The sequence below is a fragment of the Roseibium litorale genome (genome assembly GCF_014842915.1).
GTDB classification, from domain to species: Bacteria; Pseudomonadota; Alphaproteobacteria; order Rhizobiales; family Stappiaceae; genus Roseibium; species Roseibium litorale.
The window spans coordinates 57,672-114,139 of the sequence record NZ_JACYXI010000008.1; the positions used below are offsets into that span (position 1 = coordinate 57,672).

Annotated in this window: 54 protein-coding genes and 1 pseudogene (2 of these 55 cut by a window edge); 24 read left to right on the forward strand and 31 right to left on the reverse strand. The window is 61.7% G+C overall.

All coding sequences use genetic code 11. From position 1 onward, the window contains the following. The 3 genes from IG616_RS13260 to IG616_RS13270 all read right to left on the reverse strand — a co-directional run. Positions 1–462, reverse strand: the beginning of a protein-coding gene (locus IG616_RS13260; RefSeq protein WP_192148651.1) for an amino acid ABC transporter permease. Its footprint begins 603 nt before the window's first position; the window shows 462 of its 1,065 coding nt (coding positions 1–462); it begins with the start codon at positions 460–462; its stop codon lies off the left edge, out of view. A gap of 31 nt (positions 463–493) precedes the next feature. Next, positions 494–1,636 carry an amino acid ABC transporter permease gene (locus IG616_RS13265; RefSeq protein ID WP_192148652.1) on the reverse strand — a complete coding sequence of 381 codons (1,143 nt, stop codon included), beginning with the start codon at positions 1,634–1,636 and terminating at the stop codon, positions 494–496. 304 nt (positions 1,637–1,940) lie between these two features. Further along, a complete protein-coding gene (locus tag IG616_RS13270; RefSeq protein WP_192148653.1) occupies positions 1,941–2,243 on the reverse strand; it encodes a hypothetical protein in 303 nt (100 codons plus the stop codon). 372 nt (positions 2,244–2,615) lie between these two features. Between IG616_RS13270 and IG616_RS13275 the strand changes: the two are divergent. Further along, a pseudogene (locus IG616_RS13275) lies at positions 2,616–2,793 on the forward strand (IS3 family transposase); the annotation flags it as partial. 251 nt (positions 2,794–3,044) lie between these two features. On the opposite strand, the gene IG616_RS13280 reads toward IG616_RS13275, so the two are convergent. Continuing rightward, positions 3,045–4,961, reverse strand: a complete 1,917-nt coding sequence (locus tag IG616_RS13280; RefSeq protein WP_192148654.1) for an FAD-binding monooxygenase — start codon at positions 4,959–4,961, stop codon at positions 3,045–3,047. 130 nt (positions 4,962–5,091) lie between these two features. Here IG616_RS13280 and IG616_RS13285 point away from each other — a divergent pair, with 130 nt between their 5' ends. After that, positions 5,092–5,553 (forward strand): MarR family winged helix-turn-helix transcriptional regulator, encoded by a 462-nt coding sequence (locus IG616_RS13285; RefSeq protein ID WP_192148655.1) that lies wholly within the window; start codon positions 5,092–5,094, stop codon positions 5,551–5,553. Positions 5,554–5,631: 78 nt separating this feature from the next. Here IG616_RS13285 and IG616_RS13290 read toward each other — a convergent pair whose 3' ends face one another. From IG616_RS13290 to IG616_RS13310, 6 genes are all read right to left on the reverse strand, one after another. Then, positions 5,632–6,621: a TRAP transporter substrate-binding protein gene (locus IG616_RS13290; RefSeq protein WP_192148656.1), complete on the reverse strand. Its 990-nt coding sequence runs from the start codon at positions 6,619–6,621 to the stop codon at positions 5,632–5,634. Between the two features lie 121 nt (positions 6,622–6,742). Next, positions 6,743–8,047, reverse strand: a complete 1,305-nt coding sequence (locus tag IG616_RS13295) for a TRAP transporter large permease (protein ID WP_192148657.1) — start codon at positions 8,045–8,047, stop codon at positions 6,743–6,745. Next, positions 8,047–8,544, reverse strand: a complete 498-nt coding sequence (locus IG616_RS13300; RefSeq protein ID WP_192148658.1) for a TRAP transporter small permease — start codon at positions 8,542–8,544, stop codon at positions 8,047–8,049. Before IG616_RS13300 ends, IG616_RS13295 begins: the two co-directional genes overlap by 1 nt. Beyond that, positions 8,537–8,665 (reverse strand): hypothetical protein, encoded by a 129-nt coding sequence (locus IG616_RS23275; protein ID WP_281393075.1) that lies wholly within the window; start codon positions 8,663–8,665, stop codon positions 8,537–8,539. Before IG616_RS23275 ends, IG616_RS13300 begins: the two co-directional genes overlap by 8 nt. A gap of 112 nt (positions 8,666–8,777) precedes the next feature. Next, on the reverse strand, positions 8,778–9,953 hold the full coding sequence (locus tag IG616_RS13305) for a LysR family transcriptional regulator (protein ID WP_192148659.1): 1,176 nt from the start codon (positions 9,951–9,953) through the stop codon (positions 8,778–8,780). Continuing rightward, the gene (locus tag IG616_RS13310; RefSeq protein WP_192148660.1) at positions 9,950–10,822 is read right to left on the reverse strand and encodes an NAD(P)-dependent oxidoreductase; all 873 of its coding nucleotides are present in this window, start codon (positions 10,820–10,822) and stop codon (positions 9,950–9,952) included. Before IG616_RS13310 ends, IG616_RS13305 begins: the two co-directional genes overlap by 4 nt. Positions 10,823–10,974: 152 nt before the next feature. Between IG616_RS13310 and IG616_RS13315 the strand changes: the two genes are divergently transcribed. The 14 genes from IG616_RS13315 (at position 10,975) to IG616_RS13380 (ending at position 22,800) form a co-directional block, all read left to right on the forward strand. Beyond that, positions 10,975–11,709 (forward strand): PIG-L deacetylase family protein, encoded by a 735-nt coding sequence (locus IG616_RS13315; RefSeq protein WP_192148661.1) that lies wholly within the window; start codon positions 10,975–10,977, stop codon positions 11,707–11,709. 21 nt (positions 11,710–11,730) lie between these two features. Next, positions 11,731–12,693: a VOC family protein gene (locus IG616_RS13320; RefSeq protein WP_192148662.1), complete on the forward strand. Its 963-nt coding sequence runs from the start codon at positions 11,731–11,733 to the stop codon at positions 12,691–12,693. A 1-nt stretch (position 12,694) separates the two neighbouring features. After that, complete coding sequence (locus tag IG616_RS13325; protein ID WP_192148663.1) at positions 12,695–13,366, forward strand: 4-carboxy-4-hydroxy-2-oxoadipate aldolase/oxaloacetate decarboxylase; 672 nt, start codon at positions 12,695–12,697, stop codon at positions 13,364–13,366. Then, complete coding sequence (locus IG616_RS13330) at positions 13,359–14,411, forward strand: 4-oxalomesaconate tautomerase (RefSeq protein ID WP_192148664.1); 1,053 nt, start codon at positions 13,359–13,361, stop codon at positions 14,409–14,411. The genes IG616_RS13325 and IG616_RS13330 overlap by 8 nt, the downstream gene beginning before the upstream one ends. 12 nt (positions 14,412–14,423) lie before the next feature. Continuing rightward, entirely contained in the window at positions 14,424–14,597 is a 174-nt protein-coding gene (locus IG616_RS23110; protein WP_246476225.1) for a hypothetical protein, read from the forward strand. A 709-nt stretch (positions 14,598–15,306) separates the two neighbouring features. After that, on the forward strand, positions 15,307–15,660 hold the full coding sequence (locus tag IG616_RS13340; RefSeq protein WP_192148665.1) for a hypothetical protein: 354 nt from the start codon (positions 15,307–15,309) through the stop codon (positions 15,658–15,660). A gap of 50 nt (positions 15,661–15,710) precedes the next feature. Then, complete coding sequence (locus IG616_RS13345; RefSeq protein ID WP_192148666.1) at positions 15,711–16,310, forward strand: c-type cytochrome; 600 nt, start codon at positions 15,711–15,713, stop codon at positions 16,308–16,310. A 3-nt stretch (positions 16,311–16,313) separates the two neighbouring features. Continuing rightward, positions 16,314–17,204: a c-type cytochrome gene (locus tag IG616_RS13350; protein ID WP_192148667.1), complete on the forward strand. Its 891-nt coding sequence runs from the start codon at positions 16,314–16,316 to the stop codon at positions 17,202–17,204. A gap of 4 nt (positions 17,205–17,208) precedes the next feature. Continuing rightward, positions 17,209–17,724 carry a hypothetical protein gene (locus tag IG616_RS13355; RefSeq protein ID WP_192148668.1) on the forward strand — a complete coding sequence of 172 codons (516 nt, stop codon included), beginning with the start codon at positions 17,209–17,211 and terminating at the stop codon, positions 17,722–17,724. A gap of 129 nt (positions 17,725–17,853) precedes the next feature. Then, on the forward strand, positions 17,854–18,132 hold the full coding sequence (locus tag IG616_RS13360; protein ID WP_192148669.1) for a hypothetical protein: 279 nt from the start codon (positions 17,854–17,856) through the stop codon (positions 18,130–18,132). Beyond that, the gene (locus IG616_RS13365; RefSeq protein ID WP_192148670.1) at positions 18,125–18,592 is read left to right on the forward strand and encodes a DUF411 domain-containing protein; all 468 of its coding nucleotides are present in this window, start codon (positions 18,125–18,127) and stop codon (positions 18,590–18,592) included. The genes IG616_RS13360 and IG616_RS13365 overlap by 8 nt, the downstream gene beginning before the upstream one ends. A gap of 955 nt (positions 18,593–19,547) precedes the next feature. Further along, positions 19,548–21,059: a TolC family protein gene (locus tag IG616_RS13370; protein WP_425504187.1), complete on the forward strand. Its 1,512-nt coding sequence runs from the start codon at positions 19,548–19,550 to the stop codon at positions 21,057–21,059. A gap of 26 nt (positions 21,060–21,085) precedes the next feature. Further along, positions 21,086–22,480: a multicopper oxidase family protein gene (locus IG616_RS13375; protein ID WP_192148822.1), complete on the forward strand. Its 1,395-nt coding sequence runs from the start codon at positions 21,086–21,088 to the stop codon at positions 22,478–22,480. Between the two features lie 32 nt (positions 22,481–22,512). Then, complete coding sequence (locus tag IG616_RS13380) at positions 22,513–22,800, forward strand: copper-binding protein (RefSeq protein ID WP_192148671.1); 288 nt, start codon at positions 22,513–22,515, stop codon at positions 22,798–22,800. A gap of 263 nt (positions 22,801–23,063) precedes the next feature. Here the strand turns inward: IG616_RS13380 and IG616_RS13385 are convergent, their stop codons facing one another. The 6 genes from IG616_RS13385 to IG616_RS13410 all read right to left on the reverse strand — a co-directional run bounded on the left by IG616_RS13385 (position 23,064) and on the right by IG616_RS13410 (position 29,042). After that, on the reverse strand, positions 23,064–23,519 hold the full coding sequence (locus IG616_RS13385; protein ID WP_425504188.1) for a transposase: 456 nt from the start codon (positions 23,517–23,519) through the stop codon (positions 23,064–23,066). Positions 23,520–23,634: 115 nt separating this feature from the next. Continuing rightward, entirely contained in the window at positions 23,635–24,897 is a 1,263-nt protein-coding gene (locus tag IG616_RS13390; protein ID WP_192148672.1) for an amylo-alpha-1,6-glucosidase, read from the reverse strand. A 10-nt stretch (positions 24,898–24,907) separates the two neighbouring features. Next, positions 24,908–25,948: an ABC transporter ATP-binding protein gene (locus IG616_RS13395; RefSeq protein ID WP_192148673.1), complete on the reverse strand. Its 1,041-nt coding sequence runs from the start codon at positions 25,946–25,948 to the stop codon at positions 24,908–24,910. A 29-nt stretch (positions 25,949–25,977) separates the two neighbouring features. Next, on the reverse strand, positions 25,978–26,820 hold the full coding sequence (locus IG616_RS13400) for a carbohydrate ABC transporter permease (RefSeq protein WP_192148674.1): 843 nt from the start codon (positions 26,818–26,820) through the stop codon (positions 25,978–25,980). After that, positions 26,817–27,662: a carbohydrate ABC transporter permease gene (locus tag IG616_RS13405; RefSeq protein WP_192148675.1), complete on the reverse strand. Its 846-nt coding sequence runs from the start codon at positions 27,660–27,662 to the stop codon at positions 26,817–26,819. Before IG616_RS13405 ends, IG616_RS13400 begins: the two co-directional genes overlap by 4 nt. A 108-nt stretch (positions 27,663–27,770) precedes the next feature. After that, positions 27,771–29,042, reverse strand: coding sequence for an ABC transporter substrate-binding protein (locus IG616_RS13410; protein ID WP_192148676.1), 1,272 nt, complete (start codon positions 29,040–29,042; stop codon positions 27,771–27,773). Between the two features lie 302 nt (positions 29,043–29,344). Here IG616_RS13410 and IG616_RS13415 point away from each other — a divergent pair, with 302 nt between their 5' ends. Further along, on the forward strand, positions 29,345–30,352 hold the full coding sequence (locus IG616_RS13415; protein ID WP_192148677.1) for a LacI family DNA-binding transcriptional regulator: 1,008 nt from the start codon (positions 29,345–29,347) through the stop codon (positions 30,350–30,352). A gap of 172 nt (positions 30,353–30,524) precedes the next feature. Next, on the forward strand, positions 30,525–31,679 hold the full coding sequence (locus tag IG616_RS13420; RefSeq protein WP_192148678.1) for a GGDEF domain-containing protein: 1,155 nt from the start codon (positions 30,525–30,527) through the stop codon (positions 31,677–31,679). A gap of 20 nt (positions 31,680–31,699) precedes the next feature. Here the strand turns inward: IG616_RS13420 and IG616_RS13425 are convergent, their stop codons facing one another. From IG616_RS13425 to IG616_RS13440, 4 genes are all read right to left on the reverse strand, one after another. Continuing rightward, positions 31,700–32,626: an SMP-30/gluconolactonase/LRE family protein gene (locus IG616_RS13425; protein ID WP_192148679.1), complete on the reverse strand. Its 927-nt coding sequence runs from the start codon at positions 32,624–32,626 to the stop codon at positions 31,700–31,702. A 497-nt stretch (positions 32,627–33,123) separates the two neighbouring features. Beyond that, complete coding sequence (locus IG616_RS13430; protein ID WP_246476238.1) at positions 33,124–34,131, reverse strand: substrate-binding domain-containing protein; 1,008 nt, start codon at positions 34,129–34,131, stop codon at positions 33,124–33,126. Positions 34,132–34,197: 66 nt separating this feature from the next. Further along, positions 34,198–35,220: an ABC transporter permease gene (locus IG616_RS13435; RefSeq protein WP_192148681.1), complete on the reverse strand. Its 1,023-nt coding sequence runs from the start codon at positions 35,218–35,220 to the stop codon at positions 34,198–34,200. 11 nt (positions 35,221–35,231) lie between these two features. Continuing rightward, on the reverse strand, positions 35,232–36,740 hold the full coding sequence (locus IG616_RS13440; RefSeq protein ID WP_192148682.1) for an ATP-binding cassette domain-containing protein: 1,509 nt from the start codon (positions 36,738–36,740) through the stop codon (positions 35,232–35,234). Positions 36,741–36,925: 185 nt separating this feature from the next. On the opposite strand from IG616_RS13440, the gene IG616_RS13445 reads away from it, so the two are divergent. Then, complete coding sequence (locus IG616_RS13445) at positions 36,926–37,903, forward strand: LacI family DNA-binding transcriptional regulator (protein ID WP_192148823.1); 978 nt, start codon at positions 36,926–36,928, stop codon at positions 37,901–37,903. Between the two features lie 24 nt (positions 37,904–37,927). On the opposite strand, the gene IG616_RS13450 is transcribed toward IG616_RS13445, so the two are convergent. Next, on the reverse strand, positions 37,928–38,977 hold the full coding sequence (locus IG616_RS13450; RefSeq protein WP_192148683.1) for a LacI family DNA-binding transcriptional regulator: 1,050 nt from the start codon (positions 38,975–38,977) through the stop codon (positions 37,928–37,930). A gap of 98 nt (positions 38,978–39,075) precedes the next feature. On the opposite strand from IG616_RS13450, the gene IG616_RS13455 reads away from it, so the two are divergent. The 3 genes from IG616_RS13455 to IG616_RS13465 are packed head-to-tail and all read left to right on the forward strand — an operon-like array spanning position 39,076 to position 41,841. Then, a complete protein-coding gene (locus IG616_RS13455; RefSeq protein WP_209007499.1) occupies positions 39,076–39,567 on the forward strand; it encodes a TRAP transporter small permease in 492 nt (163 codons plus the stop codon). Next, positions 39,564–40,844 (forward strand): TRAP transporter large permease subunit, encoded by a 1,281-nt coding sequence (locus IG616_RS13460; protein ID WP_192148684.1) that lies wholly within the window; start codon positions 39,564–39,566, stop codon positions 40,842–40,844. Before IG616_RS13455 ends, IG616_RS13460 begins: the two co-directional genes overlap by 4 nt. Positions 40,845–40,860: 16 nt before the next feature. Next, entirely contained in the window at positions 40,861–41,841 is a 981-nt protein-coding gene (locus IG616_RS13465; RefSeq protein ID WP_192148685.1) for a TRAP transporter substrate-binding protein, read from the forward strand. Positions 41,842–41,913: 72 nt separating this feature from the next. Here IG616_RS13465 and IG616_RS13470 read toward each other — a convergent pair whose 3' ends face one another. The 5 genes from IG616_RS13470 to IG616_RS13490 form a co-directional block, all read right to left on the reverse strand. Next, complete coding sequence (locus IG616_RS13470) at positions 41,914–42,930, reverse strand: LacI family DNA-binding transcriptional regulator (RefSeq protein WP_246476227.1); 1,017 nt, start codon at positions 42,928–42,930, stop codon at positions 41,914–41,916. Positions 42,931–43,332: 402 nt separating this feature from the next. Continuing rightward, a complete protein-coding gene (locus IG616_RS13475) occupies positions 43,333–43,665 on the reverse strand; it encodes a hypothetical protein (protein ID WP_192148686.1) in 333 nt (110 codons plus the stop codon). Then, a complete protein-coding gene (locus IG616_RS13480) occupies positions 43,662–44,549 on the reverse strand; it encodes an NAD(P)-dependent oxidoreductase (protein ID WP_192148687.1) in 888 nt (295 codons plus the stop codon). Before IG616_RS13480 ends, IG616_RS13475 begins: the two co-directional genes overlap by 4 nt. After that, entirely contained in the window at positions 44,546–45,055 is a 510-nt protein-coding gene (locus IG616_RS13485) for a gluconokinase (RefSeq protein ID WP_192148688.1), read from the reverse strand. Before IG616_RS13485 ends, IG616_RS13480 begins: the two co-directional genes overlap by 4 nt. After that, entirely contained in the window at positions 45,046–45,813 is a 768-nt protein-coding gene (locus IG616_RS13490; RefSeq protein WP_192148689.1) for an SDR family oxidoreductase, read from the reverse strand. The genes IG616_RS13485 and IG616_RS13490 overlap by 10 nt, the downstream gene beginning before the upstream one ends. A 116-nt stretch (positions 45,814–45,929) precedes the next feature. On the opposite strand from IG616_RS13490, the gene IG616_RS13495 reads away from it, so the two are divergent. Together IG616_RS13495 and IG616_RS13500 are read left to right on the forward strand one after the other, a co-directional pair. After that, positions 45,930–46,877 carry a 2-hydroxyacid dehydrogenase gene (locus IG616_RS13495; RefSeq protein WP_192148690.1) on the forward strand — a complete coding sequence of 316 codons (948 nt, stop codon included), beginning with the start codon at positions 45,930–45,932 and terminating at the stop codon, positions 46,875–46,877. Positions 46,878–47,204: 327 nt separating this feature from the next. Beyond that, positions 47,205–48,236, forward strand: coding sequence for an L-idonate 5-dehydrogenase (locus tag IG616_RS13500; protein WP_192148691.1), 1,032 nt, complete (start codon positions 47,205–47,207; stop codon positions 48,234–48,236). A 95-nt stretch (positions 48,237–48,331) separates the two neighbouring features. Here IG616_RS13500 and IG616_RS13505 read toward each other — a convergent pair whose 3' ends face one another. From IG616_RS13505 to IG616_RS13525, 5 genes are all read right to left on the reverse strand, one after another. Continuing rightward, positions 48,332–51,772, reverse strand: coding sequence for an ATP-binding protein (locus IG616_RS13505; protein ID WP_192148692.1), 3,441 nt, complete (start codon positions 51,770–51,772; stop codon positions 48,332–48,334). Beyond that, positions 51,769–53,013, reverse strand: a complete 1,245-nt coding sequence (locus IG616_RS13510) for a metallophosphoesterase family protein (RefSeq protein WP_192148693.1) — start codon at positions 53,011–53,013, stop codon at positions 51,769–51,771. Before IG616_RS13510 ends, IG616_RS13505 begins: the two co-directional genes overlap by 4 nt. A gap of 481 nt (positions 53,014–53,494) precedes the next feature. Next, positions 53,495–54,802, reverse strand: coding sequence for an alpha-glucosidase/alpha-galactosidase (melA, locus tag IG616_RS13515; protein WP_192148694.1), 1,308 nt, complete (start codon positions 54,800–54,802; stop codon positions 53,495–53,497). Positions 54,803–54,895: 93 nt separating this feature from the next. Beyond that, positions 54,896–55,981, reverse strand: a complete 1,086-nt coding sequence (locus IG616_RS13520; protein ID WP_192148695.1) for an ABC transporter ATP-binding protein — start codon at positions 55,979–55,981, stop codon at positions 54,896–54,898. 11 nt (positions 55,982–55,992) lie between these two features. Continuing rightward, positions 55,993–56,468: the 3' portion of a glycoside hydrolase family 2 protein gene (locus IG616_RS13525; RefSeq protein ID WP_192148696.1), read on the reverse strand. It continues 1,756 nt past the right edge of the window; the window shows 476 of its 2,232 coding nt (coding positions 1,757–2,232); the start codon falls outside the window, past its right edge; the stop codon is at positions 55,993–55,995.

The following is a 56,468-nucleotide window of genomic DNA, read 5'->3' on the forward strand; positions in this document are numbered from 1 at the left end:
CAGGACCGGCAGGCCGTTCCAGCGCTCAGGTTGAACATAGTCCAGACCGAAGTACCCGCCGCGCATCAACACGTAGAAGCCGATACCAACGGCGCCCCAAAGCCAGGCAAGCCGGCCGTTGTGAAAGGACGGCAGCATGCTGACCGCAACTGCTGCGATAAGCAGCACGCTTGCCAGGAACGAGCGCCACTGCTCGTCATATGGGTAGGTGCCGAAAAGGATAAGACGGTATTTCTCGACGACAAACGGCCAGCAGGCGCCTGCAACCGCAGCGCAGCTCTCTGCGGGAGCCCATGGCGCTGCAGCGCTGACAAACAGCCAGTCCACCGCGAAGTAAACCGCCGCGGCGATAACCACCCCGAGAACAACCGTCAGCAAGGTATCGCGCTTGCTGCCGAAAAGGTTGCTCCTGATCTGCTTAACCAAGCCAATGCGCGGAGCCCGGAGGGAACCCTCCTTCATGATTGGCACGTCTCTGCTGATAGCACTCACCTCAGCCCCCTCTTGATGAAACGCGGGCGTTGTAGGCATTCACCGCAAAGGACACCGCAAGACAGATGACCAGATAGACGCCCATCGACAACGTCATCAATTCGATCGGACGGAACGTCTGATTGATGGACGTGGTCATCACCGAAACCAGATCCGAATAGCCCACAGCGAGCGCGATCGAGGTGTTCTTCGTGATGTTCAGATACTGATTGCCCATCGGCGGCACGACAATGCGCACTGCTTGCGGCAGAACCACGAGGCGCATCATCTGCAGGAAGCTAAGGCCCGTCGCCCGGGATGCCTCGAACTGTCCGTTAGGTACGGCCTCGATCGCCCCCCTGACGAGCTCAGCCACCTGGCCGCCGTGATAGATCGAGAGCGCCGCAGCAAGCACGAGAAACTGGATCGATATCCGGTGCCCGCCCTGGAAATCAAAGCCTTGGAGCATGGGATAGGAGACCGGGTAATCCGCCCAGCCGAACAGGACAGAGGCAGCAACCACAGCCACGAGAACCCCGGTCACTGGCCAGAAGACCGGATAGACGGTACCGGACGCATCCTGGATACGCCTCGCCACTTTGCCCAGAACAAATATGCTGACAGGCCAGAGACAAGCGAGCACAATCAGCAGGCGCATACCCGATCCAGCTTCCAGTGCAGGGAAATAGAGCGCCCTGTTCGAAAGAAAGATCATATCGTGGAGCGCCCAGCTCTGACGCACCGGCGGCAGGGCGTTGATCACGGCCAGAAACAGCGCAAGGAGAATGAGCAGCTTCGGCAGATTTCTCATGACTTCAATGTAGACAAGCGCAAGGCGGACACCGAGATAGTGGTTGCTGGCGCGCAGCACTCCCATGACGACGCCGATGAATGTCGCCCCCAAAATACAGATCAGCGACAGCACAACCGTATTGATCGCGCCAGCGAGCAGCACTTCGCCATAGCTGCTTTCGGATGAAACCGGGATCAGGCTTTCATTGATGTCGAAACCGGCGTGGCTGCTCAGAAAATCGAAGGAAACGGAAATGCCGGCCCGCGCCAGATTGGCGTCGATGTTCCGGACTGCGAGCACAAGAGCAAAAACGAGCAGCAGGATAAAACCGCCCTGCCAAACGACCGCAGACTTTGGAAATCTCCTTGGCATGACACCCACCACCCCGTCTCTCAACTCATTGTGAATGATATACCTGTATACAGGTTTATAGCAAGCGCTTTTAATAGGAATTCGTAGGTAGAGGACGAGAGGCAGCTATGGCGCCGAGCTTTCCCCTCATGAACACACGCCGAAACGCGCGAGCACGCTGACTCCGCGATTTTTACCTAGGGTGTGGACCCATGCCTTCCTCTCGCAGGCATCGCACGTTTACGCAAATCGAGCTTTCGCCTCAGCCTTCAACCGAAAGCATGCGTTGAACAATGCATGAGGCCAACTCCAGACAACCGCAGGATCAGCGCTCCCGGATGGCCTCATCCCGGTACCGCATGAGTGGGGACAGCAGCAGGCCGAGTTCGGTGTATTTCTTGATGATCTTCTGCATTTTCGGGTCGTCCATCAGACCCTTGATGATCGTGAAGACGTAAAGGAACCCGGGAAGCGGCATCAGGACCTGCTGCTTCAACCGCGCTTCCATTTCCTCAGGCTTGGCGCCTTTGGTCATCAGATCAGAAGGATCCTGGTCGGCGAGAAGCATGCGAACGATGCCGTTATTGAAGTTTATCGCCGCGGCCGTTCCTACATAGACATCTTGCATAACCGATCTCCAACAGATCAAAAATTACTTGTATACAAGTGTGCGATCGGAGATTGATCCACGCAAGACCAAAAATTAGTCGGCTCGCCAGAATATTAAGCGTGCCGGCCGCTACGCATTGCATCCGGCGAGCACCGAGACCCGGACAAGCTAGGTCGGACTCAAGTAACTGTTATAGTTGGATAATTTTTATATGCGGCATTCCGTCTGGTCACGCCGTGGTTTCCCGTCATCGACGGCACCATTCTCTGGCATCTCATCTGCCTGATGCGGCACCGCTTATACGACAGGATTTTTCGCGGGCAGATGACAGAGGTGCCCGGAAATCAATCTAGCCAGGTTAAGTGGAGTTTCTCCCCGTCTTTGGCTGAGATGCCGGAAGCAGGTGAGACCATGGCAAGACGCCCCGCCAGAACCAGGGCCCGGCTTTCATGGCAAAAGTGGCGCTTGCCGCGATCAAAGGTGAGCAGACGCTGGTGGAACTGCCCAGCAGTTCAACGTGCACGCCAATCAGATCAAGCACTGGAAAGACCAGCTCCTTGAGGGAGCGACAGTGGCCAGATAGGTGCGCTCATGCGCGGCAATCACGTCCTGCACCCTGAGACAGGCAGCGTTCGTTCATCAGCCGCTGGGTGCGCCGATCGAACCACAAACAGCAATCATCGTGTAGTCGCAGCGGCCGACGACGCCCCAAGCCTCCTGACCTTTGGACATCTTTACGGCCCAGTGGTGCAGATCGGCCGTCAGGTCCGGCCGATCCCGTTCGAATGCGACGGACAGCAATGCCGCCGAAATGCACCTTTACTTCGAAATTGGCAGGAGAAAGCCGTCGAAGAACCGCGCAAGCGCGTCATGCGCGTCAAACGGCAGGACGTGCGCGACATGCTGATCGGGACGGACAAGCACGAGGCATCCCTGTTCGCGATCGATGGACCGCAGACCGAAGATGTCCCGCCCTTCTCCTGGGCAGGCGCAGAAGATCTTCTCATAGTCGGCCAGCCCGAGCCTGCCCTTCCGCGGCAGGAGGAAAGACGGCAGCCGTTCTAGCGCCAGCTCGCGGCTATGCTGCTGGAAGACCATACGCAGATCGATGACCGCATCACTATCGGCGCCGGGCCGTGTGTATTTGCGGATCGGTGAATGGGCGGATCTATCGAGGAAGCCGCAAAGCTGGCGAACGGATGAACCTTCCGCAGCAGGGTCGTCAGATGGGCTGAAGGCAAACAGCCGCCAGCGCGCGTCCGCCTTGACCACATGGCCGAGCTCGATCTGTTTGGCATCGGCAAGCCGGACGACTGGCGCGGAATGGAAGCGGGCGCCAACCTCGAAGCCGCGTGCAAGCGACTGCCAGGTCTTGTCACCGGTCAGGACCGACGGCGTGTAGACGACCGACATGCCCGCCGTATAGCGCCCATGCTGAATGAAGTAGCGCTGGAACTTTGGTGCGTCGCCGCCCTCACCAGATTCAGGCCGTTCGCTCATGATATGGGACCACTCGCGGTCGAATTCGATAACATCCCTGGCGACCGCCTGGCGTTCGGCGGAGTAGCTGTGCAGGATTTCGGGCGGGCAGCGGCCCTCAAGGACGGAAACAAGTTTCCAGCCGAGATTGAAAGCGTCGCCCATGGAGACATTCATCCCCTGCCCCGCCTTTGGGCTGTGGGTATGGCAGGCGTCGCCGCAGATGAAAACATGCGGCAGACGCGTTGCCGCAGCCTCTTCCGGGACATCGTCGAACTTGTCGGTGAGCCGCTGGCCGATCTCGTAGACGGACCACCAGACGACGTCTTTGACCTCGAAGGAGAACGGCTTGAAAATGCGCTGCGCCGCGGCGATCAGGTGATCGATCGTGATGTTGCGGTTGGCCACCCGCTCGCCCGCATTGAGCTTGTCGAGCTCAATGTAGAGCCGCACGAGATAGCCGCCCTCGCGCGGGATGATGATGATATTGCCCTCTTTCGCTGACTGGATCAGCGTCTTGCAGCGGATATCGGGGAAGTCGGTCACCGCCAGGACATCCATCACGCCCCAGGCCTGGTTGGCGGAATCCCCCTTGAGTTCGCGCCCGATCGCCCGCCGCACCGCACTTCTTGCCCCGTCGCAGCCCACCACGTAGCGCGCCCTGACCGTGCGGCGCTGCCCTTCGTCGTCACCCTCCGCCCGCTCGAGCGACACGGTGACGGGATAATCGGCTGCCTCGGGATCGACCGTCAGATCGGCGAGCTGCCAGCCATAGTCCGGTTCGAGCCGGGACGGCGACTTGCGCATGACCTCGAGATACATGTCATGCACGCGCGCCTGATTGAGGATCATGTGCGGCATCTCGGAGAGACCGTCCTCGACGTCTTGAATGCGCCCGTTGCGGGTGATGTGCTCCGGATTGGCTGCGTCCGGCTTCCAGAAGGTGGTCTCGTTCACCCAATAGCCCTGCTTGAGGATCTTCTCCGCAAAGCCGAAGGCGTTGAACATTTCCATGGACCGGCAGGAAATGCCATCGGCCTGCCCCTTTTCCATTGGACCGGCCCGGCGTTCGACAATGCGGGTGGAAATGCCGGGGAAGGCGGATAGCTGGGCGGCGAGCGTCAATCCGGCGGGGCCTGTGCCAGCGATGAGTACATCGACCGTCTCTGGCAGGCCGCCTTGCTGAACATCCCGGCCGTCCGCAGCTTCGCTGATTTCCGGATCTCCGGGACGGAATCCATTGAGGTGATACTGCATCCATAGTCCTCCCTATGACGTCATTTAGTAAGTTGACTTATCATTTAGCGGAGCTTTCGACAGGTCAATTAAAAAAGTATGTCGTCTTATTATTTTTTGCTATGAAGACGGAAACCGATGAGGAACGGTCATGATCGAAGAAAGCGACGGCGCCGTCAGCGCCACGATGCCGGGGCATCTGATCCGGCGCCTGCACCAGATATCGACCCAGGTGTTCGCCCGGCGGATCCGCGAGGCGGGATCGGACCTAACGCCCGTCCAGTTCGCCGCTCTTGACGCCATTCATCAAAAGCCGGGCGTCGACCAGGCGAGCCTTGCCCATTCCATCGCCAAGGACCGGGCGACCGTGGGCGCCGTCGTTGATCGCATGGAGCAGAAGGGCCTCCTGATCCGCGTCGTCAGCGGCCAGGATAAGCGCGCCCGCGAACTGACGCTGACCGACGAGGGCCGCAGGGCGCTCAAAGCGCTCATGCCGGTGGTCACCGGCCTTCAAAAGGAAATTCTCAAAGGGCTTAGCGAGGACGAGTACCACCAGTTCATCGCGCTGGCGGCGAAGGCCGCGCGGTCAGGCGAACCCGCCAACGAGGACTGACATTTGGCCGGAACGGCAATGGCCCGTCCGGAGAACCGGACGGGCCACTTGGTACCTTGCAAACTGTCAAAGCGTCGATCAGTTCCCCTTGAGGGCCTTGGCGAAGGCGCTGGCTTCAAGCCCCTGGGCGTCGGCATCGGCGATAATCTTCTCGACAGCTGCACTGCTTGCGGCGTTGAACTTGGCAGCTTCCTCCGGCGCCAGCGTGATCACTTCCTTGCCATCGGTGCCTGCGAAGTCCGCCAGCGCCTTGTCGGCAACCGCCAGCCATGCCTTGTTGCCGTTGACGGCAGCCGTGCGGCCGGCATCCAGCACGATCTTCTGCTGGTCTTCGGTCAGATCGCTGAAGCTGTCGCGGTTCATGATCAGGAAGAAGTCGGACATCGTGGTGTCCATGCCCTGGGTGATGTACTTCGTGACTTCGGCAAGCTTGAACGCCTTGAGAGTCGTCGCATCGATCATCGCGCCGTCGATGACACCGGTCTGCATCGCGTTGTAAATTTCCGGCGCTGGCATGGAGACAGGCGTCGCCCCCCAGGCCTCGACGACGAGACCGGCATTGCGGGACGGCACGCGGATCTTCAAACCCTTCAGGTCCTCCAGGCTGCGGATCGGCTTCTGGCCCGTGAACAGCAGGTTCGGCGCGTTGTTCCAAAGGCCCAGCAAGACCACGCGCTTGTACTCGTCCGACAGCTTGTCGAGATTGGCGAGCATGCGCTCCGTGCCGGTTTCGGCGGTGATCACACCCGGCAGTTCGGCCAGGAGTGTTTTCGGGAAATTGGCGGCGGTGTAGCCCGGCAGGCCGAAGGCTATGTCGGTGACACCTTCCAGCGCCCGGTTATACTGCTCGGCCGGTCCCGGACCGATTTCCCCGCCCATGTAGAGCGTAACCGTGATCGCGCCGCCAGTCTTGTCGGCGATGGTGGCGGCAAAGGGCTTGTAGGTGGACTCGACCACGAAATGGGTCGGCGGCTGGAAGTCGGCCAGCTTGAGGTCTTCTGCGGATGCAACGGATGCTGCCAGCGTGAACGTCGCTGCCAGGGCAGCCGTGAGTGTCTTCAGTTTCATCCTTTTCCTCCACTCTTGGATGTTTGAACAAAGCCGGACCGGCGCCGCCGGTTCTGGCCGTTGGTCTAGGTCTCCGCCCGGACGGCATGCGGAATGAAGGGCGAACCGTCTGGCATGCCGCTCACCCGAACATCGTGTTGGGCAGGAACAGGGCGATCTCCGGCACCGCGATGATCAGCAGCAGGCCGATGATCATGGCCAGCAGGAACGGCGCGACACCCCGGAAGATGGTGGTCAGCGGTACGTCGCCGGCCACCGCGCGGACAACGAAGACATTCAGCCCGACGGGCGGCGTGATCATGCCCATTTCGATGACGATCACCGCGACGACGCCGAACCAGACCGGATCGAAACCGAGCGCCGTGATCACCGGAAAAACGATCGGAATCGTGATGACCAGCATGGACAACCCGTCCATGAACATGCCGAGCACGATATAGGCGAGAATAATGACGAAGAGCGTGCCATAGGCCCCAAGACCCATGGCGCCGAGACCCTCGCCAAGCGTGGCAGGAATGCGGGTGACCGCAAAGAACGGGTTGAGAACGTTGGCGCCGATCACGATCGCATAGAGCATGGCCGAGGTGCTGAGCGTGCTCATCACTGCGTCGCGGAAATTCTTGAAGGACAAGCGCCGCTTGATGACGGCAAGCAGGATCACCAGCGCCGCGCCGACGCCGGAGGCTTCGACGGGAGTGAAGACGCCGACATAGATGCCGCCGATGGACAGGACGATGACGAGAAGAAGCGGCGCGGCCTGCCACAGGATCCGGAAGCGGTCAGCCAGCGCGACGGATTCGCCGCGCGGGCCTGCCTTGGGATCGAAGTAAGAGACCAGCCAGACCACCGCCATGAACAGCCCCGTCAGCAGCAGTCCGGGCACCACGCCCGCCATGAACAGGCGGCCGATCGATTCCTCGGTCAGGATCGCGTACAACACGAATCCGGTCGAAGGCGGTATAAGAAAGCCGAGCGTACCGCCCGCGGCGATCGCACCCGTGGACAGGCCCGGAGCGTAGCCAAGCCTCCGCATTTCCGGCAGCGCCACCTTTCCCAGCGTGACCGCGGTGGCGACCGAGGAGCCCGAAACGGCTGCGAAGACGGCGCAACCGAGCACCGATGCGGAGGCGAGCCCGCCACGGAACCGGCCAACCCAGGCGAAGGCGGCATCATACAGCCCGCGGCTAAAGCCCGCCGCCGACGAGACGTTGCCCAGCAGCACGAACATCGGCACGACGATGAGATTGTAGTTGGAAATGGCCGAGTAGCTCTCCGTCAGAAGAACGCCTCCGGCGCTGCGCGGCCCTTCCAGCACCCAATAGCCGCCGAAGCCGACGATCAGCATGGAGAAGGCGACAGGGACACGAATGATCAGGAGAGCAAACAGGCAGGCGATGCCCACGAATCCGGCGGTGAAAGGCGTCATCACTTTGCCCCCCTCAAGAGGACCACGACAAGCTGCACGGCAAAGGTCAGGACGCAAAGACCCGCTCCCGCCGCCAGGATGGCGTAGAAAGGCCAGATCGGCATGCGCAGCATGTTGGTTGCGTCACCCCATTGCCAGGCGTCGAGCGCCTTCAGGACGGCGCGTTGCGCCAGGATGCCCATCACAAGCCCGGACAGGCAATAGGCGGCGATGTCGCCGATGAACCGGCCCCAGCGGCCAAGCAGCCGCTCGAAGACATCGACGGCGACATGCTCGCGCCTTGCGGTGCAGTATGGCAAGGATGCCATGATCAGGGCGACCGCGGTCAATTGTACGAATTCGTTGACGCCGAGGATCGGAATGCCCAGGAGATAGCGCATGACGACGCCCAACGTGACGATGGCGACGATGGCCAGCAGGCAGACGGCGCCGATGATGGCGAGGTAGAAGGTCGTCCGCTCGAACCGCGACGACCAGATTTCGAGGGTCTCACGCATGGCCCGGCAATGCTCCTGCGCAGCCATTGGCTCCGCCACGGCGCTTGAACCGGCTGGCCGGGCTGCGCACGATGCGGGGGCCTGGCGCCATCCTCGACGGGGTCATACGTATCGGCACCATGCGTCCTCCCATTCAAATTGCGCACGAAGCTCTTTCGGCTTTGTGGCTTGAGACTAGGGGAAACATTATCCGGTTAGCCAATTCAAAGGCGGCATTCTTGGATTAGTTCAAGCTATAGCGTCGCACCTTCCACGCTCTCTCGCAGCAGTGTGAGAAGCAGTTCCTGGGCCTTGGTCGGCGCCCAACTGGCGCGATAGGTCAGGCCGATCTGACGCGCCTGCCAGCCGGCGGTGGCCTTGATTTCCGTGACCAGACCCTTGGATATTTCCGCCCGCGCCTGCGCACTGGAGATACAGCCGAGATGGTCGCTGTTGTCGAGGATCTCCCGCATGAACAGGATAGAGCCTGCCTCGATGATGCTTTCCGGCTGGCCGACCCCGGCGAAAAAGGCATCGAACTGATCGCGGGCCGGCGTTCCCTGACGGGGAACCACCCAGGCGCATTCCCTGAGGTCCTCCAGGCTGACATTGTCCCGGCCTGCCAGAGGGTGGTGGTTGCCGGAAAGGATAGTGAGCTTGTCCGTGAACAGCGGCTCCTGAACGATGTCTCCGATCGGCGCCGGAACCCTGAGCGCCCCGACGATCATATCGATCTCGCCCCGCCTCAGTCCTCCCAGAAGCTCGTCATAAAGGCCGTCCATGATCAGCACCGGGTGACGGGGACGCTCCTGGCGGAAGCGTACGAGCGCCCTTGGCAACAGCACCGACCGGGAGAGCGGCAGCGCCCCGATCACGATCCGCCCGGCTTCACCGCCGTCGAGTTCGGCCAGATCCGCTTCCAGCTGATCCAGCTCACGGAAGGCGAGCATGACCGCCTGCACCAGCGCGCGCGTGGCCCGCCCGGCGATCATGCCGAACGAGGTGCGCTCGAAAAGGTTGCGGCCAGCTTCCTGTTCAAGTTGCGAGATCGCCCGGTGCACGGTGGGCTGGGCGAGGCCCAGACGCCGGGCGGCGAGCGTGAAGTTCTCGGTCTCATGCACCGCGACCAGCGCCTGCAATTGCGCGGTGGTGGCAGTTAATCGCAGCCGCGGCGAGACATCGGACAGCGCCGGATCCAGCAGGGCGAAGGCGCGCTGGACCCGGCTGGCGAGAACCTCCCCGCGAGGGGTGGCAAAGAACCCCTGACGTGTCCGGTCAAAGAGCGGGCCTCCGGCCTCCTTCTCCAGTTTGCCGATTGCCTGCGTCACCGCGGGCTGCGACACGTGGCAAGCCTCGGCCGACTGGGTCAGGGAACCGGTTTTGGCGACCCAGAGATAGAGACGAAGATGGCGGAGGTTGCGTGAAATCACATACGGTCCAAAACTGTCTGAAGGCGGGTGGTGAGGTTTGCGGGTCCTGGATCTGCGCGCAGGCCGCCGATTTCTTCCTGCCACTCTGCGCTTGCCGCACTCATCGCACCGGAAAAGCCGAGTTCGCGGATGGTCAGTGCCACCTCCCGCATTTCCGCCGCCCGGCGCCTGCCGTGAACCATCATGCGCTCCAGATTATAGGCGCCGCGCCGGCGCCATTCGAGCGCTGGATCGGATGCCTCAAGCGAGGCGATAACGCTCTCCTCGACACCTGCCCTTTGCGCCGCGAGAAAACACTCGGCGGTCAGGGCCTCGATGCCCTTGACCATGACCGAGCGGATCATCTTGACCGAAGACGCCTGCCCGACCTCGCTTCCAGCAATCTCCGGGCGCATGTCGAGGGATTGCAGCGCGGCAAAGGCCTCCTGTACATGCGGACCGGACACCAGCACCGGCACGTGATGGCGCTTGGGGTGGACCGGCGCCATGACCGCCACGTCGACGTAACGTCCGCCGGCTCTTTCGATAACCTCAGCGGCCCGGCGCTTCGTGCCCGGCGCGCAGGAATTACAGTCGAACCAGAATGCTCCGGGCGCAATGCCATCCGCAGCAGCGCTTGCGGCTATCAGCGCCTGGTCCGCAGTCACCACGCTGAAAACCGCCACGGCCCCGGCGAGCGCCTGCTGCGGCGTCTGACAACCGGCAACGTCATGCGCGGCATAGCGTGCCGTCATCGCAGTCCCGGCATCGATATCAAAGGCGGTGATCCGGAGGGGACGCCGCGCGCCCCAGCCGCTTGTGAATGCCGCCGCAGCCTCGCCGAAGCCAATGAAGGCAACCTGTTCAATCTTGCCGGAATTGCTGTGCATGTCGATCTCCAACCATGTCGTGAGACTGGCAAATGGCAATCGGCTCCGCCAGCGATCATAGCATGAACTTATACCGAGGGACAGGTTTTCGAATTGTCGGCGGGCGGTGCGGCATGGAATGTCTCTGGCAAGAAAAACCAAGGAGAGACCACATGCCGGCCAAGAAAACCGCCCTCGTCATATCTGCACATGCCGCGGATTTCGTCTGGCGCTGCGGCGGCGCCATCGCACTTCACGCATCCATGGGTTATGAAGTGACGGTTGCCTGCCTGTCTTTCGGCGAGCGCGGTGAATCCGCCAAGCTCTGGAAGCAGCCGGGCATGACACTGGATGCCGTCAAGAAAGCACGGCGCGCAGAAGCGGAGAAGGCCGCGGAAGCGCTCGGCGTTCATGATCTTGTCTGCCTCGATCTCGGCGACTATCCGCTGGAGCTGTCCCGCGAGGACAAGAACCGGCTGGTCGATGTGATCCGCAAGGTTCAGCCAGCCTTCATGCTGTCCCACTCCAAATATGACCCCTACAACACCGATCACATGTATGCCACGCAGGTGGCGCTGGAATGCCGGATGATCGCGCAGGCCTGGGGCCACAATCCGGGTGAGAAGGTTCTTGGCGCGCCGCAGCTCTATCTTTTCGAGCCGCATCAGACCGAGCAGATGGGCTGGAAGCCCGATACCTTCCTCGACATCACCCCGGTCTGGGAGAAGAAGCGGGCTGCGATCGAGTGTATGGAGGGACAGGAACACCTTTGGGAATATTACACCCGCGTTGCCATCAACCGTGCCAACCATTTCAAGCGCAATTCCGGCGGGCAGTCGGGGGGGCGGGACTGCAAATACGCGGAGGGCTTCCAGTCCATCTTCCCGCGCACGGTCGACGAACTCTAACCGGGACTTCGGGAGGAAACCATGACGGAACCCTGCTTTGACCTTGCCCATCTGGCACATGTCGAAATGTACACCGACCGCTTTGAGGAAAGTCTCGATTTCTTCACCCGGGTTTACGGTCTGAAACTGTCCGGGATGGACGAGACCTCCGCCTATCTGCGCGCCTGGGACGATTATGAATTCCACTCGCTGAAGCTCACGCGCCATCACACCACCGGCGTTGGCCATATCGCCTATCGCGCCTCCTCCGAGGCTGCTCTCATGCGCCGCGCCAAAGCGATCGAGGAGAGCAAGTATAAGGTGATCGGCTGGGTCGACGGTGACAGTGGCCACGGCAGGGCCTTCCGTTTCGAGGACCCGTTCGGCCATGTTTTCGAGATCTACTGGGACACTGTCTGGTACGAGGCACAGGAGGAGGCTGAGAAAGCCGCGCTGAAGAACACCGCTTCCGCGTTTACGGGTGCGGCGCCGCGCAGGCTCGATCATCTCAATCTCTTGAGCGAGGACGTAAGCGAATTCCGCGCCTTCATGGAGACTTGCCTGGGCAGCCGGGTGACGGAGATGATCCAGCTCGACAATGGCCGGATTGGCGGCTGCTGGTTCACGATCAACAACAAGACCTATGATCTTGCCTGCACCGAGGAGCATGGCGGCGGCCAGGGGCGGCTGCACCATGTCACCTATGCAACCGACCAGCGCGAGGACATCCTGCGCGCCGCCGATATCTTCCTGCAGAACGGCGTCCACATCGAAACGGGACCGCACAAGCACGCTGTCCAGGGCACCTTCTTCCTCTATGTCTGGGAGCCGGCTGGAAACCGTGTTGAGCTCGCCAATGCCGGCGCACGCCTCATTCTTGCGCCGGACTGGAAGCCGGTCATCTGGACGGAAAAGGACCGCAAGAAGGGCCAGGCCTGGGGCTTGAAAACCATCGAGACATTCCATACCCACGGCACCCCGCCGGTTGAACCGAAGGGACACTGACATGTCTGTCGTCGTTCAGAATATTCCCCGCGCGGATCCGGCAATCATTGATGCCTTGGCACAAGCAGGTGTTGCCACCGTCCATGAGGCACAGGGCCGCAAGGGCATGCTGGCAAGCTACATGCGGCCAATCTACTCCGGTGTTCAGATCGCCGGTTCGGCGGTCACAATTTCCGCTCCGCCTGGCGATAACTGGATGCTGCATGTGGCGATCGAACAGCTGAGGCCCGGTGATATCCTCGTGCTGGCACCGACCTCCCCTTGTGACAACGGCTATTTCGGCGATTTGCTCGCCACTTCAGCCATGGCGCGCGGCTGCCGCGGCCTCGTCATCGATGCCGGTGTACGCGACATCCGCGACCTGACGGCGATGGGTTTCCCTGTCTGGTCGAAGGCGGTGTCGGCTCAGGGCACCGTCAAGGAAACGCTCGGTTCGGTCAATGTGCCCGTCGTCTGTGCCGGTGCCCAGATAGAGGCAGGGGACATCATCGTCGCTGATGACGATGGCGTCTGCGTCGTCAAGTGCGATGAAGCCGCTGCCGTGCTCGCCGCCGCTGAAAAGCGGCTGGCTGCAGAAGAGGCCAAGCGCAAGCGGCTGGCCGCCGGTGAGCTTGGGCTCGACATCTACGACATGCGCCCCCGGCTCGCTGAAAAGGGCCTGAGATATGTATGAGGACGGCATTGCCTGCCTGTGGATGCGGGGCGGCACCTCCAAGGGGGCCTATTTCCTGGCCCAGGACCTGCCGTCCGATCCACAGGCCAGGAACGACCTTCTTCTGAAAATTATGGGATCGCCCGACCCACGGCAGATCGACGGCATTGGTGGTGCAGATCCGCTCACCTCCAAGGTTGCCGTCCTCTCACCGTCAAGCCGCACGGATGCGGATGTCGATTATCTGTTTCTGCAGGTCTTCGTGGACCAGCCACTCGTCAGTGATGCCCAGGGCTGCGGCAATATCCTGGCCGGTGTCGGCCCGGCGGCAATCGAACGCGGGCTTGTCGCTGTGACTGGTGGTGAAACGCAGGTGCGCATCCATATGGTCAACAGCGGCGAAATCGCCCTTGCCCGCATCCAGACGCCCGGTGGCCGGGTCAGCTACACTGGCACCACCGAGATCGCCGGGGTGCCGGGCACCCATGCCGCCGTTCCTCTGACCTTTCTCAATATCGCAGGTTCCATGTGCGGCTCGCTGCTGCCGACCGGCAATGCGGTTGACGTGATTGACAGCGTCGAGTGCACGCTGATCGACAACGGCATGCCCTGCGTGATCATGCGTGCCGCCGATTTCGGCCTGTCCGGCAAGGAAAGCCGCGAAGAGCTTGACGCCATGACCGAGGTAAAGGCGCGCATCGAGGCCATTCGTCTGAAGGCCGGACCGATGATGAACCTCGGCGATGTCGAAAAGGCATCGGTGCCAAAGATGACGCTGGTGTCCGCGCCGGACCAGGGCGGGGCGATTGCCACCCGCAGCCTGATCCCACATCGCGTCCACGCCTCGGTTGGGGTCTTTGCCGCCATCACCGTGGCGACGGCAACGCGGCTCGAAGGCAGCCCGGCAGCCGGGCTTTGCGATCAGCCCGCCGATGGCCGCTACCGCATCGAACATCCGACCGGCAACATGGAGATATTCCTCGATGTTGCCGAAGACGGCACAGTTCGCGGCGCGGGCAACGTCCGCACAGCCCGTAAGCTCTTCGACGGCAAGGTGTTTGTCTAACGAGATCTGGCTTTGATTGATCACCCTACAGTGCCGGATAACGATACCAAAAGCTTCCCGGGCGATGCCGCATGTCAGGTATCGCTCACAGTTCCCTTCTGCGGCTTCAACCGGGATGGCGCCGACACCAATGATCGCCTGCGGGAAAACTTCCGTCGTATCGGCCTGCAAGGCGAGGGCCGCTGATGGGTTGTCAATCTCGATATAGTCGTAGATGCTTTCGCGGTCTTGTATCGCTTCCCGCATCCAGAACAGTTTCATCACTCGGCGGTATCAAGCCGGCGGCGGGCGGCAGCGCGACGCGCAGCAAATTTGGCTTCAACTTCTATGTCAGGCACCAATATGTCAGGCACCAAATTGCCAGAATTGGCTGAAGCCAGACCTGTTTCGATTTGACGGCGAAACCAGGCGTCATGTTCGGCTTCATCTTGCTGCTATTGGACAAATCCGCGCATAAAATCCCGAAGCAGTTGCACCCCGCTCAGGTCACGAACTTGAGCAGCTCGGGTAAACTGATTTCTCAAATCGTCATCGATCCGAAATGTAGAGGTAGCGTTGCTCATGGATACAATCTGAACGTGTTACGTAGTAGATGCATTGGGGTACATAATCCTTCACATCTCCAGCGGATGCTTTGGCCTCGAAGGGCAGCGCCGCCTTGCTCTTTTTTGGTCAATGATGGCCACCATGTTCATTGGATTGCAGGAATGAGCCCATTGGGTCTGATCAAATAGGATTGGCACTACAGCTGAAACTCAGGATATTCCTACGCGTGTACCAGCCGGCAGAATTCGGATAGCATGATAATTGAGGGCTTGACCAAGGGGTGGGGTGAACAGATTGTTGCCTACACGCGCGTGCTGCTAAGGCAAATGTGTTCCAACAGGCAAAGTTGATGAAGCTACGTTTCTATCTTCCGGCTTTCTTGAAGACCATCCTAGCGGTGGCTTTCGTCGTTGCCGGTGGATCGTTCAGCCATTCGTTTGCCGAAAGGTCTCACGGGCATGAACATGAGGTAGCCGCTTCAGACGGGCATTCGCACGGGCAGACCGCAGCAACCGCCGATCAGCTCGTGGTCGATCATGAGACAGTCCATTGTGGTGCCTACCTGCTTGCCCTGACCTCCGACGATGAGATGCGCTTGCCAGCCCTTGCGGATGATATGACCGCAGATTGCTTCGTATCGGGCGCCTCCAGAACGGCGAAGATCGACCCTCCGCCTCCACGACCGGTTTCCTTGTCCATTTGAAACGGCTTCGGCGGCAGATCCGCCGTCAAACGGGATAGAGGAAGTTTTTGATGAAATTTACGGCATTGACCGCTGCAGGTGCGATCCTGCTGGCGGGGAGCGTGGCTGCCTATGGCCATGGCGGGGCGTCTGGCGTCGTCAAGGAAAGAATGGAAGCGATGGAGGTTATGGGAAAGGTGATGAAATCCTTGTCCTCCATCATGCGGGGCGAAAAGGATTATGACGCGGACGCCGTGCGCAAGGGGGCTGAGGTCATCGGAACCCATTCCGGAGAAGCCCTTACAAAGCTTTTCCCGGAGCACAGTACGGGATCACCTTCTGAAGCCAAGCACGAGATCTGGACGGATTGGGACGAATTTTCGGCGCTTGCCGATCAATTGGGCCTTTTCGCGTCCGGCCTCGGCAAGGCAGCCGGCAACGGTCTCGCCCATGCGGGCGGCGGATCAGGCATGATGGGGCAGGGAGCTATGATGGGGGGCAACTCAATGATGTCTCAAGGAGGTATGATGGGGGCCTCGCCCATGATGGGCGGTTCCGGACATATGTCTGATCCCGAGTCACTCGCCCAGATGCCCGCAGACGGCGTGTTCAACATGCTGGCGCAGACCTGTTCCGCGTGTCACTCGAAGTTCCGGATCGAGAAGAACTAGACGATGCGCCTTTGGCTCATTGCCGTGATGGCTGCTCCCGCGTTGGCGGGGGCGGCTTTCGCCACACTCCATTTCTGGCCAATAGGCAAACCCGAGGTCATCGGAAACCTGACGGGGGATCCCGGACGAGGAGCGTATCTCGCCAGAATGTCGGGATGCATCGCTTGCCACACCAATTCCGCCGAGGGAGGCAAGCCGCTTGCGGGCGGTGTCCGCTTGCCGACTGGTTTCGGCACCTTCTACTCCCCGAACCTCACGACCGATCCGGACCACGGCATCGGGAACTGGACGATCGCCGAATTTGCAGCAGCGCTGCGTCAGGGGATCTCTCCGGAAGGTGAGCCCTATTACCCGTCCTTTCCCTATCCGTTCTACAGCTCCCTGAGCGATCAGGACATTGCGGATCTCTGGGCGGCGTTCAAGACGGTTCCGCCTGTTGCCAGCGCGTCAAAACCTCATGACATGATGCCGCCTTTCAACCTGCGGGCAGGTTTGAAGGTCTGGCGCGCGCTCTATTATGATCCAGAGCCTTACACGCCGGATCCGGAAAGAAGTGATCTCTGGAACAGGGGGAAGTTTATCGTCGAAGGCCCGGCCCATTGCGGGGCCTGCCACACGCCGAGAAACCTGCTGGGTGCCCGTCAGGCGGAAATGGCGTTGCACGGTGCCGAGAAACTGCCGGATGGCGGAAAAGCTCCGCCGGTCACCCGTGCGGCATTGCTGGAGAGAGGCTGGACCGTCAACACCCTGAAATACGCCCTTCAAAGCGGGATCATGCAGGATGGCGACGTCTTCGGCGGCTCAATGGCAGAGGTCGTTCGCGACGGGACAGCCTTCCTCACTGACGAAGACCGGGCTGCCATGGCAACTTATCTCCTGGAAAGGGACAAGTGAGCAGATGTCGCTCGAAGGTGTTTCACTTGAGTTGCCGGATGCTGGCAAAGTGCCTGTATCTGCGCTGCCGCGACGCTTAATGCGTCGCGGCGAGGCGCGGTCATCCGGACCTGCGCTGATCTGTCTCAATTCGCTGGAGGAATTTGGCTGGCTTCTGGGATACCGATTCCGTATGCGCTCTTTCTTTGCTGCATTGCTGATCGTTCTGTTCGCGGGGGTCCATTCGGCTGCCGCGTTCGACGGTATGAAAATTCCGGCAGCTGCCGGAGCCCTCACAGAGGTGAGCGCCGTCGCCAGTAATGTGCAGCTGTTTTCCTCTCACCACGCAAAATGCTGTGAGACTTCTGGAAAAGCAGGGATGTTCGCGAAGTTTTCCGGATGCAGCGCCGATTGCGTGTCGCTTCATGGTGATTTCGTCGTCCTTCAGTTCCAGAAGAGCGCGACACTGGAGACCATTCCACTCGCAGCCATTTCCGGCGGAAAACCAGCGCCCCACCTTCGTCCTCCAAGAAACGTCTGAGACCTGCCTGGGCGCCCGGAACGGGCGCTCTCCATCAGACATTTGTTGGAAACGGTGAACGAAACTCTTGCGGCGGCTGCATAGACGCCCGCCCGGATCGTTCATCTGGAAACGAAAGGTGATAGCTCAATGAGCTCACGTGAAATTACGGCCGGAAAAGCGGCCAGACTGTCTGCGTCCGGCTGGAGCCGGATGTCCGGACAGTCCCTGTTCATGCTGCTGTGCTGCGCCGTCATGATTGCCGCGTTTGGCTTTGTGATCGCTGCTGCGCCTGCCGGTCAGCCATTCGCGGAAACGCTGCTGCTGGCCGCGCCGATGTTCGGATGCGTGGTCATGCATTTCGTCATGCACCGGATCATGGGCAAGCCTTGCCATGCTCACGCAGGAAAGGAACAGCAGAATGACTAGACGCATTGCCGCGTTTCTGTTGATTGGAAGCGCCTTATCCGTTTCTCAGGCTGCCTTTGCTGCCGGGGACGGCAACACTATTACGGTCTACAAGTCGCCCTGGTGCGGATGCTGTGAAATCTGGACCGATGCTGCCAGGGAGGCAGGTTTCCAGGTCGTCATCGAGGACATGGAAGACCTCTCTGGTGTCAAGCAGCAGGCCGGTGTTCCCGAGGAGATGCAGGCCTGCCATACGGCCGTCATCGGCGATGACCGGAAATACATCATAGAAGGGCACGTGCCCCTGGAGGCGATCCGGAAGATGATGACTGAACGGCCGGATGTTCGCGGTATTGCTGTGCCGGGAATGCCTCAGGGGTCTCTCGGCATGAGTTACGACCCTACGGCGAAATACACCGTCTTCACATTCGGCAGCAAGGCGTCCGGCGCGCCGCAACCGTACATGAGGATGGGCGAGTGAGTGCGCATTGACGCCACAGACAAGTAGATCTTGTCCTGCCCGGACGGCGAACCCTTCGGGGCTCGCCGTCAGCAGTTGCGTCTCGGGCATCCGCTGTCTCAAACCTGCGCTTGTGGCATTGGGGCGACCGGAAGGCCTTACTCTTGGAACGTAGTTTCCGGCGACCCTCATACAACTATGCTGGGAAAAGGCGCTGATCACGTACAATTCAATTGCTGCCCGCTGGTGCCCCCGATACAGACTTGGTGTTTCCTGGATAGGTGACCCTTGCGCAACCTGCTTCAAATCCTCTTTGCGGGCATATTTCTCCTTGGAACTTTTCTTCCGGGGGCGAATGCGCATGCTTGGGCAACTGGAACGCAGGTTGAGATGGGTGGGACCGGACAGGGTCTGCAACACCTGAGACATGCGCGCTATTCTGACGAAGCACAGGCGGCAATGCCTGATTGCCCTGCAGCCAAGGCAAAGAAGGACGGCAAAGTGTCGTCGCAGAGCTGCTGCCCGGCATCCTGCGTTTTAGATCTCGCCATCCTTCAAGAGGCCACAGCTCCGGGCTGGCCTAGCATGCCGTTCTATGTGCCGATGGCCGGTTCGCTATCGGACGCTGCCAGATACCGCGTGGAACATCCTCCCAAGCACTGATCCCGGCCCGGATTCTGTCCAGGGTAAACCGTACGCCGTCTTTTTTGCGGCTGCGTTCAGACAATCGAGATCAGTGAGTTTCAATGAAACCAAGCGCTTTTGCCGCGCTCGCGCCGTTGTTGGTCGTGAGCTGCGCATCCACGGCACCTTTGCCGGACCTATCCGCTGGCTCCAACCCGGAAGATCCGGGCGCTGCCATCCATGCCCTTCACCCCGCGCCGGTGACCGGAGGCTATACTGCCAGGGGCCCGGTCGACCCGGGCTCATGGCGCAAACTCAATGATGACCAGTCTTCCGGCAAGGGAGGTGGGTCGTGAGACTTCTGGAAGTCAAACCAATCCTCGTTGCCGTGTCAGCAAGCCTGCTGGCCGGGTGTGTGTCCCCAGAGCAGATCGCGTCTTATTCCGGGCCGCAGCCCGGATTTGAGGCGGTGTCATCCGGCACGTCCTCACGCTCGGGCAACAAGGAAACCGTCTGGATCCAGAATGCGGACCAGGCGAAGGCGGTCTCTGACAGGGTCCGTGCCATGGTGCACAAGAAGACGATCAGTGCGGATACCGCAGTTCAGGTGGCGCTTCTCAACAATAGGGGTCTTCAGGCCTCCTATGCGGAGCTTGGGATCAGTGCGTCCGATACCTGGCAGGAGACGATGCTGCAGAACCCGGTCGTTTCCGTCGGGCTCCTCGGCCTTGCCCATCCCGAGATCGGCGGGCTGCGCACCATAGAAGGCACGATTGCGGCCAATCTCTTGTCACTTACGACCCAGAAACGACGGGTCGGCATTGCCGACACCAGGTTCCGTCAGGCACAGGCTTCCGCGATCGGCGATACGCTCTCGCTTGCAGCCGAGACCCGGCGCGCCTGGATAGACGCGGTCGCAGCCTTCGAGACGGTGAGCTATCTGAACCAGGCACAGGTCGCAGCCGATGCGGCGTCGCAGCTTGCCCAGAAACTGGGAGAGACCGGAGCCATGCCAAAGGCGGGCCAGGCACGCGAACATGCTTTCTACGCTGAATTGACCGGCCAGAAGGCAGAGGCGCGTCTGGCTGCGGCATTGGCAAAGGAACGGCTGACACGCCTGATGGGACTGTGGGGGCAGGACGCCCAGTATTTTGTGCCCGACAGTCTGCCTGCCTTGCCGAAAGCACCGCGGGGTAATCCGTCAATCGAGGCCGATGCCCTGCGCAACCGGATTGATCTCCAGGTTGCCAGGCTTGAACTCGAGGCAGTTGCCAAGAGCTACCGCCTGACGGAAGCCACCAGATACGTCACCGATCTGGAGCTGATCGCCGGGGTCGAAGCGGAACGCGAACTCGAGACCGAGTATGAGCTCGACGGAGGAAACCTGGAAGAAAAGAAAAGCCCCAAGACCATCGTCACGCCCCAGATTGAGCTGGAGTTCGCGATTCCGATCTTCGACAGCGGCAAGGCAAGGCAACGCAAGGCGGAATATGCCTACATGCAGGCGGCCAACAAGCTGGCCGAAAAGGCGGTGAACATCCGCTCCGAGGCCCGGTCGGCCTACACCGCCTACAAATCTTCGCACGAGATTGCCCGGCACTATCGCGATGCGGTGCTGCCCTTGCGCAGGTCGGTCGAGGAAGAAGGTCTGCTCACCTACAACGGAATGATCACCAACACATTTGACCTGCTCGCCGACACCAGGGCGCGCGTCGACACCCAGCTTCTTGCCGTCAACGCGCGGAAGAACTTCTGGCTTGCCGAGGCTGATCTGGCGGCAGCCACCTATGGAGGCGGGATGGATGGAGGCTCAGAAAGCGCCGCGCCAATGAAAACCGCCGCTGCCGGCGGAGGGGGGCACTGATGATGAAAGCTCAAGGAAACATACCGATGATGAACCGGCGCCAGCTTCTGGGGGCGGGCGCTGGCGGTGCCGCGCTCCTGTCCACCACAGCCTGGGCTCAGACCTCCAACATGGGCTTGCCGGAAGCGGCCCTGATGGACGGTCCTGCGACACAGCCTCCGGCAGCTCCCGCCTCCGGCGTGCCCTACAATCCCGTGGTGACCCTCAACGGCTGGACGCTTCCTTTCCGCATGAACAATGGCGTGAAGGAGTTCCACCTGGTTGCCGAGCCGGTGGAGCGGGAACTGGCGGAGGGCATGACCGCCTATCTCTGGGGCTATAACGGCCAGTCCATCGGGCCGACCATTGAGGCGGTTGAAGGCGACCGGGTCCGGATCTTCGTGACCAACCGGCTGCCGGAGCACACGACGGTTCACTGGCACGGTCTCATCCTGCCATCGGGTATGGACGGCGTTGGCGGCCTGTCGCAACCGGGTATTCCGCCGGGAAAGACGTTCGTCTACGAGTTCGATCTCGTGAAGTCCGGCACGTTCATGTATCACCCGCACGCGGACGAGATGGTCCAGATGGCCATGGGCATGATGGGTTTCTTCATCGTGCATCCGAAGGACCCGGCCTTCATGCCGGTCGACCGTGATTTCCTCATCATGCTCAATGCCTTCGATATCGACCCGGGCTCCTATGTGCCCAAGGTCATGACCATGACCGACTTCAACCTGTGGACATGGAACAGCCGGATCTTCCCCAGCATCGATCCGCTGGTCGTGTCGAAAAACGACCGGGTGCGCGTCCGGGTCGGCAATCTCACCATGACCAACCATCCGATCCACATGCATGGCTACGACTTCGAGGTCACCTGCACGGATGGCGGCTGGGTTCGTCCCGAAGCCCGCTGGCCGGAGGTCACCATCGACATTCCGGTCGGGGCGATGCGGGCCTATGAGTTCGATGCCGTGCACCTGGGCGACTGGGCGATCCATTGCCACAAGTCGCATCACACGATGAACGCCATGGGCCATGACGTGCCGACATTCATCGGGGCGGACAAGAGAGCACTGACCCGCAAGATCCGCCTGGTCCAGCCGGAGTACATGCCCATGGGCAGCACGGGGATGGCGGAAATGGCGGAAATGTCCATGCCGCTGCCCGATAATACCGTGCCGATGATGGCCGGTTGGGGCCCGCATGGCCCGCTCGAAATGGGCGGCATGTTCTCGGTGGTGAAGGTGCGCGAGGGCATCTCCGCCGGCGATTACAGCGATCCCGGCTGGTACGAGAACCCTCCCGGAACCCAGGCCTGGGAATGGACGGGCGACCTGCCGGAGGCAAGCAGGGCAGCGGCGTCCCCAGTAGGCGCCGACCCGGTATCCGGCACGGCGCAGCCTGAAAACCCTCACGCCGGCCATGCCGGACACAATTGAGCGAAACCGGATTTACCTGTCAGGAGACACACATGAAGAAACTTCTCACATTCACTGCCGCTTGCGCCCTGGCCACCGCCCTCGCAACAGGCGCCTTCGCCGCCGAATACACCAAGGGCACTGTCAAGAAGGTCGATCTCAAGGGCAAGAAGGTCACCATCATCCATGAGGAACTCAAGAACCTCGACATGCCGGCAATGACGATGGTCTTCAAAGTGGCCGATGACGCCATGCTGGAGAAGGTAAAGGAAGGTCAGGAGATCGAATTCTCCGCCGACCGGATCAACGGCAATCTGACGGTGGTTGACCTGAAAGAATAAAAGGTCTTTGAGTTCGGCGCCGGAGGGAGCAGGTGGGGAAGACACACACCACGCCGTCCGGCGCTTTCGCTATCAGTATATGTTGAACTGGGTTTGAAAAGACAGTTCCCTGGTTTTCAGGTGCAAGAGCTGGCAGCCCGCTCCCTGCCCCAAACTTGTCATCCGGTGCAATTTCTGAGAAGGACCGGCGGTAAAGCCTTCAGAGAACATGGATGGAACCCGCATATTGGCGGTTAGGCTGGACACGTTAGCTCACAGCCTCATTAAATCTGATCCAAATCCGGGCTCATGCGAGTTTGACACCTGTCATGTAGTTGCGGGGATCCCTCCCATAGCGAGTGCTTACAGCTCTGAAATGTTTTAGCTTTTTGAAGCACCACTCGACCAGATTGCGCATTTGCAGAGGTACTTGGAGAAACCTGGCCGGCGGCGGCGCTGCGGCATGGGCGGTATATTGGGAAAACATTCTGCCCCCTGTTCAGGGGGCGGATAGCATCGGCATCGTAAGCACGATCTGCAAGGACAACGGCGTTTTCGGGCAGGCCAGACAAAAGCGGCATGGCCTGATGACCATCATAGGCTTGGCCCTCGCTCAGGCTTAGCCGGACCGGCAGGCCGCCGGACGAAGCGGTTGTAGCAGGTCTTGTGCGACCTTTAGTGCTCCGGAATATCCGCCCGGGACGCCCCGTACGCTGGCGCCAGAGAATACCGTTGATCACATGCCGGTCATCGACGCGCGCACCACTGCGGACCTTCGTCAGAAGAAGGGCCCGGATTACTAACCACTCTCGATGGTGACAACAGCACCACCTCAGGGAACGCTCGCAGAGGATCTTATAGTTTGAGGAACTCGATCACCATGGCGGCGGTCCAGGTGAAGTTGCCGCCGCCGCAGGCTTCCCCGGTCATCGGATCGTAATATTCGGCAAAACCGCTCTGCTCGATCAGGCGGAGGCTGTCACTGGCGATCCGCCTGGCGATCTCCGTCTGTCCGGCGGCATGCAGCCCGTCGGCGATCATGTAGTTCACGACCAGCCAGACCGGCCCGCGCCAGTAGCGCTTGCCGTCGTAGTCGGGCGCCAGTGGGTCGTGGCTCGGCACCATGAACCGCGCGGAGTGTGCCAGGGCTTCAATACGCCGTGCAATGCACGCGGCGCGGCCCGCGGGAATGGCGCAGAAGGCTGCAAGAAGCCCGCCGATGGACGGGCTTTGGACCAGCGCATCCTTGATTCTGTCGAAACAGGCATACTGGCCGAGACCCTCGTCCCACAGGCTCTCCATGGCGTCAATGCCACGATCCGCAAAGGCGCGGGATTCGCGTGCGATGTCCGTTTCACCCAGCTCTTGAGCCAAAACGGCGAGGTCCGCGCAAGAGCGGATCAGGATTGCGTTGAACCCCGGATCGACGACCTGGAAGGGCGAGGCGTCGTGCAGGCGGCTGTTGTCCCAGCCAAGGCCGCGGAAGAGCTGCAGGAGATAGACATAGCGCTTGTATTGCTCGTCCGTTGGCCGGTGCGCCGGGTCGGTGTGGCTGGTGTCCCGGCGCTGGAACGGCTCCACCCCTTCGACCGGCACCCTGGTGAAGGCATCGTCCCAGTCAACGGAATTGTCCCGGCCTGTTTCCCAGGGATGGATGACGGCCACAAGCCCTGCTGCCTGAGGGTCGCGGCTGGCGTGGAACCAGCGGTGCCAGGCATGCACCTTGGGCAGAAGCGCGCGGACCCGGTCAATAACTGCTTCCTTTTCCCGTGACCGGTCGAAGATGCGCCGCATGGCAAAACCGGCGACCGGAGGCTGGGTGATCCCGGACGTCGGCACGGGCCGCCCCGTCCGCCAGACGTCCGCTCCGGGGAAATAGCCGTCATCCTCCTTATGGAAAATGATGTGCGGCACCATGCCGTCGTCCCACTGATGAGCAAACAGGGTCTCCAGTTCGGTCCAGGCGCGGCTCTCGTCAAAATGGGCAAAACCAAGGGCGCTGAGCGCGCTGTCCCAGTTCCACTGGAAGGGATAAAGCCCATGGGTCGGCACCGTATAGGTGCCCCGGTCATTGTGGCGCATGACGTCATACGCCTGATCGATCAGGTCTTGTCTCATATCAGGGCTTTCAGGCAACGGCTTGAGTGGTCTCAGGGTTGAACCAGCGCACGCGGCCGGGATTGGGGGCAAGGGTCAGCCGGTCGCCCGGCTTGACGGTCAGGTCACTGTCGAGCACGGCGCGGAACATCGCGCCACCGACATCGCAGGTCACGAGCAGATGGGCGCCGAGGGGTTCGACGATGCGGGCGGTGGCCGGAAGACCTTCTGCAGCAGGAGACACATCTTCTGGACGGATGGCAAAGTTGAGCGGATGGGACGTATCGGGTCCCTGAAGGTCCAGCCCGGCCACCTGCCAGAGGCATCTGCCCTTGGGTTCCGCGGGCAGGAAATTCATCGGCGGATTGCCGATAAAGCCGGCGACAAATTCCGTTGCCGGGTTGCGGTAAACCTCGATCGGCGTTGCCGCCTGCACGATCCGGCCCTGGTGCATGACGCTGATCCGGTCGGCCAGGCTCATGGCTTCGACCTGGTCATGGGTGACATAGATCGCGGTGGTCTTGCTTTCGGCCAGAACCCCCTTCAGCTCCGCCCGCATTTCCAGCCGCAGCAGGGCGTCGAGGTTGGACAGGGGTTCATCCATCAGGATCACGTCGGGTTCCATCGCCAGAGCCCGTGCCACGGCAACACGCTGGCGCTGGCCGCCGGACAATTCGCCGGAATAGCGCTTCAGCAATTGTTCGATATGCATCAGGCCTGCCGTGCGCTCGACCCGGCGCTTGACCTCATCGTTTGGCAACTTCTGCATGCGCAGGCCGAAACCGATGTTCTCGAACACGGTCAGATGCGGGAACACCGCATAGTTCTGGAACACCATGGCGATGCCCCGGTCCTTGGGCGGCAGATGGTCGACCCGGCGGCCATTGATCCAGACCTCGCCTGTGGTGGCGGTCTCCAGTCCGGCGACGATGCGCAGCAAGGTGGTCTTGCCGCAGCCGGATGCGCCCAGCAGCACCATGAATTCCTGGTTTGCAATGGTCAGATTGATGTCATGCAGCGCCGTGTAGGACCCAAAGGACTTGGCAACGTTCTTGATCTGGATTTCAGCCATTTGTCTGTCTCCCTGGACATGCGCTCCGCTCAGCGGTTCGCAATGCCCCACATGGCGAAGAGGTACTTGCGGACGGCAAAGATGAAGATCAGCGCCGGAACCACGAGGATGAAGCCGCCGGCGAATTTCAGATGCAGCGGAGCCTCGCCGAGCTTGGCCAGCAGGAAGGCCGTCAGGGTCCGGTTCTCGATGGTCAGCACCGCCGCCGCGAAGACTTCGTTCCAGGAAATCACGAAGGCGAAGATGGCTGAGGCGGCAATCCCCGGCAGGATCAGCGGCAGAACGACCTTGGTGAAGGCTGTGAAGCGGGTGCAGCCAAGCGTCCAGGCGGCTTCTTCCAGTTCCACCGGGATTCCGGAAAACAGCGAGAAGGTGATCAGCACCGCAAAGGGCAGTGCCAGCGTGGTGTGTACCAGCGCCAGGCCGAAGGCAGTGTCGTCCAGACCCGTGCGGATGAACATCACCGCCAGCGGCAGGGCCAGAAGCGGCAGGGGAAAGGCGCGGGTCAGGAGCACCAGCATACGGAACAGTTCCTTGCCGCGGAACTCGAACCGGGACAGGGCATAGCCCGCAGGCGCGCCGATGGTGATCGACAGCACCATGGTCATCAGCGCCACGATGACCGAGTTTTTCAACGCCGAAAGCATCCCCTGGTAACTGGCAAAGAACTGAAGGCTGCTCCAGTCGAACGGCGGCAGGAACGGCTTGGGGTAGTTGTTCACCGTGTCCGGCGAGGACACGGTGTTGATCAGCAGGAAGTACAGCGGAACGATAACCCAGGCGCAGAGCAGAGTGACGGATGCCATATAGAGAAAGCGGCCTGACTTGCGCGGTGTCGGCAATGCGGCCTGGCTGGTGGCGGAACCGGTCATATGGTGGCTCCTTTCGGGACGCGGAGTACGCGCAGAATGATCAGGGTGAAGGCGATGGAGATCGCCAGAACGATGAGCGCCAGCGCTGCTGCAGCTCCCCCATTGAGAAGGTCGAATTGATAGGCGTAGATCTCACCCATGAGCACCGGGAAGATCGTCCCGCCAAGCGCGGCCACCACGGCGAAGATCTCAAAGGCCAGCACCACGCGCAGGATCAGGGCGGTTTGCAGCGAAGGACGCAGCAGGGGCAGCGTGATCTTGACGAAACGCTGCCACGGCGAGGCGCCGAAGACTTCGGCGGCCTCGTAATATTCCTTTGGGATCAGGCCGATACCGGCCACAAGGATCACCAGCATAATGGCTGTCGCGCGCCAGATTTCGGCAAGGGCGATGGCTGTAAAGACAATCATCGGGTGCTGATAGGATAGGAAATTTGCAGGTCTGTCGATCAGCCCGAGACCGCCCATCATGGAGTTCAGGAAACCGGACTGCTCGAAGATCGCCAGCCAGATGATCCCGGCGGCGAGATCCGAAATGCCGAGCGGAATGGTCCAGACATAGAGCACCAAATCCCGCCCGCGGTTCATCCGGTTCACCATGGTCGCCATCAGGAGAGCCAGCGCCAGCTGGACCGGCACGACGGCGGCGGCGAGCAGCAGGGTGTTCCGGAGCGATATCGGGAATTTCCAGTATCCGACCACCTCCCGGAAATTTTGCAGGGACAGGCCTCCCCCGGCGGTGAAGGCCTCTTGGGCAACAAGCGCAAAGGGATAGAGAAAGAACACGATCAAAAAGAGCGTGACCGGCAGGATCAGAATATAGGGCAGCAGCCGGGGATTCATGGAACCGCTCCGTTTTCGGTCTTCAGCTCAAGGGTTGCGGCAGGTTGGGGCTGCCCGGGCCTTTTTATAGCCCGGGCAACTGCGTGGCGGGAGGATTGCCACGCCTGCTTATTCGACCGGGCACGCTCCTTCGGAGGGCGCATCCGGTGCCCAGCAGGGGGCTCCGGTCTTTTCCATGATGCCAGCCAGCACCTTCTTCTGATCATCCAGCACGGTGCGGATGTCCTGTCCAGCAAGGACGATGCGTTCGAAAGTGTCGACATAGACGCGGTTGAAATCGCCGCCCATATCGCCAAGGCCAGCGGGCAGCAGGCCCGGATTGGCATCGGCAGAACCGCTCATCTTGGCGACTGCATCTCCGGCGGCCTTGACGGAGGGCGGCAGGTCATCCGGCAGGGCAACGTCCACGACAGGGAAGAAGTTGGTGGCCTTCAGCGTGGCGATCTGGGTTTCCGGCTTCATGAGATACTGAACCAGAGCCTTGGAGGCTTCCATGTCCGGAGCCGTCTTGGGGATGGCGAGACCGGCGAGCACGGGCATGAAGCCGCGGCCAGTCGGACCGGCAGGGGCCGGAAAAGCGACGAAATCATCCGGACGGTCGTTGAAGGCCTGAGCGAGGCGCGAGGTATGGTCAAAGACGATCCAGGCATCGCCCGACAGCAGCTGCTCCTGAAGGAAAGAGAAGTTGGTGGAGGCCGGATTGGTGTGGGACCACAATTCGCGGAACTTTTCCCAGGCTGTCACGGCGGCATCCGAGGCGAAGGTCCGCACCACCCCGTTGGTGTAGGACGGATAGAGATAGCCTTGGAAGAACCGGTGCTTCAGGCCCTTGGGTCCGGCAGGAAAGCCGAACTTCTTCTCGCCGGTTGCTTCCTCGACATTGGCGGTCCAGGCAATCAGCTGGTCATAGGTCAGCGCGTTGATGTCAGCGCCTTCCGGCAGATAGGGCAGCGCCTGCTTGCTGGCGGCCATGATGTAACTCGCCTGCATCCACGGCAGGTATTGCATCTTGTCCGTGCCAAGCTTGGCAAGCGTGTTGAAGGTGGTGCTCTGCGCGGATACGCCGAGGTCGTCCAGATCCATCAGATCGTCCGCACTCATGGCCGCAAAGTTGCCATGGAGCGCTCCAAGCACGTCAATCGTGCCTTTCCCTGCCTGCAGCTCTGCCTTCAGGCGGGTCAGCCAGGGGCCGTCTTCGTTTGGCTGGTAGTCGACAGGCGTGTCAAAGCCGGACAGCACGCCCTCGCGCATGGCCTGGGCTTCCTGCACGGGCCGGGCCTGGGTGGACCAGAACAAGAGATCCTTGGCCTCGGCGGCGGTTGCACAGGCGATCAGGACCAGGCCGGACGCGGCCATGGACAGTTTTTTCGCTAAAGACATCAAACCCTCCCGGTGTGTTGTTGACGGGCGGCCTCCCCAGCCGGGTTCCGTCACTCAAGGCCGCGCCCGCAGATTGCCAGGGCCGGGCCTCTCCCGCTGGATGCGCCCTCCCCTTGCGGTCTGGCCGCTGGCCTGGAGTGCATCTGCGTGATGGCCAAAGATTGATATATCGTTATATCAATTGTCAATCCGTCGGCGGCAAGATTTTTGGGACCTCTTTGGAACAGAGGCTGAAACATATTGATTATCCTCGCTTAACCGGCCTATTTTCTGGAATATCGTTTTATCAAGCAGGCTGGAAAATGAGCGCCGGGAAGCCCACTCTCGCCAGTGTCGCAAAGGAAGCGGGCGTCTCCGTGCCGACCGTCAGCCAGGTCATGCGTGGCACAGGCAGGATCTCCGAGGAGACCCGGCAGAAGGTTCTGGAGGCTGCTGCAAATCAGCGCTATGTGCCCGATTCAAGGGCCGCTTCCATGCGGTCAGGCGAGAACCGCGAAATCGGCCTGGTCATCAACCAGATCTCCAACCCTTTCAATGCGGAAGTGATCAGCGGTGCGGTCAGCCTGCTGGAGTCTGAAGGTTATATGGTCTCTATCCTCGACCCGCGGGATGATCAGGTCCGGCAGGGGCGGCAGCTGGAGGCCTTCATCCGCCACGGGCGCGGGGGGCTGCTCTGGGTGCCAGCCGTGGACACCCCCCCGGAAACCTTCGATCTTCTGCGCACCCACGGCATTCCGACGGTGACCTTTCTGCGCCGCGTGAGCCGCAATTGCGACCATGTGGGGATCCGCAACGCGGAAGCCACGGCCACAGCCACCAGCTATCTGGCGGATCTCGGCCACCGGCGCATTGCCTATCTGGGCGGTTCCCTGATGACCTATGTGCGCAAGGAGCGGATCGAGGGCTATGAGGCGGTGCTGGCCCAGCGGGGTCTTGGGCCGGGGATTATCTGGCCAAGCGGTGACGACAAACGTGCCGGCATGGACGCCATGGATGCGCTTCTGGTGGGCCATCCGGACGTGACCGCCGTGGTGTGCAACGGTGACATGGTGGCGCTCGGCGCCTGCTACAGTCTTATCCGCAGCGGCATTCAGCCCGGACAGGGCGTTTCCGTGATTGGTTTCGATGACATCGAGGATGCGTCCGTCGCTGTTCCCGCCCTGACAACCATGGCGGTGCGCCCCAACAAGCTGGGCCAGAAGCTGGCGCAGATCCTGCTCGACCGCATCCGCACGCCGGACATGCCGGTCATGGTCTCCGACGTCTCCGCTGAGCTCATCGTGCGCGAGACCACCGGTGCTCCGCCTTAGGGGTGAGCATGACAAACGGGGTCCCGCCCCAGACATTCGCCGGTTGGTTTTGCTGGATTACTCCTTCCCTCTGGCTGTTTCAGGTGCCGGGGGTGAGGAAGCATTCACGCTTGCGCCGTATTGATAGCCGGAAAACCGCAGGCGGGAGCCATCAGGACATGACAGTGCGAAGATGAACGGGGCAGCCTTTTTTCTGGTGGTGAACTTTGCCGTCGCCATGTCTTTCAGCGCTGTTTTCCTGGTGGTTGCGCGCCGCAGCCAATCGCCTGCAGCTGCAAGGTGGCTGGGCGCAGGCTATTCTGTCGCTTCCCTCTCGGCCATCTGCGAACTCCTGGTGGCCTATGCCGGTCCTGCGCATATTTGGGCCTTGGGCGCCTTCGCGACGGTGCTTTGCGGCATGGTCATGCTGACGGTTGGCATCGGTGAAATGTACCGCCGGCGGGTTGATGCGCGGATCATTGCTCTTTTTGTCTCTGCGAGCTTGTTTCTGGCCTATGTCATCTATGATCTGCCGCGCAGCACCCTGCTTCAGGCGTTGCTCTACCAGGCGCCGTTCGCGCTGGTCCTGCTCGCGGGCGCGCTGATCGTGTTTCTGGCGCGGGACAGAACGATCATCGACCGGTTTCTCAGCATTTTGCTGCTGACGTCGGGCCTTCAGTTCTTCGCGAAGGCGGGGCTTGCCGTCCTGTTCGGTGCCGGAACCACCGCCAAGGATTACGTCCACACAAATTATGCCCTGATCTCGCAAAGCCTGAGCGCAGTTCTGATGGTTGCGATCGGCTTGACGCTTCTGGCAAAGCTGGTGCTGGAGATCATGGCCGCACAACGCATGGAGTCGGAGATCGACATCCTGTCCGGGCTGTTGAACAGACGCGGATTTGACCGCCGGGTCGAGGGCCTTTTTGCTGTCAGCCGCGACGGGCAGCACGCGATCATTCTGTGTGACCTCGACCATTTCAAGCAAATCAACGACACCCACGGCCACCACGCCGGTGACGCTGTTATCGAGGCCTTCGGCGCGCGCGTGCGGCTTTGTGTGCCCGATGGCGCCTTTGCGGGCCGTCTTGGCGGCGAAGAATTCGCCCTGTTTCTCCCCCGGACCAGCGTCGATGTCGCGGTGCAGATCGCGCAAAGGCTCAGGCTCGAAACCATGTCCCTGCGCGACCTGCCGCCTTCGATTGCGGTCACAGCCAGCTTTGGCGTGGCTTCAGTGTCATCGGAAGCCGGTCTTGCAGAGGCCTATCGTCAGGCCGACCAGGCGCTCTACAGGGCCAAGAATTCCGGCCGCAACAGGGTCATGATCGCGGCGTCAGGATACGGAACCTGAGTTTCAGCGGTGCCGCCCCCTCACCTCTTGATGCCGTTGACGTTCAGATAGACGGAATAGAGAGACGTTGTTCCGGTGATGAACAGACGGTTCAGCTTCCGGCCGCCGAAACAGACGTTGGCGACGAATTCCGGGATATGGATTTTGCCGATCAGCCTGCCTTGCGGGTCGAGGCAGTGAACGCCATCTGCCGCTGAGGTCCAGATCCGGCCGTCCCGGTCCAGACGGAAACCGTCGAAGAAACCGTTGGTGCAGGTGGCAAACACCGCGCCGCCGGTCAGGGACTTGCCATCCGCGCCCACCTGAAACTTACGGATATGGGCTGGGCCATCCTTCTGGTGGGTGCCACCGGTGTCCGCAATGAAAAGTTCGGTCTCGTCTGCGGAAAAGGCCAAGCCATTCGGTTTGACGAAATCGGTGGTGACCGTCTCGACCGTTCCGGTGTCCGGATCGATCCGGTAGACATGACAGGCACCGATTTCGCTCTCTGCGCGATCACCTTCGTAGTCCATCATGATCCCGTAGGAGGGATCGGTGAACCAGATCGAGCCGTCCGACTTCACCACAACATCGTTCGGGGAATTGAGGCGTTTTCCGTCAAAATGGGACGCCAGCACCGTGATGGAACCGTCATGCTCGGTCCGGGTCACCCGCCGGGTCAGATGTTCGCAGGTCACGAGGCGGCCCTGGGTGTCCACCGTGTTGCCGTTGGAATTGCTGGACGGCGCGCGGAAAACGGAGACCGATCCATCCGTCTCGTCCCAGCGCAGCATGCGGTTGTTGGGAATATCGGACCAGACGAGATACCGCCCGGCGGCAAACCAGGCAGGCCCCTCCGACCAGCGCGCGCCGGTCCACAACCGTTCCACCCGCGCGTGGCCGATGAAACAGGCCTTAAATTCCGGCTCGATCACTTCAAAGCCGGTGCCTTCCAATTCGCCAAACATGCCTTGATCCTGTTGTGTGATAGCGCGCTACGCCGCCCGCGCTGTGAAGAGCGCTGAGGTTTTGACGGGTCTACCGTTCATCGTCCGGGATCTTCAAGTCCGGCTTTGCCTGACTGGCTGCTGGGGTTCGGCGCGGTTGGCAATACGCGACCGGCTCGGCAGGCTCCCGTCTCCCCCCTTGCGGGAGATGTCAGCGCCAGCTGACAGAGGGGGTGATGTTTCCGCATACCCGGCAAAGCTCCTCTGATCTGAAAAGCTGATACCCCCCTCTGCCCCCGTTCGGGGGCATCTCCCCCTCAAGGGGGGAGACAGGTGTATGCCGAACCGCCAGTATGACAAAAACCCGCCTTACGCCATGCAGCCAGGCAATAAAGTCAGACTTAAAGGTCTGGAAATGATCAACTTTAGACCTGTTCCTTCTATCTGCCGTATACACCCGGCCGGTTTCAACGAGCTGGAGCACCGCTCGTCCGTTTGAACGCGCGATGCTCTTTTGGTTATTTCTTCCAGATGGCCGAGTAGGCCTGGCGGTACGGGGAGTCCGGATCGAAGGCCGTGCTGTCGCCCATTTTCTCCAGGCCTTCCTTGGTCACCAGCGCCGGAGAGGTGATGTAGCCGGAGCAGGCTTCACCCTGGATCGCCCGGTTCAGCTCGTCCACCAGCTGCCAGCCCTGCAGGTTGAGCGGCTCTGCCACGGTGATGGTCTGATAGGCACCGTTGCGGATGCGCCAGAAGGCGGCTTCCGAACCATCCCCGGCAGATCCGGCCTGCGGGCCGTCTTCGCTGGAAATCCCGGCGGCTGCCAGCGCAGGCCCCATGAAGTCGAAATAGAGGTCGTTGATGGCCAGCGCGTGGGTCCAGCTGTCACCGTATTTCTGCAGGAGGCTGGTGGTCAGCGGTCCCATGCGGCTGGAGGTATCGGCAATCGGCGTGTCGACATATTCCAGAACCTTGCCGCCGGCTGCCTCAATGGTTTCCTTGATGCGGTTGGCCTTGTCGATGGCGATCTGATAGGTGGAATCGGTGAAGATGACCGCGCCAATGTCCTTGCCGCCGTCTTCGATCGCCCAGTTTGCGGCAACTTCAGAAACGGTCATGGCATCGGTCGAGACATTGGCGAAAATGCCCCCGGGCGCGTCGCAGCCGATTTTCGGACCGGAATGCCAGGCCACCATCGGGATTTTCGCGGCGGCGACCCCTTCCAGCGCGGCCTGCTGCTCGACGGCATCAAACCCGTTGATGACAATGCCGTCCGGTTGAAGGGCCAGCGCCTGGCCGAGAGCTGCCGTGCGGCCCTGAATGGAGCAGGCACCGTCCAGAACGCGGATGTTCCAGCCGATCTGGTTGGCGGCTTCCTCCACGCCCTTGGACACGCCCAGAATACCGCCGTTCTTCAGATCCGCGGCGACCACAACGATGGTCTTGTCCGGCGCACCTGCCGGACCGGTGGTCGGGCCGTCCCACGGGGTTTCCGCGAAGGCCGGTGCTGCGGCGCCTGCCAGCATGGTTGTGGCCAGTATGAGTTTCAGCAACTTCCCTTTTTGCATTTCATCCTCCCGTTTCAAGCACTGTTACTTTTTCACCGCACCCTTGCGGCGTTGCGCGTAACCCGCAATTCCGATGGCGATCAGCAGCGTGACCCCGTTGAACAGCGGCTCGACCCAGAAGGAGCCGCCGAATTGCTGGATGCCCGAGATGCCGACCGCCAGAATAGTGACCCCGACAATCGTGCCCCAGACATTGACCCGCCCCGGCTTGATCGTCGTGGACCCCAGAAAGGCACCGACGAGGGCGGGCAGCAGGAACTCCAGACCGACGCTGGCCTGGCCGATGCGCAGCTTGGAAGCGAGCAGAACACCGGCGAGTGCCGTCATGGTGCCAGAGGCCATGAAGGCGCCGATCACGAACTTGCGGGTGGGAATGCCGTTGAGCTGGGCGGCGCGCTGGTTGGCGCCGATGGCATAGAGGTAGCGGCCCACGGGCGTATATTCGAGGGTCAGCCACATCAGCACGGTGATGGCGATCAGGTAATAGCCGGTGATCGGCAGGCCGAAGACAAAGGTGGTGCTGAGGGCAAAGAACCCGTCCGGCAGCAGGCCGACCATCTGCCGCCCGCCTGTGTGCCACAGGGCAATGGCATAAAGCACGGTGCCGGTGCCAAGCGTGGCGATGAAGCTGTCGATCTTTGCGACTTCCACAAGAAGCCCGTTGAGGAAGCCGGTCAGCGCCCCCAGAAGCAGCACGATCATCACCGCCAGCGGCCAGGGCACACCCAGAAGGGTCTGCAGGCTGATCGCCAGAATGTGCCAGAGCACGATGCCATAGCCGACCGTCAGGTCGATGCGTCCGGCGGCCATGGGGATCATGGCGCCAAGGGACAGCAGCGCGATGATGGCCTTGTCGGAAATGAGCGCGCGCAGGTTCAGCAGGGTCGGAAAGGTTCTCGGCAGCAGGATCGAGAACAGGACGATCAGGACCACGGTCAGGATGACCAGGCCATAGACCGGCAGCAGGCGCATCAGCTTTGCCTGGCCGCTGAGCCCCTTCATCTCCGCCCGTGTCGGCTCAAGCGCATTGGATTCAAGTGATTGCATTGTTGGTACCCTTAAGCGGCTGCGGCATTGCTGGCCGAGGCGGCCTGAATGAGATTTTCGGTCGAGAGCTTCGCACCGGAGAGTTCACTGACGATGGCGCCCTGGCTGAAGACGATGGCGCGCTGGCAGATGGTCGCGACTTCCTCGAAGTCTGTGGAGACCAGCAGGATGCCGACCCCTTCCTGAAGCGCCTTGTTCAAGAGAGCGTAGATCTCTGCCTTCGCGCCCACGTCCACCCCTGCGGTCGGGTCCTCGCAGATCAGCAGCTTGCGCTTGGTCGCCAGCCAGCGGGCCATGACCACCTTCTGCTGGTTGCCGCCGGACAGCGCCTCGATGGCAAGGGTCTGATCATTGGGCGACAGGGCCACTTCCCGGCCGATCTTTTCCGCCTGTTTTGCTTCGGCGGCGGGCGACAGGAAGGAAAACAGGCGCCGCCCGACTGCCGCCGGGTTCAGGAAGGTGTTCTCCCGGAGGGTCAGCGGCATGGCGACGGATTCTTCCGTCCGGTCGCGGGCAACCAAGCCGATGCCGCTGTCAAGCGCCGTCTTGGGCGAGCGCAGGTCCGGCGTGCCGTTGCCCGCCAGCTCAACCTCCCCGCTGTGCGGCTCCATGCCGTAAAGCGCGCGGGCGATGGTCTCGTGACCGGCGCCCCTCAGGCCGACAAGGCCGACGATTTCGTTCTGGCGGAGGGTGAAATCCACTGGCCCGGCGCTGCGGGTTGCCAGCTTCCTGACGTTCAGCACCGGAGCGCCCGGCGCCTCTTCCGCCTTGCGCACCTGACGGGTCTTGCGGCCCACGATCATATGGACCAGTTCCTCCGCGCTGGTGTGCTGGATCGCCCGGACGCCAACCAGTTCCCCATCCCTGAGAACGGCCACACGGTCCGCGATCTGGAAGATTTCGTCCAGACGGTGGGAGACATAGATCATGCCAACCCCGGCCTGCCGCAAAGGCCGCAGGGCCTCGAACAGGCGGGCAACCTCGTCGGCAGGCAGCGAAGCCGTCGGTTCGTCCAGAACCAGGAAATCGCTTTTCACCGCAAGCGCGCGGGCAATGGCAACGAGGGATTTTTCCGTGCGCGAGAGATCCTGCACCCGGGTCGAGGGGCAGAAGTCGCAGCCGACCTTTTTGAGGGCATCGGCGGCGAAATCCTCGGCCTTGCGCCAGTCGATCAGGCCGAACCGCCGGGAGAACCCCAGCGCGAGCGCCATGTTCTCGGCCACGGTCATCCACTCGATCATGCCCAGATCCTGGTGGATGAAGGCCACGGACTGGGGCTCGCCGAAGCCGCCGGGGCGGTGCTCATAGGGCTCGCCGTCGATCAGGACACGGCCCGCGTCGGGCTTGTGAATGCCGCCGAGGATCTTGATGAGGGTGGACTTGCCCGCACCGTTCTCCCCCAGAAGCGCAACGATTTCGCCGCGGTCCACGGCCAGCGAGACATCGCGGACGGCATAGGTGCCGCCAAAATGCTTCTGGATGCCGTCAAAAAACAGACGGTTCGTCAAAGTGCCAGTCACAGTCTTCCTCCCATGGCCACCGGCTCCGCTCCCTCGCGTCTCCTCCTCGAGACATGGGTTGAGTTACCGGTAACGTGCCATTATCATCCGGCCGGGAAACTTGAATGTCAACGAAAAAGTTATCGATAACTTTTTCGCGTCTGGATGCTGACTTGAACAATAAAAACAATAAGATAAGCCTATCCATGGTGGCGGAAGCGGCAGGCGTTTCCAAAATGACGGCAAGCCGTGTGCTCCGGAACGAGGGCGGCTTCTCGCCCCAGACCAGGGACCGTGTTCTGGCCGAGGTCGAGCGTCTGGGCTACCTGCCCAACCGGATCGCGGCGGTGTTTTCCGGCGATCAGAAATCGACCTTCATCGGCGTCAGCATTCCCGACCTTGGCAATGAGGTCTTCACCCATGTTCTGGAAGGCATCGACCGCAAGCTCTCCGCGTTCGGTCACCAGACCGTTCTGGGCATGACCCAGCGTGTGGCCGGGGAGGAGGAGAAATGGATCGGGACCGTGCTGTCCTGGCAGCCCGCCGGGCTGATCCTGACCGGTGTGTCCCATGCGCCGCGCGTGCAGCAGATGCTGGAGGCGGCGGATCTGCCTGTCGTCGAGATCTGGGAGCTGAGCGCAACGCCCTTCGACATGTGCGTGGGTCTTGACCACGAGGCCAGCGGACGGGCCATGGGGCGCTATCTGGTCTCAAAGGGATACAAGCATTTCGGCTATGTCGGCACCCATCATGATGCCGCAAACGCCGCTGCTGCCCGTCTCAGCGGCTTCGGCGAGGCGGTCAAAGCGGGCGAAGGCCGGCTGAAGAAACAGCTGCTTCTGAACGACGTGCCCGGTTTCTACACCGGCTACTATGGTGTCGAGCAGCTGCTGTCCAGCGCCCCGGAAACCGAGGTCGTGTTCTTCCAGAACGACAATATGGCCATGGGCGCGATCCAGTTTTGCCAGGCCAAGGGCATTTCCGTGCCGGGAGACCTTGGCATCGCCGGCTGGGGCGAACTGCCCATTGCCTCCGTCCTGCCCTACCGGCTCACCACCGTCCGGGTGAACCACCTGCGCATCGGCCAGGCCGCCGCCGAAAAACTGCTCCTGCGCATCAGCGGCGATAGCGTCGATCCGGTGACCGACGTGGGATTCCAGCTGATCGAGGGGGAGACGGTGTGAGGGGTTGGGTCCTTATACGAGAACTCACGTCGTGTTGCCGCGGTGGAAGGTAAGGGGGCAGGTGATCGGCTGGTCCGGGGAGCGGCCAGCCATCAGCTCCAGCACCGCATTGGCCACATCCTGTCCCAGTTTCCAGCCATCGGTGCTGATGGTTGTCAGGCGGGTGCGGATGGTCTGTTCGCGCGAGGTGCCGTTGAAACCCATCACCTTCACGTCGTCCGGCACCCTGTAGCCAGCCGCCAGCAGCGTTCTCAGACCGCCGATGGCCATGGCATCGTTGAGATAGAAAATCCCCTCGATCCCCGGATAGGTCTCCAGAAGCCTGCGGGTGAGGATCTCGCCGCTTTCCGCCTGGCGCGGCAGGTGCTCATCGGTGATCAGTGCGGTCTCTGCACCTTTCGCCCGCATGCAGCCCGCAAAGCTTTCCATCCGCCGCCCTGCGCAGAGATCCTTTCCGGTTTCCGCTCCAATATAGGCAACTTTCCGCAAACCGAGGTCGTGGAAGTGGCTAGCCGCGATCTTACCCGCCTCGATGTGGGATGGTCCGGCGCTTACTGGCCCGCCCGTGTCGTCGCCGTCCCAGATCTGGACATGGGCTACCCCCATGCGCCGGATCAGTTTTTGCGCCTGCGCTGTTGAGGCGATCCCGCCGCTGCGAATGAGGAACGCCGGGCGCAAGGCCAGAAGGTCGTGGATCTGCCGCTCCTCCACCTGCGGATCCATCCGGCTTTCCGCGATGAACAGGGACAGGGACGCGTCATCCAGCAAGCTGTGCAGGCTGCTGAGGATCTCGCTGTAGATCGCATCGGCAATCGATGGAATCAGCACAGCCCCGAGCATGCTCTTGCGGGCGCTGAGCGCCCCGGCCAAACGGTTCGGCACGTAGCCGAGGGATCCGGCAGCTGCGAAAATGCGCTTCTGGGTCTCGGGTGAAATGGCTCCGGTGCCGCGCAGCACCTTGGATACCGTCATGGTGCTGACACCTGCCGCGCGAGCCACATCCGCCAGCGTCACGGTCTCCCGGCTGCGGCTTGCGGGCAAGGGCGGGGCGTTTTCTGAAATGTGCTCGGCCATCCGTTGACAATCTCGTTTGTTATCGATAACTCATAAATCAGGTTATCGATAACCTTGCAACAGATAGTTTGTCGAACGGCTGGTTCTGGGAGGAGCAAGTGGTTTTTTGGCGCTGGATCTGGCGTTTCATTGACTGGGCGATTGCGGCGCTTTTGACCGCGATGATCGTGCTCGTCTTCACCAACGTGGTCCTGCGCTACGGCTTTGCCTCCGGATTGCGGCAGTCCGTGGAACTCTCGCGCCTCGGTCTTGTCTGGGTCGTCATGCTGGGCGCGGCGGTGGTTCTGCGCCGTGAGCAGCACCTGGCGGTCAGCGAAGTGGTCGAGGCCTTTGCCCCGAGGCTGGTGCCGTTCTTCCGCCGTCTGGCTTATCTGGTGATCCTGATTTCGGTTCTCATGCTGTTCTGGGGCGCGTTCCGCCAGATGAACGCGAACTGGAACAACATCTCCCAGCTGACCGGCCTGCCCTCCGCCCTGTTCTACCTGGCGGGCGTCGTCTCTGCCCTGCTTATGACCGCCATTGCCGCCGTGCGCATCGTCTCACCCGATGCGCTCAAAAGCGATCAGGACGACGGGGAGATGCACACATGACGCTGGCGCTTTTCCTCGCGGTTCTGCTGGGGGCCATTCTGCTGGGGCTGCCGGTGGCCTTCGCCCTGCTCTTGGCCGCCATTGCCCTAATGCTGCAGCTTGACCTCTTCAGCGCGGATATCCTGGCGCAGGCCCTGATCAATGGCGTCGACAGTTTCCCGCTGCTGGCCATTCCCTTCTTCCTGGTGGCCGGGGAAGTCATGTCCACGGGCGGGCTTTCCAAGCGCATCGTGCGCATGGCGGTCTCCATGATCGGCCACAAGAAGGGAGGCCTTGGCTATGTGGCCATTCTGACGGCTATCCTGCTGGCCGGGCTCTCCGGGTCAGCGGTCGCAGATGCCGCAGCCCTCGTCGCGATCCTTTATCCGATGATGCGAAATGCCAACTATCCGGAAGGCCGGTCCGTCGGCCTGCTGGCCTCGGGCGGCATCATTGCGCCGGTCATTCCACCGTCTCTGCCGCTGATCCTCGTGGGGGTTGCCGGAAATATCTCGATCAAGAACCTGTTTCTGGGCGGCATCGCACCGGGCCTGATGATGGGCGCCGCGTTGATCCTGGTCTGGTATCTGCTTATGCGCGGGGAAAAGCTGGAGACGCTGCAACGCGCCTCCGCCCGCGAGCGGCTGGCCGCCTTCCGTGAGGGGTTCTGGGCACTGCTTCTGCCCATCATCATCATCGGCGGCATCCGTTTCGGGGTCTTCACCCCCACAGAGGCCGCCGTTGTGGCCGCTGTCTACGCCATCTTTGTTTCCACGGTCATCTACCGCGAAATGACCTTCACCAGATTCTTCCGCATTCTCGTCAATGCGGGGCGCTCCACGGCGATGGTCATGTTCCTGGTCGGCTGCGCCATGGTCGCCGCCTGGCTGATCACGGTTGCGCAGCTGCCTCAGCAACTAGCGGCGATGCTCGGGCCGCTGGTGGAGAACCCGCGTCTGCTGATGGCGGTCATCATGGTTCTCGTTCTGCTGGTCGGCATGGTGATGGACCTTTCCCCCACCATCCTGATCCTCGTTCCGCTGCTCATGCCGGTCATCAAGCAGGCCCATATCGATCCCGTCTATTTCGGCCTGATGTTTGTCATCAACTGCTCCATAGGACTGATCACACCGCCAGTGGGAACGGTTCTGAATGTCGTTTGCGGCGTCGGCAGGGTGCCGATGTCCTCGGCAGTGAAAGGCTCATGGCCCTTCATCTGCGCCTATCTGATGCTCCTCGCGCTGTTTGTCGCGTTCCCGGGCATCGTCACGGTCCCGATGAGATGGCTCATCGGTTAAATGGGAGGAAACCACAATGAAAGCGCATCTCAAGACACTCGGGCTGGCAGCCCTCTTGACCGTCGGCATGGCGGCCACGTCCTTTGCTGAAGTCACGCTGAAATTTGCCCATGCGGCGCCGGAAACGGATCTTCAGCAGGATTTGGCGGTCTTTTTCCAGAAAGAAGTCGCCGCCCGCACCAATGGTGAGGTGAAGGTTCAGATCTTCCCGCAAGGCCAGCTCGGCAATGATGCGGCCATGATCGACGGCGCAAGATCCGGCATCATCGACATTGTCATGGTCGGTCTCAACAATTTCTCCGGACTGATGCCGGAATCGGCTGCCTTTACGCTGCCCTTCATGTTCCCCACCCGCGAAGCTGCCTATTCGGTTCTAGATGGCGATGTCGGCAAAGGCGTTCTGGCAAAGTTTGAAGAACATGGCCTGAAGGGGCTCGGCTATCCGGAAAACGGCTACCGGAACATGACGAACAACCGTGGCCCGATCCGGACACCGGAGGACGTTAAGGGCCTGCAGATGCGGGTGAACAACTCCAAGGCCTTGAACGATATGTTCAGCCTCCTCGGCGCCAACCCGCAGCAGATCCCCGTGGCTGAGCTCTACACCGCGCTGGAAACCGGTGTGGTGGACAGCCAGGACCATCCGATCGGCATCACGCTCTCTTTCAAGTTCTATGAAGTGCAAAAGTATCTCAGCCTGACCCAGCACGCTTATGCGCCGCTGGCTGTGGCCATGAACCTGAACAAATTCAACGGCCTGTCGGAAGACCAGCAGAAAACCGTTCTCGATGTGGCGGCGGAAGCCGTTACCATGCAGCGCCAGCTCAGCATCGCCAAGGAAGACGAGATGATCGCGGCGCTGGAAGACGCCGGCATGCAGGTGAACCGTGACGTGGACGGCGCAGCCTTCCAGGCACAGGTGAAGCCGGTCTGGGATGCGTTCATTGCCGAAAACGGTGACGGGCTGGTGAACGCCATCCTGGCCGCATCCAAGTAAGCCGGAAGATCCAAGATAAAGCCGCCCTCAGCTGGAACCTGCTGAGGGCGGAGCCTTTTCAAGACCCCCCTTTCACCCGCTCGACTCGCGGATGCTGAGGCTGGGGGCGATGGGGATGCGGATGGGGGTTTTTTCCGTCTCTCCCCCGCCCCTGAGCAGGGAGACGATCAGCTCGCCGGTCTGCCGGCCGATCTCCGCCGGATGCGGGTCGATGGTGGTCAGGGTGGGCACGCAGACCTCGGAAATGTCATAGGCGCCGAAACCGGCAATCGCCATATCCTGCGGCACCCGCACGCCCCGGCGCGCGCATTCGCTCAAGGCGCCGAAGGCGGACAGGTCCGAAACGCAAATGACCGCTTCCGTGTCCGGGTGGTCTTTCAAAAGCCGCGCCATGGCATCCGCACCCTCGCGCATGGAAATCGGCGGCTCGCCTGCCCCGATCAGCCGGTCAGGTGACAGGCCAAGACGGGTCATGGCCTGGATGAAGCCCCGGCGGCGGTCCGCGCCGCGGGTGTCGCCATCCGTGTCACCGCCGATGAAGGCAATGCGCGTGCGGCCCGTGGCGGCCAGATGGCCGACCATGTCATGCATGGTCGCGGCGTTGGAAAAGCCGACCACATGGTCAACCGGGGCTTCCGGCAGATCCCAGGTCTCCACCACCGGGATCTTCGCCCGCGCAAGCAGCTGCCGGGTGCGCTCCGTGTGGCGGCCGCCGGTCAGGACAATGGCTTCCGGCCGGCGGCGCAGGAACTGCTCGACGATCTCTTCTTCCTCGTGGATGTCGTAATTGCTGTAACCCAGGAGCACCTGCAGCCCGGCCCCTTTCAGCACCTCCGACAAGGCCCCGACCGTATCGGCGAAGTTGGCATTGTTGATCGAGGGAATGGAGACGGCGACGAAGCCCGTGCGCTGGGAGCGCAAATTGGCCGCCGTGCTGTCGAAGACATAGCCCAGATCCTCGGCGATCTGCAGGATCCGCTTGCGGGTCTCGCCGCCCACGGAGGCGTGCTCTTTGAAGGCGCGGCTCACGGTCATGACGGAAACGCCCGCCTTGTCCGCCACATCCTTCATGGTCACTGTCCGCTGCATGGCGCTCCGCCTTGTGTGTGTTTGTTTCAGGAGTACATACGCAACTTAGGCCTCTACCGGCAATTCCCGCAGGCCGTCAGTCGTTCAGTCTTCCGGGGGAATGGGTTGCGGTACTGCGGTTCGGATGGACAGGGGCATGCACCGCAATAAAACCGAAACGCCGCGGCATACGCCCCTCTCCTCCCTTGAGGGGGAGATGCCCCCGATTGGGGGGGGCAGAGGGGGGGGGGAACGTTTCCGCGTACTCAGTAAGACTGAATGTTCCGAGAGGTTGATACCCCCCTCTGTCAGCTGTCGCTGACATCTCCCCCGCAAGGGGGGAGACGGGAGCCCGCCGAACCGCCACGTGCCGGTAACAAGCACCTCTACCTGACATCCCGGAAACCTTTCCCCTCTCAAACCTTACCCCTTGTACTCATTGGCTTCCGTGACGTGGTGGTGGATGCGGCCGTCGAAGAATTCGGCGACGATCTCACCGGTCACATCGCGGGACTGGCCGCGCACGGCGCTGGTCAGCGCGCCTTCCATGGCGGCCCGGTCCGGATAGGTGATCGCCAGGATCAGCGGAAACTCGGGTGCGCCCTCGTCCCGCTCCTCGCCGAACATGACCCGCACATCGCTGTTGCCGGGGAACTGCCGCCAGAGCGGCACCAGCCGCTTGGTCACGGCGGCCCGGAAGGCATCCGTCTTGCCGGGCTTGATGCTACCCTCGAACAGGGCGAAACGGGTGATCATTGGAACTTCTCCGTGTCCGGTCCCTTGAAATATTCCATCAGCGCGGCCTGGTCCTCGCCGCCGAGCCCGGCTGCCGTCAGCAGCCGGTGAACCTCCGCGCAGACCGCCGTCAGCGGCATGGCCGTGTTGGTGCGGCGGGCGAGATCCTGCGCGCCGTTCAGATCCTTGACCATGTTGTCGATCCGGCCTGTGCGGCGGTAATCGCGGGCAACAAAGCGCGGCATATATTCCTGCAGGATGGCGCTGTCGGCGCGCCCGCCCTTCAGGGCCGCCGGGATCTTCGCCGCGTCCACACCCGCGTCGAGCGCAAGCTGCGTTGCCTCGGCCACCGCCAGAAAGCCCAGTCCGCACAGCACCTGGTTGATCAGTTTGGTTGTCTGGCCCGCGCCAACAGGGCCCATGCGGGTGTAATTGGCGCTGACGAATTTCAGCACGTTGTGAGCGTCTGCCACATCTGCTTCTGTGCCGCCTGCCATCAGGGTCAATTCACCGGTAAGCGCCTTGGGCGCACCGCCCGACAGCGGGCTGTCCACCCAGCGCAGGCCCTTGGCCGCCGCCTTTTCCGCCAGCTCCTTCGTGGCGTCCGGGTCGATGGACGACATGTCGATGATCAAGGTGCCAGGCTTGGCCCCGGCGGCTACGCCGTTTTCACCGAAGACGGCAAGGTCAACAATGCGCGGGGCGTTCAGACTGGTGATCACATAGTCCGATTGCGCCGCAGCTTCCGCGGCAGAAGAGGCCGCACGGGCGCCTTTGGCAACGAGCGCTGCAACTTTCTCAGCATCAAGATCGAACACCTGCAGGCTGTTGCCGGTTTCCACAAGACGGGTGCCAATGGCTCCGCCCATGGCCCCTGCCCCGATCAGGGCCACATTCACGCTCATGCTTCATTCCTCCCGATGGACGCCAGAAGCGCGTCCGTAACCTTTTCCGGCGGCTGATCGATAGAGGCCTTATGGCTCAGCTCATCGGCCTGCGGCGGCTCCAGGGCCGCAAGCTGGCTGTCGAGCAGCGCGGCAGGCATGAAGTGACCCGGCCTTTGCGACACCCGCTGTTCCAGAACCTCCCGCGTGCCTTCCAGGAACAGGAAGGTTACCGGCTGCTCTGCCTTCTGGCCGATCCGCTCGCGGTAGATCCGCTTCAGGGCGGAACAGGCGATGAAAACCGGCCCACGCTCGCCCTTCAACGCCGCGCCGACCTTGTCCAGCCAGGGAAAGCGGTCGGCGTCCGTCAGCGGAATGCCTGCGCTCATCTTGGCGATGTTTTCCGCAGGATGCAGGTCGTCCCCGTCGATGAAGCGTCCGCCGGTGGCCTTGGCCAGTCTCTGGCCGATTTCCGACTTGCCGCAGCCACAGACCCCCATGACCACGAAGGCGCCGCTTACAGACATGCCGAAATCCCGCCGTCGACAAAGATGGTGGTGCCATTGACGAAGGAAGACGCATCGGAGGAGAGGAAGATGCAGGTGCCTACCAGCTCCTCAACCTTGCCCCAGCGGCCCGCCGGGGTGCGCTTTTCCAGCCAGGCGCTGAAGTCCGGATCGTTGACCAGGGCCGCGTTGAGTGGCGTGTCGAAATAGCCCGGCGCCAGGCCGTTGCACTGCAGGCCGTATCTCGCCCAGTCCGTGGCCATGCCCTTGGTCAGATTGGCCACCGCGCCCTTGGTGGCGGTGTAGGGGGCAATACCCGGGCGGGCGAGCGCGGTCTGAACCGAGCAGATATTGACGATCTTGCCTGCGCCCCGCTTGATCATGTGCCGGGCGACCGCCTGACCTGTGTGAAAGACGGAGGCGATGTTGGTCTGAAGCAGCCGCTCAAAGGCATCCGCCGGAAAATCCTCCAGCGGGGTCCGGTGCTGCATGCCGGCGTTATTGACCAGAATGTCGATGGCCCCCACCGACGCCTCGAACCCGTCCACGGCCTTGCGCACGCCCTCATGGTCGGTCACGTCGAAGGCCAGCTCGTGTACCTTGAGCCCTTCGCCGCGCAGTGCCGCGGCCGCAGCCGAGAGCTTGCCGGCGTCCCGGCCGTTGAGGACCAGCTCGGCACCGGCGCCTCCGAGGCCACGGGCAAGGGCAAGGCCGATCCCCTGGGAGGACCCGGTGATCAGGGCCCGCTTCCCGGACAGGTCAAACAGGGCAAGGCTCATTCAGGGCTTCCTTCTCACATGGCAATTGACAGCTGCACCTGTTATGTTATCGATAACATACATTGTCAAGCTCAGCTGTAAGGCTTGGCCTTCAAGTTCTAGGGAGTTTTCAGAAAATGACCAAGCCCGGCATTCTTCAGGTCGGCCCTTACCCGGAGTGGGACCAGATCCCGCTCGATGAGACGTTCTCCGTGCACAGATATTTCGAGGCGGAGAACAAGGACGCTTACCTTGCCGAAGTCGGCAGCAGCATCCGGGGCATTGCCACGCGGGGGGAACTGGGCGCCAGCCGGGCCATGATCGAGGCCTGCCCGAACCTCGAAATCATCTCCGTCTATGGGGTTGGCTATGACGCGGTGGACCTGGCCGCCTGCCGGGAGCGCGGCATCCGGGTGACCAACACGCCGGACGTGCTGACCAAGGATGTGGCCGATCTTGGGGTCGCCATGATGCTGGCCCAGTCGCGCGGCATGACCGGCGCGGAAAGCTGGGTGCGGGACGGCAGCTGGGCGGCAAAAGGCCTTTATCCGCTGAAAAACCGCGTTTGGGGCAAGAAGGCCGGTGTGCTCGGCCTCGGCCGGATCGGCTTTGAGGTCGCCAAGCGGCTGGCCGGGTTTGATCTTAGCATCGCCTATTCGGATGTGACCGCCAAGGACTATGCGCCGGACTGGACGTTCATTGCCGATCCGGTGGAGCTTGCCCGCCAGTCCGACTTCCTGTTCGTGACGCTTGCCGCCTCCGCCGAGACCCGCCACATCGTCAACCGGGAGGTGATCGAGGCCGTCGGGCCGGAAGGCATGATCATCAACATCAGCCGCGCCTCGAACATCGACGAAGAGGCCCTGCTGGACGCCCTGGAGGCGGGCCGCCTCGGCTCCGCCGCGCTGGATGTGTTCGAAGGCGAACCGGCCCTCAACCCGCGCTTTCTGAAGCTCGGCAACGTGCTGCTCCAGCCGCACCATGCGTCGGGCACCTTCGAGACGCGCAAGGCCATGGGCCAGCTTGTGCGGGACAACCTGTCGGCGCATTTCGCCGGCAAAGATCTGCTGACCCCGGTTCTGTGAGACTGTCAAAGGGTGAGCGGTCTAAGATTCAAAATTTCATCTAGGTCAGAAACCGGTCAAGATCTTCGTTTCTGACTTGGAGCTGGATACAGAACCGGCGCGGCATATGCCCGTCTCCCCCCTTGCGGGGGAGATGTCAGCGATAGCTGACAGAGGGGGGTTTAGGGTTTCAGGACATTCAGCAAGGTTGCTGTGTGGTGAGGAGCTGATACCCCTCTCTGTCTCCTGACGGAGACATCTCCCCCGCAAGGGGGGAGACGGGTGTCTGCCGAACCGGCGGTTTATCGATAACGGTGTGTTCCGCACCGGACAGCAGTGGAGACTATCATGAAATCCATCGTCATTCACGCCGCCAAGGACCTGCGGATCGAGGACCGGGAGGCGGCTCTGCCCGGCCCCGGCGAAGTGCAGATCAAGCTGGCAACCGGCGGCATCTGCGGCTCCGACCTGCATTATTTCAACCATGGCGGCTTCGGCACTGTGCGGCTGAAAGAGCCGATGATCCTGGGGCACGAGGTCTCCGGCCATATCACGGCGCTGGGGGATGGCGTGTCGCATCTGGCGATTGGCCAGCTGGTCGCCGTCTCCCCGTCCCGCCCCTGCCGCCAGTGCCGGTTCTGTGCGGAAGGCTCTTACAACCAGTGCCTCAACATGCGCTTTTACGGCAGCGCCATGCCGTTCCCGCATATCCAGGGCGCCTTCCGCGAGCTGTTGGTCGCCGATGCCATCCAATGCGCTCCGGCGGACGGGCTAACGGAGGGCGAAGCGGCGATGGCCGAACCGCTGGCGGTCTGTCTGCATGCGACACGGCGCGCGGGGAACCTTGTCGGCAAGTCCGTTCTCGTCACCGGCTGCGGCCCAATCGGGATTCTGTGCATCCTTGCGGCCCGCCGGGCGGGCGCGGACCTCATTGTGGCAACCGATCTCAGCCCTTTCACCCTGTCCATGGCCAAGAAGGCCGGGGCTGACACGGTGATCAACATGGCGGAAAGCCCGGCGGAGCTGGAGCGGTTCAACGCGGACAAGGGCACCTTTGATGTGCTTTACGAATGCTCCGGCGCGGCCCCTGCCCTCGCCGCCGGCATTGCCGCCATGCGCCCCGGCGGCACGATTATCCAGCTGGGTCTTGGCGGCGACATGGCCGTGCCGATGATGGCGCTGACCGCCAAGGAACTCTCCCTGAAGGGCTCCTTCCGCTTCCACGAGGAATTCTTCACCGGCGTCAGCCTGATGCAAAAGGGCCTGATCGACGTCAAACCCTTCATCACCCAAACCTTCCCGCTCAAAGACGCCCTCCAGGCCTTCGAAACGGCAGGCGACAGAAGCAAGGCTGTCAAGGCCCAGATCGCGTTTGAGTGAGAGGGGCATGCAGCGGGTTAGTGGCCTGACAGCAGGCGGAGGGAACAGATCTCTCCGTCTGGAAAACCGGACCGGCCAGGCTGTACCGTCCTGCCTCAGATCGTATGGATTGTAACGCCGCTGCCACAGACCTCACGGGCAATATCAACGACGTGCTGGTGGTGAGTGAGGTAGATGGCCTGGCCGGTCCGGCCGATGGTGCCCATCACCTTGCAGGCTGACCGGGTCCGGTTTTCATCGAAGGTTTCGAAAATGTCGTCGCAGAAGAACGGCAGGCACAGGCCCCGTCCGGCCAGCTGCTCGTAGGCGGCCGCACGAAGGGCGAGATAGAGCTGGAACCGGGTGCCCTTGGAAAGTTCCTGCGCCTGCTTGGCCGTTCCCTTTGCATCAATCGCCAGCAGGATCTCCGACTTTGCACCTGGCTGGGTGGTCAGACGCGTGTAGGCGCCGTTGGTCAGGTCCGCGAAGGTCCGCTCGGTGGCCTCCATCATGGAGCTGCGATGGGTGTCGCGGTAGCGGCGGATCGCCTCCTCCGCAAGGCTCAGGCCGAACTGGGTTTCCAGATAGGTCAGGATCGTGTCTTCCAATGCCAGTTCGAGCGTTGCCTTCCGCTCGACCAGCCTCGCCACATCGTCCTCTCCCGTCACGGCGGCAAGATCTCTTTGCGCATTGGAGCGTTGCTCGATGGCGCTTTCCAGCTGCTGCTCGGCCCGGGTGAGGTCTTGTTCGATCATGTTCAGCGCGGCGGCAAGATCCGTATCCGATTTCTCCTTGAGCGCCGCTTGCGCCTCTTCCAAAGTAGAAGAGCCGGCAAGGCTCTGGAGGGATGCGGTCAGATCTGCAAGCCGCGCTCTCTTCTGGATCACGTCGCCAGCCTGGTTGACCGCGCCCCGCAAGTCCTGAAGGCTCCCAGTGGCGATACGGTCCGGAAAGGCGGCTGCAAGAACCGACCTTTTGCCGTCGATCTCTTGAAGCGCCGCCTCCACGCCTGATAGATCCGCCCTTGCGGCATCAAGCTTTTTGCCGAGATCCAGGTAGGTGGTCTCGGTGTTCTGGGCCGAGCTTGCGAGGGTCTGAAGCTGATCATAGGTGTCGAGCGGTGCCGCAGAGGGCAGAATTCCAGCCTTTTGCGCAAGATGCTCGACCTCGCGGGCGAAGGCCTTCTGATCGGCTTCCATGCTCTCGATCTGGCGTGTTAGCGCCGCCCGTGCCGGCTCCATTTCCCTGAGGCTGCGCAACGGCTGAAGAGATTGAAGCAACAGGCCGGCATCGACCTTCGAGCCGAGGCAGTCCGCAACCAGCGCCTTCCAGTCTGCCTCGCCTGTGGTCCTGGCATGGTCCAGATCCGTCAGGGTCTGTTGCCGCCGGTCAAGCTCCGCCTTTAGCGATTTGCAGACCTCTTCGGCGGCTTTCCGCTCCTCTTCGCGGGTCCGTTCATCCTGCTGACGGCGCCGGGCTTCGGAAACGAGCGTGTCGAATTCATCCGTTTCAAGGCGCAAGAGATCTTTCAGCTCTTCGCCAAGCCGCCGCGCTGCCGACAGCGTCGCTTCGTGTTCCTCAAAGAGGCGGTCCAGATGCCGTTGCGCCTTGGCTGCCTGGTCCAGCTTGGCGGCCCAGAGGGCAAAGATCGTCGGGCTGACCGGATTTTTCAACCCGGAGGCCTGCGCCTGAGCCGTGGTGGATGCAACGGCGGTTTGGATTTCCGCGTCCAGTTTCTCCAGCTGGTTCCGGCCCGCTGCCAGCTGGCTTGTCAACCCGATCTGTCGTTGCTCCTCTGCCCGCAACCGCCCCAGCTCCGTGGCATGATCGAGACGGGTCTCATTGGCCTTGTCGAGGGTTGCCATGGCCGTTTCAAAGGCGCTGGCCGAAGATGGCAGCAGATCGGCTTTGTGGGCGGACCAGAGCCGGTCGCGTTCCTCCCGTGCGGCCTTCGCGGCAAGATCGTCCACCAGTCCTGAGCCGGATGTCAGATGGCCGATCCGCAGGTTCAGTGCATCCAGCTCCCGCTGCTGCTCCTCGCAACGCTCTGCAATTTTTGCGCGCTGCTCCTGCAGGCGTTCAAAGGCTTGCGCCAGTTCTTCCGCTTCGGCCGAAGACAGAGACGAAGCCGGCAAGTTGTCAAAGCTCTGGCCGGAAATTGTGAGGCCTGCAAGGGCCTCGTCCCGCGCGGTTCTTGCAGCCCGCAGCGCCTGGCTGGCACCGGCAAAGCGCGGCGCGAGGCCATCCACCGCATAGCGCTGAAGCACCGGCCCGGCGCTCTGCACGCTTCCGGTTTGCTCCTCCAGGGACCTTAGGCGGTCTTCGGAAAGCTTCAGGCGCAACCGCACCTCTTTGTTCTGGTCCTGCTCTCTGGAAAAGTTCTTGGCGAGATCGCGCAGGGTGTCGCGCAGGTCTTCCATCTGCTGCATCTGGGCGGCTGTCACCACCAGAGCCGCAGGATCCGTCCCTTCCGGTGCTTGCAGCTCCCGGGCTGCCCGGGCCATGTCCGAGAGGGTTTCAGCGAGGGACTTGCGCCGCCGCTCAAGATCAAGGTCAGCAGATTTCTGGCGAAGGTGAAGCGTTTCCAGCGTCCCAAGATCATTCAAAAGCGCCAGATGCTCCGGATGCCGGGTGAGCTGGCTCAGCTCTTCTTCGAGATCCGCAATATCCGCTTCCAGCCGCTCTTTGTCGCCCAGCAGCTTGTTTTCACAGGTCAGAAGCTCCACCAGATCCTCAGGATTGATCTCCAGTTGCCGGGGAAAATCCTCATAATCCGCGAGCGCCACGCTGAGGCTTTCACATTCGGCCAATATGGGCAGGGCGGCCCTTTGGGCTTCCAGCGTTGCTTTCTGTCCGTGAAAGGTCTGCCTTTGCTCCCGCAGGGCCTTTTCTTCCTCCTGTGCGGTTTCCAGCGCCTGCCTCAGCTTCTTGTATGCATTTGCCGGAACATCCAGATGCCGGATCTGCTGCTCGACTTCGGCAAGCTCCTTCTTCAGCCGGGCCACTTCCGTGGAGCTTGCACGCTTGCGGTAAAGGCCGTCTGCCTTGGCGCGGAACTGGTCGAGCACCCCGGTCAGATCGCTGACACCGGCGGCGGCGGAAAACAGAAGCCGGCCGATATCGCCGTTGCTGGCGACAATTTCGTCGCCGCCCTTTTCGATCGTCTCGTCATCCAGGCAGAGGAGCTGACGGTAATCGGCCTCCGATAACCCGCCGAGATGGGCCTGGATCGCGGCCTCGGGCAGGATCATGTCATTCCGGTCGCGCAGGGGCCCGTCGCGGTTCGAAAGCCGTGTCAGCTCAAGGCGTTGCCCCTTCACGTCAAGAACACCGGAGACCCTTAGGTTCTTGCGCTGATGGAGAAAACCGTAAGGGTCCACATGGGGAAAGCCGTAGAGAAGCCGCAGGAACCCTTCCATGCTGGTTGTCTTCCCGGCCTCATTCGGCCCGTAGATCACATGGAAGTCCGGGCCGCTTGGGGCCACTTCGCCAAAGTCAAAGGTTTTTGCCGAAAAATGGCCGAAGAGATCGAGGGTCAGGGAGCGCAGGCGCATCATTCGCTCGCGCCCTTCATCGCCGCCACAATGGCTTGAGTGCCCGCTGCCGACAGATCTTCTGTCAGCTGCCGCGCCGCGTCCTCATCGGGCAACAGCCCAGTCCTGCGGTTATGGGGAATCTCAGCGCCAACTGTTTCCAGCAGTTCCTGCATCTGGGCCTGGAAGGCGGGTTCAGACCGGATGGCGGACATCAGCTGTTCCAGCTCCGGCACGGCAGAGAATGAGGCGCTGTCTTCCTCAACGCCGCGGAGATCGAATTTCAGTTTTTCAATCCAGATCCTGCCGGTGCCTCTGGCGAGCTCGCTGGCGGTCTCCGTCCAAAGGTCCTGATCGCGAAGCACCTGCCATTTGCGCGGCGCCGCACCGGTCAGGGTCAGCCGCAGCAGGCCGGCATCCGACAAGAGCCCCGCACTCACCTCCTGCAACCGGCTGCGGAGCTTCGCGCGGATCTCCTCATCGGTTTCACAGCCGCCGATATCCACCTGCACTTCCTGAAACTCCGCCGCGGAGGTGGGCACTTCGGAGAGGGAAATCCGGCCCTCCTCAATGGTCAGCAGGGTCGCGGATTTGGGACCAGCCTCGCCAATGTCGCGGCCTTGCGGAATGCCCGGCATGACGACCCAGGGATTGCTTGCGTGAACCTGCCGCCTGTGCACATGGCCGAGGGCCCAGTAATCAAAGCCCATGGCGGTCAGATCCGCCACCGTGCAAGGGGCATAGGTGTCGTGCCCCTGGCTTCCAGCAAGCGACGTGTGCAGCATGGCGATGTTGATGGCATCGGGCTCGGGCGCGCCGAATTTGCTCAAAAGACTGTCCGGGGCATGACGGCCGCTGAAGCTTACGCCATGGATCCAGATGCCAGTCGCGCCCAGCTGCTTCTTGCCGCCCCGCCCGTCGAAGACGTGAACATTGTCCGGCAGGCTGATCTCGCCGGTCACCGGGTTTTCCGCGTCGTGGTTGCCCTTGATGTAGAAGACCGCAATCTCCGCGGCTTTCAGCCGGTCCAGCTCCGACACCAGAAACGCGCCCGCCTTGGCGCTGCGCTGCGCGCCATCGAATAGATCCCCGGCAATCAGCAGCGCCGAAACCCCCTCGCTCAAGGCGGCATCGACAAGCCGGCTAAAGGCGGCGCGTGTGGCGGTTTGCACAAGGCCCTGCAGCGCTTCATCGCGCAGGGCAAGCGACTGCAACGGCGAATCCAGATGCACATCGGCAGTATGTAAAATCTTGATCGAATTCATGTTTATAAAACCGGACACTCAGGACCTGACCCGACCCACCATAGGAGCAGCAGGGATTGCATGCCAAGCGGCATTTGTGCCGTTTGAAGAGGCTGGTCACCCTCAACAAACGCCGGCCGGCTGAAAACCGGACATCTCAGCGGTCTCCATGGCCGACGTCATCGGGGGCGTTCGGATGATCCCTGAGAGCGGTGTCGTCTGCCCCTACCTTCATCCAAGTAGAGGCAGAACTTCACGTATCACTCACCTCACGCTTTTTGCCCGCCAGGGTGGTTTGAAACTGACCGGGGAAGGAAACAAGCTCTTCGACTATGCCCGCAGATTCTTAAATTGACCAAAGATCTCGGCTTTGCCTCCGTTCCCCGTCTACGACTGGGATTCACCTCTGCGCGGGGCAATGCGCCCTGACGATGAGGAAGAGGCGGACGGCCGGGCCGCGGGTTGAACCGCGACCCCCACCTATCGCCCCGATTTGCGTTTGTCAGCGCAGGTTTTCGGGGATCCAGTCGCCGTGGGCCTTCAAGAGATCGCCAGTCAGGGCCCAGATCTGGTCGAGATCCAGTTCCGCTGCCGTATGCGGATCGAGCATGGCCGCATGGAAGATATGGTCCCGGTTGCCGGTGACGATAGCTTCGACCGTCAGGGCCTGGACGTTGATGTTGGTCTGCATCAGGGCGGCCAGATGCGGCGGCAGGGCGCCGATGCGGGTCGGCTGGATGCCGTTGCGGTCCACAAGGCACGGCACCTCGACACAGCAGCCCTGCGGCAGGTTCGAGATGATCTGGTCGTTGATCACATTGCCGTAAATGACCGCAGGCTGGCCGGTGACCATGGCGCGGATGATATGGGAGCCATATTCGACGCTGCGCTCGATCTCGACCGTCTTGTCCGGGTCCTGCATGTCCTTCGACAGGGTTTGCCAGTCGGCAATTTGGCTCTCGCAGCGCCGGGGATATTCATCGAGTGGAATGTTGAAGCGCTCGATCAGGTCCTCGCGGCCGGACTTGATGTACCAGGGCACATATTCGGAGAAATGCTCCGAGCTCTCCGTGACGAAATATCCGAGCCGCTTGAACATATCATAGCGCACCCGGTTCCAGTTCGGCACCCGCCCCTCTTCCATGACCTGGCGGATCCGCGGATAGAGGTCTTCGCCCTTGTGCTCGAACTTCAGATAAAAAGCCATGTGGTTGATGCCGGCGACGAGATAGTCGATCTCCTCCACCGGAACGCCAATGTCTTCGGAAAGCTCGCCGGCCGTATGAGGCACGGAATGGCACAGGCCCACGGTCCGGATCTTCGACAAGCGGTTGAGGCCCCAGCAGTTCATGGCCATGGGGTTGGCATAGTTGATATGCAGCGTGTCCGGACACAGGCGCTCCATGTCTTTCGACATGTCCGCCAGAACCGGAACCGTGCGCAGCGCCCGCATGATGCCACCGATGCCAAGTGTGTCAGCAATGGTCTGGCGCAGGCCGTAAGCCTTGGGCGTTTCGAAGTCGATGACCGTGCCCGGCTTGTAGCCGGCAACCTGGATCATGTTGATGCAGAAATCGGCCCCATCCAGCGCCCTGGACCGGTCCGTCGTCGCGCTGATGCGCGCTGGAACGTCAAGCTGCCGCTTGATCTTGTTGCCGACAGCCAGGGACTCGCTGAGGCGCTGCTCGTCGATGTCGTAAAGCACGATCTCCGCATCCCGCAGCTCCTCGAAGGACAGGATGTCCCCCATCAGGTGCTTGGCGAAAACGGTGCTGCCCGCACCGATGAAGGTAATCTTGGGGGCGTGCATTGCAGTCTCCGGAAAGCCGCGCCCTTGCGCGGTGTGTTGAGAAAATTCGTGTTGCCTGCACCGGGGCAAGCACCAGAGGTCTGGTGGCCCACCTTACCGGATACGGGCACCTTCTCCGGTGAAATACAGGAGATCGGCGGGGTTGAAGCGGGCGTCGAGACGATCGCTGCCATCGCCCTTGGCGGAGATGCCCGGATATTTGATCGTGACCAGATCACCTGCACCGCGGCCATGGACCAGAGTTTCAGATCCCAGATGCTCGACCATTTCCACGGCGACGCTGATGCTTTCCGATGCCTGCTCATTGAACATTTCAGGACGGATGCCCGCCGTGATCTGCGTCCCGGGAGCAGGCAAGCCCGTCAGCCCTGCTACCGGCACCGTCACGCCGAAATCCTCCAGCGTTACCGCCGCACCGCCCTGCCCGTCTCCGCCCTCAGCCACCCGGGCCGGAAGGAAGTTCATTTTCGGCGATCCGATAAATCCGGCAACAAACTGGTTGTCCGGATCTGTATAGAGCTGCAGCGGCGTGCCGGTCTGCTCGATCCGGCCTGCGCGCAAAACGACGATCTTGTCGGCCAGCGTCATGGCCTCCACCTGGTCGTGGGTGACATAGATGATCGTCGCGCCGAGCCGTTTGTGCAGCTTGGCGATTTCGATGCGCATGTGGACGCGCAGTTCCGCATCCAGATTGGACAAGGGCTCGTCAAACAGAAACACCTTGGGATGGCGGACAATCGCCCGGCCGATGGCCACCCGCTGGCGCTGGCCGCCGGAAAGCTGGCCGGGCTTGCGCTCCAGCAGCGGCTCCAGCTCCAGAATGCGCGCGGCGTCCATCACTTGGCGGTCGATCTGGGCCTTAGGCACCCCGGCGAAACGCAGCGCGAAGCCCATGTTCTGCCGGACGGTCATATGCGGGTAAAGTGCATAGGACTGGAACACCATGGCAATGCCGCGTTTGGACGGATCGGTGTCGTTCATCCGTGCTCCACCGATGTCCAGATCGCCGGAGGTAATGTCCTCAAGTCCGGCGATCATGCGCAGCAAGGTGGACTTGCCGCAGCCCGACGGCCCGACGAAAACGGTGAAGGCCCCTTTTTCGATCTCGAGATCGACCTCCTTGATGACCTTCAAGCTGCCGAAGGATTTGCTGACCTGCCTGAGGCTCAGTTCGCTCATGCTGCCCTCCCCTATACCGCCGTCAGGCTCAGTTCCTGAGTGGCAAACCGGGGCGAGGACACGGTGACCCCGATTGCGCCGGCCTCACCGGTGGATTCCAGCCAGAAGCCGGTGGTGCCGCCGGTCAGCACAGGTGTGTCCGGTCCAAGCAGCCGGGCGGGGCCGGTGACCGAAACATGCACCGGATCATCCAGGAACGGCAGGATATGACCCGTCTGGTCGAGGGCCCGGACGATAACGCGCACCTGGTCCTTGCGGGCCGCGGTTACCGTGTCCTCGTCGGCCAACACCTGCAGCTGCGCGGGCAGAGGCCTTGAGGTCAAAGTCACAGTCATGACCGGCTTGCCATCAATGAAGCCCGTGATCCGCCCATCTTCCCACTGCATGCCCCAAAGGCCCAATTCGTCCGCGGAAAAATGACGGCGGTCGAACACCACAGGCGCATGGGGCAGATGCGGATAGGCGCTGCGGTCCGGGCCAACCCGTT

What these genes read in the sequence shown, in the direction of transcription:
- IG616_RS13265 (WP_192148652.1), bottom strand. Translation starts at nt 1,636, where the DNA reads ATGCCAAGGAGATTTCCAAAGTCTGCGGTCGTTTGGCAGGGCGGTTTT.
- IG616_RS13270 (WP_192148653.1), bottom strand. Translation starts at nt 2,243, where the DNA reads ATGCAAGATGTCTATGTAGGAACGGCCGCGGCGATAAACTTCAATAAC.
- IG616_RS13280 (WP_192148654.1), bottom strand. Translation starts at nt 4,961, where the DNA reads ATGCAGTATCACCTCAATGGATTCCGTCCCGGAGATCCGGAAATCAGC.
- IG616_RS13285 (WP_192148655.1), top strand. Translation starts at nt 5,092, where the DNA reads ATGATCGAAGAAAGCGACGGCGCCGTCAGCGCCACGATGCCGGGGCAT.
- IG616_RS13290 (WP_192148656.1), bottom strand. Translation starts at nt 6,621, where the DNA reads ATGAAACTGAAGACACTCACGGCTGCCCTGGCAGCGACGTTCACGCTG.
- IG616_RS13295 (WP_192148657.1), bottom strand. Translation starts at nt 8,047, where the DNA reads ATGACGCCTTTCACCGCCGGATTCGTGGGCATCGCCTGCCTGTTTGCT.
- IG616_RS13300 (WP_192148658.1), bottom strand. Translation starts at nt 8,544, where the DNA reads ATGCGTGAGACCCTCGAAATCTGGTCGTCGCGGTTCGAGCGGACGACC.
- IG616_RS23275 (WP_281393075.1), bottom strand. Translation starts at nt 8,665, where the DNA reads ATGGTGCCGATACGTATGACCCCGTCGAGGATGGCGCCAGGCCCCCGC.
- IG616_RS13310 (WP_192148660.1), bottom strand. Translation starts at nt 10,822, where the DNA reads ATGCACAGCAATTCCGGCAAGATTGAACAGGTTGCCTTCATTGGCTTC.
- IG616_RS13315 (WP_192148661.1), top strand. Translation starts at nt 10,975, where the DNA reads ATGCCGGCCAAGAAAACCGCCCTCGTCATATCTGCACATGCCGCGGAT.
- IG616_RS13320 (WP_192148662.1), top strand. Translation starts at nt 11,731, where the DNA reads ATGACGGAACCCTGCTTTGACCTTGCCCATCTGGCACATGTCGAAATG.
- IG616_RS13325 (WP_192148663.1), top strand. Translation starts at nt 12,695, where the DNA reads ATGTCTGTCGTCGTTCAGAATATTCCCCGCGCGGATCCGGCAATCATT.
- IG616_RS13330 (WP_192148664.1), top strand. Translation starts at nt 13,359, where the DNA reads ATGTATGAGGACGGCATTGCCTGCCTGTGGATGCGGGGCGGCACCTCC.
- IG616_RS13340 (WP_192148665.1), top strand. Translation starts at nt 15,307, where the DNA reads ATGAAGCTACGTTTCTATCTTCCGGCTTTCTTGAAGACCATCCTAGCG.
- IG616_RS13345 (WP_192148666.1), top strand. Translation starts at nt 15,711, where the DNA reads ATGAAATTTACGGCATTGACCGCTGCAGGTGCGATCCTGCTGGCGGGG.
- IG616_RS13350 (WP_192148667.1), top strand. Translation starts at nt 16,314, where the DNA reads ATGCGCCTTTGGCTCATTGCCGTGATGGCTGCTCCCGCGTTGGCGGGG.
- IG616_RS13355 (WP_192148668.1), top strand. Translation starts at nt 17,209, where the DNA reads ATGTCGCTCGAAGGTGTTTCACTTGAGTTGCCGGATGCTGGCAAAGTG.
- IG616_RS13360 (WP_192148669.1), top strand. Translation starts at nt 17,854, where the DNA reads ATGAGCTCACGTGAAATTACGGCCGGAAAAGCGGCCAGACTGTCTGCG.
- IG616_RS13365 (WP_192148670.1), top strand. Translation starts at nt 18,125, where the DNA reads ATGACTAGACGCATTGCCGCGTTTCTGTTGATTGGAAGCGCCTTATCC.
- IG616_RS13375 (WP_192148822.1), top strand. Translation starts at nt 21,086, where the DNA reads ATGATGAACCGGCGCCAGCTTCTGGGGGCGGGCGCTGGCGGTGCCGCG.
- IG616_RS13380 (WP_192148671.1), top strand. Translation starts at nt 22,513, where the DNA reads ATGAAGAAACTTCTCACATTCACTGCCGCTTGCGCCCTGGCCACCGCC.
- IG616_RS13390 (WP_192148672.1), bottom strand. Translation starts at nt 24,897, where the DNA reads ATGAGACAAGACCTGATCGATCAGGCGTATGACGTCATGCGCCACAAT.
- IG616_RS13395 (WP_192148673.1), bottom strand. Translation starts at nt 25,948, where the DNA reads ATGGCTGAAATCCAGATCAAGAACGTTGCCAAGTCCTTTGGGTCCTAC.
- IG616_RS13400 (WP_192148674.1), bottom strand. Translation starts at nt 26,820, where the DNA reads ATGACCGGTTCCGCCACCAGCCAGGCCGCATTGCCGACACCGCGCAAG.
- IG616_RS13405 (WP_192148675.1), bottom strand. Translation starts at nt 27,662, where the DNA reads ATGAATCCCCGGCTGCTGCCCTATATTCTGATCCTGCCGGTCACGCTC.
- IG616_RS13410 (WP_192148676.1), bottom strand. Translation starts at nt 29,042, where the DNA reads ATGTCTTTAGCGAAAAAACTGTCCATGGCCGCGTCCGGCCTGGTCCTG.
- IG616_RS13415 (WP_192148677.1), top strand. Translation starts at nt 29,345, where the DNA reads ATGAGCGCCGGGAAGCCCACTCTCGCCAGTGTCGCAAAGGAAGCGGGC.
- IG616_RS13420 (WP_192148678.1), top strand. Translation starts at nt 30,525, where the DNA reads ATGAACGGGGCAGCCTTTTTTCTGGTGGTGAACTTTGCCGTCGCCATG.
- IG616_RS13425 (WP_192148679.1), bottom strand. Translation starts at nt 32,626, where the DNA reads ATGTTTGGCGAATTGGAAGGCACCGGCTTTGAAGTGATCGAGCCGGAA.
- IG616_RS13430 (WP_246476238.1), bottom strand. Translation starts at nt 34,131, where the DNA reads ATGCTGGCAGGCGCCGCAGCACCGGCCTTCGCGGAAACCCCGTGGGAC.
- IG616_RS13435 (WP_192148681.1), bottom strand. Translation starts at nt 35,220, where the DNA reads ATGCAATCACTTGAATCCAATGCGCTTGAGCCGACACGGGCGGAGATG.
- IG616_RS13445 (WP_192148823.1), top strand. Translation starts at nt 36,926, where the DNA reads ATGGTGGCGGAAGCGGCAGGCGTTTCCAAAATGACGGCAAGCCGTGTG.
- IG616_RS13450 (WP_192148683.1), bottom strand. Translation starts at nt 38,977, where the DNA reads ATGGCCGAGCACATTTCAGAAAACGCCCCGCCCTTGCCCGCAAGCCGC.
- IG616_RS13460 (WP_192148684.1), top strand. Translation starts at nt 39,564, where the DNA reads ATGACGCTGGCGCTTTTCCTCGCGGTTCTGCTGGGGGCCATTCTGCTG.
- IG616_RS13465 (WP_192148685.1), top strand. Translation starts at nt 40,861, where the DNA reads ATGAAAGCGCATCTCAAGACACTCGGGCTGGCAGCCCTCTTGACCGTC.
- IG616_RS13470 (WP_246476227.1), bottom strand. Translation starts at nt 42,930, where the DNA reads ATGCAGCGGACAGTGACCATGAAGGATGTGGCGGACAAGGCGGGCGTT.
- IG616_RS13475 (WP_192148686.1), bottom strand. Translation starts at nt 43,665, where the DNA reads ATGATCACCCGTTTCGCCCTGTTCGAGGGTAGCATCAAGCCCGGCAAG.
- IG616_RS13480 (WP_192148687.1), bottom strand. Translation starts at nt 44,549, where the DNA reads ATGAGCGTGAATGTGGCCCTGATCGGGGCAGGGGCCATGGGCGGAGCC.
- IG616_RS13485 (WP_192148688.1), bottom strand. Translation starts at nt 45,055, where the DNA reads ATGTCTGTAAGCGGCGCCTTCGTGGTCATGGGGGTCTGTGGCTGCGGC.
- IG616_RS13490 (WP_192148689.1), bottom strand. Translation starts at nt 45,813, where the DNA reads ATGAGCCTTGCCCTGTTTGACCTGTCCGGGAAGCGGGCCCTGATCACC.
- IG616_RS13495 (WP_192148690.1), top strand. Translation starts at nt 45,930, where the DNA reads ATGACCAAGCCCGGCATTCTTCAGGTCGGCCCTTACCCGGAGTGGGAC.
- IG616_RS13500 (WP_192148691.1), top strand. Translation starts at nt 47,205, where the DNA reads ATGAAATCCATCGTCATTCACGCCGCCAAGGACCTGCGGATCGAGGAC.
- IG616_RS13505 (WP_192148692.1), bottom strand. Translation starts at nt 51,772, where the DNA reads ATGATGCGCCTGCGCTCCCTGACCCTCGATCTCTTCGGCCATTTTTCG.
- IG616_RS13510 (WP_192148693.1), bottom strand. Translation starts at nt 53,013, where the DNA reads ATGAATTCGATCAAGATTTTACATACTGCCGATGTGCATCTGGATTCG.
- melA (WP_192148694.1), bottom strand. Translation starts at nt 54,802, where the DNA reads ATGCACGCCCCCAAGATTACCTTCATCGGTGCGGGCAGCACCGTTTTC.
- IG616_RS13520 (WP_192148695.1), bottom strand. Translation starts at nt 55,981, where the DNA reads ATGAGCGAACTGAGCCTCAGGCAGGTCAGCAAATCCTTCGGCAGCTTG.